Genomic DNA, 53,181 nt, shown 5'->3' with positions numbered 1-53,181 from the left:
CCGCGCGCCCTGGTTCTCGGACCAGGCCATCAGCTCCAGCCGCACCGGCACTGCAAGCTCTGCCGCCGCGGTCGGCGTCGGCGCCCGGCGGTCGGAGACGAAATCAATCAGCGTGGTATCGGTCTCATGCCCGACGGCAGAGATCAGCGGGATCTGCGAGGCGGCGGCAGCCCGCGCCACGATCTCCTCGTTGAATCCCCACAGATCCTCAATCGAACCGCCGCCGCGGGCGACGATGATCAGATCGGGCCGCGGCAGCGCGCCACCCGGGGTCAGCCGGTTGAACCCTTCGATGGCGCGGGCCACTTCGGGCGCGCAGTTCTGCCCTTGGACAGCGACCGGCCAGACCAGCACCTTGCGCGGGAAGCGGTCGCGCAGCCGGTGCAGGATATCGCGGATCACCGCGCCGGAGGGCGAGGTCACCACCCCGATAATCTGCGGCAGGTAGGGCAGCGGCTTCTTGCGCTCCGGCGCGAACAGGCCCTCCGCCTCGAGCTGTTTCTTGCGTTTTTCCAGCAGCGCCATCAGCGCGCCCTGGCCGGCAACCGCCACCTCGTCGACGTTCATGTTGTATTTCGACTGCGCACCGAACGCGGTCAGGCGGCCGGTGACCACCACCTCCAGCCCTTCCTCCGGCACCACCGACAACCCGCTGATCTGCCCCTTCCAGGTGGTGCAGGCCAGCACCGAGCGGTCGTCCTTGATGTCATAGTACAAGTGGCCGGAGCGCGCCTTGAACACCCGCCCCACTTCGCCCCTCACCCGGATCCGGCCGAAGGTCCCCTCCAGCGTGCGTTTCACCTCGCCGGAGATCTCGGAAACGGTGAATTCCGGGGCGTTCTGCCCGGGCCGGTCGGATGGGGCTGGGTCGTCAAACAGGTCAGACATCTGGGGCTGCTCTCCTGCGGCCTTTGGCCGGTCTTGTTTTGAAGTCGCGCGCAGCATAGAACGCGCCGCAAGCAAGGCAAGCCCCGGACAGCGCCGGGATGCCTCTCGGCTCAGGCAGATCGGAGAACACGCAGATGAACATCCTTATCCTCGGCAGCGGCGGGCGCGAACACAGCCTGGCCTGGGCAGTGATGCAGAACCCCAAATGCGACAAGCTGATCGTGGCGCCGGGCAACGCAGGCATCGCGCAGATCGCCGATTGTGCCGCCCTGGATATCGAAAATGGCGGCGCCGTGGCCGCCTTTGCCGAGGAAAACGCCATCGACTTTGTGATCATCGGCCCAGAGGCGCCGCTGGCCGCAGGGGTCGGCGACCGGCTGCGCGAGGCGGGCATCCTGGTGTTCGGCCCCTCCGAGGCGGCGGCCCGGCTGGAAGCCTCCAAAAGCTTCACCAAGGAAATCTGCGACGCGGCAAACGCCCCCACCGCGGCCTACGGCCATTTCACCGATGCGGAAGCCGCCAAGGCGCATGTGCGCCAGCACGGCGCGCCGACCGTGGTCAAGGCTGACGGTCTGGCGGCGGGCAAGGGCGTGATCATCGCCATGACCGAAGAGGAAGCCCTCGCTGCCATCGACGGCATGTTCGGCGGCGCCTTTGGCGGCGCAGGCGCCGAGGTGGTGATCGAGGAATTCATGGAAGGCGAGGAAGCCTCCCTCTTTGTGCTGGTCGACGGCGAGGACGTGCTGGCGATCGGCTCTGCCCAGGATCACAAGCGCGTCGGCGAAGGCGACACCGGCCTCAACACCGGCGGCATGGGCGCCTACTCGCCCGCGCCGGTTTTGTCGGCAGAGGTCGAGGCCCGCGCGATGGAAGATATCGTGAAGCCCACCATGCGGGTGATGGCAGAGCGCGGCATGCCCTATCAGGGCGTTCTGTACGCGGGCCTGATGATCAAGGACGGCCAGCCGCGGCTGGTGGAATACAACGTCCGTTTCGGTGATCCGGAATGCCAGGTGCTGATGATGCGCCTCGGCGCCCAGGCTCTGGACCTGATGCACGCCGCGGCTGAGGGCCGCTTGGGCGAAGCGCAGGTGAACTGGGGTGATGACCATGCGATCACCGTGGTGATGGCGGCCGAAGGCTACCCGGGGTCTTACGAGAAGTTCTCTGAAATCAAGGGGCTGGACGCGCTGCCCGAGGACAGCAGCAACATGGTGTTCCACGCGGGCACCCAGGAGCAGGACGGCAAGGTGCTGGCCGTCGGCGGCCGGGTGCTGAATGTGACCGCCCGCGGCGACTCGCTGCAGGAGGCGCGCGACCGTGCCTATGCGATGGTGGACGGAGTTGACTGGCCCCAGGGCTTCTTCCGCCGCGACATCGGCTGGCGCGCGCTGAAATAGGACCGCTGGTAGGCAGGGGCTCCCGCCTGCTCACGGGCAATCAAAGATTGCCCTTCGCAGTTGGGCGCGGCCGGGCGCTGCCGCGCCCGGCGGCCGCACCCCTAGAAGCTATTGAGGTCGCTCATCAGCAGGAAACGCCTGCGGAACTGGTCCAGCATGTCGGGCTCCAGAAAGTCCGCCGGATGGGTTGTCCCGAACGCTGAGTAGGCACGGTCCTTCATTTCAACCAGCTGCCGCTCGATATCCAGCTGCCCGATGCCGGACGGCAGGCCCAGCGCCGTTTCAAATACAGTCCGCAACGGCGGCGACCCGATGATGTTGTACCAATGGGCGTTCTCGCTGCCGCCCGCATCCGCAACGTCCTGCAATTCGCGCTCCAGCGCCAGCGCAAGCCGCATATTCGGATCCGAGTTGCCAATTTCAATCTCGAACTGGCGGGTGGTGTAGAGCTCTGCAAGTTCCTCTGCAAACCCGTCCGGATACTCCCGGCTTGTCTCGCCCTTGTTGAAGGAAAAGGCATTCGTCATTGCCTTCAGCCCGGTATCATAGTGCAGGTTCGCATAGGAAATGCTGGACGACAGGTCGGACTCGAAGGCGCGGATCACCGTATCGAAATCCGTGCTCCGTTTGCTTTGGCCAAACAGGTCCAGCGTTGCCTCAAACAGGCTCAGGTCAAAAACCAGCTCACGCGGGTCGGTGAAGGTGCCCAGCTTGTCCGTGATTTCATCCGAAAACACCTGCATCTTGCTGACATGTTCCGGCCACTCGTTCTGGAAGGCGTCGGCAAAATCGTAATAAGCCAGGTTCTCCGGCTGATTGACGAAGGAATTCGGATCGGACAGGTCGGACTCCAGCACCTGGCGCAAAAAACTCTCGCCCCGGTTACTGACGTTGAATGTGTCCAGCGCATGCTCCAGCAGCGCTGCGTTCGACAGCAGCTCCTCCGGATCGCTCATCGCGTTGATGTCCGGCCAGCCAAAGCCAAAGGCCTCGGACACCGCAAGGTACCGCGTGTCCTCCAGCTGGTTCACAAAGGAATCGGGATCCGTGGTATCCGATTCCAGGACCCGCCGCAGAAAATCCGGGTTGGTTCTTTCCAGATCAAACGTTTCGATGACGGCCTGCAGCAGGTCTTCATCCGCCAGCAGATCGTCGGCACTGGCGATGCCACCGGTATGCTCGTTGAATTCACTGACCAGCGCCTCGATGCTGTTTTCATATTCCGGCGCCTGACCAAAGTTGAACTGCCTTGAAAACTCGGCATAGCGCGGATCAGACAGCTTGTTGGCAAAGGACTCCGGGTCCGCCAGGTCGGACTCCAGCACTTTCTGCAAAAAGAACTGATTGTTTTCCAGGCCCTCCAGCCCCACGTTGCCCAGCGCCTTGCGCAGCATGGTGCCGTTTGACAGCAGATCATCGGCAGTGCTGATACCGGCAAATTCATTCTCCGCCCTGGCGCTGGGGAGCTTCGGGCCGTCAGAGCTGCCAAAGCCGAAAGTTTCCGCAAGAGCCTGGTAACGGCTGTCGTTGAGCCGGTTCACGATCGCCAGCGGATCGCTCATATCGGATTCCAGCACCTCCTTGATGAAGGCCCGGTTGTTGATGTCCTCATCCAGGCCAAAGGCCCCCAAGGTCACGCTCAGCAGGTTGTAGTCATCCAGCAGCTGGTCCGCCGACTGGATGCTGGTGATCCTCTGCGTAAAGTCCTGCACCGTCCGGTCAAGAACAGGAGATTTCTCGAAAACCTCCTGCTGCTGCGCCTGGGTCCGCTGCAGGAACGTCCAACCGGCAATGCCTGTGCCGAACACATAAGGCGTAAAGCTCACGCTGCTGTCTCCCGTAAATCCGCACCGGGCCCGCGCGCCCGGATCTGCTCATCCGGCACAACATTAACCGAAGGTGGTGAATAAACCGGAAACGGACGCTAAGGCTGGCAGGCCGCCCGCAGGCGCTCCCGCCTGCTCCAGCCCATCCCGCGGGGATGGGCCCCGCAGTTGGGCCGGGCGCCGCGCAAGCGCGGCGCGGGCGGCTCTCAGCGGCAGGTCAGCGCGTCTTGCAAACCGGTTTCAGGGCGGAACCGGCCAATGTCCCGGGTGGAGATTTCGCCGTCCTGGAGGCGCGACGCCATGATCCGGCGCCAGCCGCCGCTGACTGTCACCAGTTCCGGGCCCTGACCGCAATCGCGGATGCCCGAGGTGAGGAAATCCTGGCCGATCCGGTGGTTGGTCAGGCCGGGTGCGCTGGCTGCCTCGCTCAGCTTGCCGTCCTTGAACCGCCAGATCCGCAGGGTCTTGGCCAGATGCGGCCGGTCGATATAGGCGATTTCCACGTGCCCGTCGCCGTCCAGATCCGCCGCGCCGATCGGGGCGAGCCAGCGATTGCTCCGGCCGATGTAGGGTGTCTGGGCAATCAGCGTCAGGCGGCCCGCCCGCAGGCCGTAAACGGCAATCTGCGCCCCCTTGCTGCGGTGGCTGCGCACGGTAATAGCTTCAGGGCGGTTGTCGCCGTCGAGATCCGCCAGCCGCGGCGCCAGGTCCTCGAACACATGCAGCGGGTCCAGGGTCACGGAAGTTCCGCAGCGGTCCGGCAATTCAGGAGACCAGAACCGCAGCGTCTCCGGCTCCAGCGCATCGCCCAGAACCCCATGCCCGTAACGGGCTGTCAGATCCTCATAGGCGGCAGCGGCTTCGCCCAGCCGGACCAGGGATCCCTCCGCAATGCCCGGCCGCGCAGACGGATCGGTCCCGCAGCGTTCACCCGCCTGCGCCGCAGAACCCGCCACGGCCAGCCCCAGGCACAGCGCAGCCCATGCGCGGCGGGCGGAACCGGGCCGGGCGCGCATCCGCAGACGCCGCGCTGCCGGCCCGGCGATCATCAGATCTGCTTTTCGGGCATATGCACCACCAGACCGTCCAGCGCGTCGGTCACCTTGATCTGGCAGGTCAGGCGCGAGCGTGCCGGATCGGGCTCATAGGCAAAATCCAGCATGTCCTCTTCCATGTCGTCCTTTGCGGGCAGCTTCTCGACCCAGTCCGGCGCGATATACACATGGCAGGTCGAGCAGGCGCAGGCGCCGCCGCAGTCGGCCTCGATGCCCGGGATATTGTTGTCGCGCGCGCCTTCCATCACGGTCAGCCCGCTGGCGACATCCACAACATGGCTGGTGCCGTTGTGCTCGATGTAAGTGATCTTTGCCATTGTCAGCTCTCTTCCCTTTTCCGGTACTTGGACGACTGTGTAGCCAAGCCCCTGCGCCGGTGCCAGCCCCAATTGCGACCCTGCCCTGCCGCTGCTGGACTTCCGGGGTGAATGTTCTATATTTGTTCACTCCGGAAATTTCTCAACCGCGGAGCCTGTTTGCCTCATGCCAGCCCCTTCTGCTGCCCCCTCTGCACTGCCCGACGCCGCAGCATGCCCTGCCGTGCCCGGCCGCGCCCGGCCCTGGCCGCGCCCGCCGCACTGCCTGCCCGCCGCCCGGCTGCAGGAGCCGCCGGAAAACGCCCGCGTCACCGTCGCAGGCCTGGTGATCCTGCGCCAGCGCCCCGGCACCGCCAAAGGGGTGATCTTCGTCACGCTCGAGGACGAGACCGGCGTCGTCAACGTGATCGTCTGGCGCAAGATCTACGAAGCCTTCCGCCGCGCGGTGATCTCCGGGCGGCTGCTGCGCGTCACCGGGCGGCTGCAGCGGGCCCATTCGGTCACTCATGTGATTGCCGAAACGGTCGAGGACATCTCCCCCATGCTCGACCTCCTGCTGGCGGATCAGGGCCGCCAGGACGATCCGGCCTTTGCGCCGGGGCCGGAACTGGGCTAGGCTGCCGCCAAAGCAAAAGCGCCCGGCACGGACCGGGGCGCCGATCTGAGGCACGCTGACAAAGGCATCCGGGCATGACGCCACCCCTTTTCACGACCTGCCGGCGTATCGCGCCCGCACTGCTGCTGGTCGCCCTGGCGGTCCTGCCCGCCTGCGTTCAGCCCCAGACCGGCAGCGAAGTCTCCCGGGCCGGCCGCTACGCCCCGCCCGGCGCGCCGCCGGATACCTGCTGGAGCAAGCACACCTCTCCCGCCGTCATCGAGACCGTGACCCGCCAAGTTCTGGCCGCGCCGGCCCAGCTCGGCAGCAGCGGCCAGGTGATCCGCCCCGCCGCCTTCCGCACCGAAACCAGCCAGGAGATCGTCACGCCGCGGCAGGAGCACTGGTTCGAAATCCCCTGCCCCGCCATGATGACCCCGGACTTCATCCGCACCATCCAGCGCGCCCTGACCGCCCGCGGGCTCTACCGCGGCCCCGTCCACGGCCAGATGGACATGGGCACCCGCAGGGCCGTGCAGCGCTACCAGGCGCCGCTGGGGCTGGACAGCGGCACCCTTTCCCTGGACACCGCCCGCAAGCTGGGGCTGGTAGCAGTGGCAGGCTGAACCCGCCTGTCCAGTTCCCCGGTTCCCCGGTGACCATGCCTCTGCTAAGCTCCGTCAGACTGGGCCCAGATGCAAAGAGGCATGGACATGCTGAAAACCCGCCTGCCGGACTCCGGCTTCCTCTCCGGCGCCTCGGGCCCGCTGCGCCGGATGCTGGAAAGCCAAGCCACCGACGTGCGCCTGCGCCAAGGCGAGGTCCTGTTCGAACAGGGCGATGCAGGCGATGCGCTCTATGCGATTGCCGAAGGCGCGCTGGAGTTCTCGGTGCTCTCTGCCTCGGGCCGCAAGCTGTCGCTCGACATGATGCGCCCCGGCGCGGTGTTCGGCGAAATCACCCTCTTTGACCCGGGCGAGCGCACTGCCACCGCCATCGCCGCCGAGCCCAGCCGGGTCTTGCGCCTGCGCAGCGGCGACGTGCTGGACCAGATCCGCCAGCACCCCGACCTTGCCGCCGACCTCCTGCGGCTGGCCGGGCAGCGGATGCGCTGGATGAACACCCAGCTGAACGAGCAGGTGTTCCTGCCGATGCCGGTGCGGCTGGCGCGCAAGCTGCTGTACCTGGCGCCCGGTGACAGCGACGGGCGGGTTGCCCTGTCCCAGGCGGAACTGGCGGAATTTGTCGGCGCCACCCGCGAAGCCGTGTCCAAGACCCTGGCCGCCTGGAAACGCAGCGGGCTGGTCAGCATCAGCCGCGGCGGCGTGCAGATCCTCGACCGCACCGAACTGGCCGTTCTGGCGGAACCGGATTCCATCTGAGCCGCGGTAAACCGCCTCCTTAAGAGCAGAAAACCGGCGCTCTGTAATCCGGGTTACAGAAGCCATGGCGCGGCCGCTCCATAACAGGATCAGGGACAGCCATTATCCGTTCCATCCCAATGGCTGCCTGTCCAACAAGAGCCATGTGCCCGCCAGCACATGGCTCTTCCCTTTCCGGCCCGGAACAGGAAGCCCCCAAGGCGCAGAAATTTTTTGAAAACTTTTGCCCAAGGCTTTTCAGAAAAGTCGTAGGCCGCTTCTCCCCTTTCCGGCAGCCATTGCCCCAGGGCGCCCCCCTTTGTTCAAAAATTATTCACTTAGGCTTTCCGGAACCGGGCCGCTACGGTGCCGCGCATGGCATATGACTACGACAAACTCTACCGCGGCACCCCGGACGCCCTGGGCGCTCCCTCCCCTGCATTCACCACCTTTTTCGAGCGGCTGGAAGCGCCGCGCCTGCATGTTCTGGATGCGGGGTGCGGCCAGGGGCGCGACGCGCTGTTCATCGCCCGCCTTGGCCACCGGGTGACAGGTGTTGACCTCTCTGCGCATGGCATCCGCGACCTGCGGCGCGCCGCAGCACAGGAGGATCTGGACGTGACCGGCATTGCTGCCGACCTGATCACGTGGCAGCCGGACGGGGACTTCGACATCCTGCTGTTCGATCGCACCCTGCACATGCTGAGCGCAGCAGAGCGGCGGGCGGTTTTGACCCGCTGCCTGCTGCACCTGCGCCCCGGCGGCTGGGTGCTGATTGCCGACGAGCCGCGCAATCTAGAAGACTTCCGCCGGGTCTTTGCCGCCGCGCCCGGGGGATGGCGCACACAGAAGGATACCCGTGGCCTCCTGTTCATGCAGCGGGCCTGACGCGGCCGCGAAACAGGAAAAGGCCGGGCAATCGCCCGGCCTTTGACAGCTTAACACTGGCGCCTTGCGGCGCTTATTCCGACAGGTTCAGCGCCACAAAGCGCGGCTCTCCGCCGCGGCGCACCAGCAGCAGCAGCGACTTGCGGCCCGCGTCCCTGGCTTCCTCGACCCGGGTTTCCAGCTCGCTGATCGAGCCGACCTTCTGCTGGCCCGCCTCGGTGATCACGTCGCCGGCGCGCAGGCCCTTCTCCCAGGCCTCCGAAGTCTCGTCCACCGACAGGATCGCCAGCCCCTCGACATCCTCGCCGACACTCAGCTCGCTGCGCAGCTGATCGGTCAGAACGCCGACCGACAGCCCCAGCAGCTCCTTCTCGGAGGCATCCGGCTGCCCGTTGCCGCTTTCCGGGCTGGAGGGGCTGCGCTCGGCATCCTCCCGGCGGCCCAGGGTCACCCGCAGGGTTTCGGTCTTGCCTTCGCGGTAGACCACCACCCGCACGGTTTTGCCGACCTCGGCGTTACCAACCTGGCGCACCAGGCCGCGGGTGTCGCGCACATCTACGCCGTCAAAGCTGACGATCACATCGCCGGCCAGCACGCCCGCGTCCTTGGCCGGGCCGTCCGGCACATCGGTGACCAGCGCGCCGCGCGCCTTGTCCAGCCCGATCGCCTCAGCCAGGTCAGCATCCACATCCTGGATCTTCACACCCAGCCAGCCGCGGCGGGTCTCGCCGAATTCCTTCAGCTGATCGACCACCTTGACCACCACGTTGGACGCCATCGAGAAGCCGATGCCGATGGAGCCGCCGTTGGGCGACAGGATCGCGGTGTTCACGCCGACCACGTCGCCATCCATGTTGAACAGCGGCCCGCCGGAGTTGCCCCGGTTGATCGCCGCATCGGTCTGGATGTAGTCGTCATAGGAGCCCGACAGCTCGCGGTTGCGGGCCGAAACGATGCCCGCGGACAGCGAGAACCCCTGCCCCAGCGGATTGCCCATCGCCACCACCCAGTCACCGACCCGGGCGGTGTCGCTGTCACCGAATTTGACGAATTTCAACGGCGCCGGCGCCTTGACCTTCAGCAGTGCGATATCGGTGTTGGGATCGGTGCCGATCACCTCCGCCGGCAGCAGCTCCTTAGGCTGGCCTTCACCGGGAAAGAACTCGATCTCGATCTCGTCCGCGCCATCAATCACGTGATTGTTGGTGACGATATAGCCATCCTCGGAAATCACAAATCCGGAACCCAGCGCCGACGAGCGGCGCGGCCGGTTGCCATTGCCGTTGCGGTCCTGGAACTCGCGGAAGAAATCTTCGAACGGCGAGCCTTCCGGCACGATGCCCTGCGGCCCGGTGCGCCCCTCCACCACTGTGGTGGTGGTGATGTTGACCACCGACGGGCTCACCCGCTCGGCCAGCGGCGCCAGGCTTTCGGGCCGGGCCATCGCGGTCACCGCCTGCATCAGCAGAACCGCCATGCTCAGCACCGCAAGCCAGATCATGCGCGCCATCGCGCCCCTGCCGCTTGCCTGGCCGGAAATTGCAATTGCCTGTGGCTGCACGGAACTACTCCTTGTCATGTTTAATTCTTCTCCTCCCCCGTCCCGGCGCAAACGCCGGATATGCACAGGAAAGTCTTATGGTCCCAATGTAGGAACTTCCGCCCGGCCCGCAACAAATGTTGCAAGGAATAAAGCCGCTGTGAGCCGGAAATCCGGCCGCAGCCGCGGACGCGTGCCCTGCTGCCGCCACCCTAGCAGGGAAAGATTGCGTTTTCGCTGAAATTCTGCGTGTGCCGCGGCGCGCCGCAAAGCCCTGTCAAAACCCAAGCAGGAAGGCCAGCCAGACCAGAATCAGCCCCAGCGCGAGCGCCGCCAGCCCGGCATTGCGGCGCTGCTCTTCGCTCAGCATCCGCAGCATCTCCAAGAGACGCTCCACAAGCGAAGGGGCCAGTGCGTACACCAGCCCCTCTGCAATCAGTACCAGCCCGAGGGCCAGGAGGACGAACCCCATTACTGCGTCGCCGTCTTGCCGTCCGAGGATTTCAGGTAGTTGAAAAACTCGTTGTCCGGCGACAGCACCAGAGAGGAGTTCCCCGCCAGCAGCGAATTCGCATAGGCGTTCAGCGAGCGGTAGAATTCAAAGAATTCCGCGTCCCGGCCATAGGCTTCGGCAAAGATCGCGTTGCGCTCGGCATCCGCTTCACCGCGGATCACCTCAGCCTCGCGCTCGGCTTCCGACACAAGCTCGACCTCGGTCCGGTCGGCCTGGGCGCGGACGCGCTGCGCCGCCTCTTCACCGCGGGCGATCTCGTCCGCCGCTTCCCGTTCGCGCTCAGCACGCATCCGGGCAAAGGTGGCTTCCAGGTTGGCCTGCGGCAGGTCGGTGCGCTTCAGCCGCACGTCGATCACCTCAAGACCCAATGCGCGGGCCTGGGCAATCGCGCCATTTCGGATCCGCAGCATCAGCGCGGCCCGGTCCGACGACAGAATGTCGTTGGAACTGACAGAACCCAGCACCTCACGGGTCTGCGCCCGCATGATCTTGTCCAGGCGCGATTCCGCGGCACCGATGCCGCCGGCACCCACCGCCTGGCGGAAGGTATCCACATTGGCGATCCGGTAGCGCGAGAACGCATCCACGATCAGGCGGCGGTCATCCAGCGGAGTGACCTCCAGCGGGCCGACTTCCAGGCTCAGGATGCGGTCGTCATAACGCACCACGTTGTCCACCACCGGCAGCTTGAACGCGAGGCCCGGGGTTTCCTTGATGTCAACCACCCGGCCAAAGCGCAGCACCAGCGCCTTTTCACGCTCGTCCACGATGAAGATCGCCGACAGCACTGCAATTGCCGCAACCACCAGGACCGGCAGAAGAAGAGTCGATTTCCGCATCAGTTGCCCTCCTGCGGCTTGCGCAGCTCATTGAGCGGCAGGTACGGCACCACGCCTTGCCCTTCGCCGCCTCCGGTTTCATCCAGAATGATCTTGTCCACGCGGCCCAGCACTTCTTCCATGGTTTCCAGGTACAGGCGCTTGCGGGTCACTTCCGGTGCTTTCTGGTACTCCGCCAGAACCGCGCTGAAGCGGCTCGCCTCACCCTGGGCTTCGTTCACGACCTGGGCGCGGTAGGCTTCGGCCTCTTCCAGCGTCTGTGCCGCCTGGCCGCGGGCGCCTGCCAGCTTGCGGTTGGCATAGGCATCGGCCTGCTTCTCAAGCCGGTCACGCTCCTGGCCTGCGGATTGCACTTCGCGGAAGGCGTCTTTCACCGGCTCAGGCGGGTCGGCACCGTCAAAGTTCACCCGGATGATGTTCACGCCGCTGTCATAGCTGTCCAGCGTCGCCTGGATCAGCTCTTCCAGCCGGGCGGTGATCGCGCCGCGGTCGCGGTTCAGGATCGGTGCCAGTTCGGACTGGGCGATGATCTCGCGCATGGCCGATTCCGACACCGCGTTGATCGTGGTGCGCGGGTCGCGCAGATTGAACAGGAACTGGGCCGGGTCGGAGATGTTCCAGACCACTTGGAAATCCACGTCGATGATGTTCTCGTCGCCGGTCAGCATCAGCCCGGCATCGCCGCCGCGCGATCCGGCACCGATGTTTTCGGTCTGCTCGACCCGCACCGGAATCACCTCATAGGTGACCAGCGGCCAGGGGGCAAAGTTCAGGCCCGGCTGGCCAGTGTCCGAGTATTCGCCCAGGAACAGTTCCACCGACTGCTCTTCCGGCTTCACGGTATAGATGCTGGCAAAGCCCCACAGGACCGCTGCGGCAACAGCCGCCAGGCCCAGCGTGCCTTTGGTGAACAGCGGCGCGCCGCCGCCCGGGCCGCCGCGTCCGCCGCGGCCGCCGCCGGAACCGCCGCGGCCGCCCATCAGGACGCGCAGCTGCTCCTGGCCTTTCTTCACCAGCTCATCGATTTCGGGGATCTGGGGTTCGTCCGGCTTGCGGCCGCCGCCGCCATTGTTGCCGCCGTTGTTGCCCCGGTTGCCTCCTCCGCCGCCGGAGGAGCCGCCGCCCCCCCATGGGCCACCGCTATTGCCCGCCATTTCTCTCCTATCCGTTTGCTGCCGCCCATGATCATCCCAACGGGCGGCATGTGTTGTCAGTTATTGCCGGTGCAGCGTCTCAGCTCGAGCGCACCGGAGTCTTCAGCGTTACCAACTCTTCCGACATTGTTGGGTGCACCGCAACCGTGCGGTCGAAATCTTCCTTGGTCGCGCCCATCTTTACGGCGATTCCGGCCAGCTGGATCATCTCTCCGGCCCCAGGTGCGACGATATGGCAGCCCAGCACCTTGCGGGTCTCCTTGCTGACGATCAGTTTCATCAGCACCCGCTGCGCCCGCCCCGCAAAGGCCTGCTGCATCGGCTTGAAGGAGGTTGCATAGACCTCGACCGGCTCCTGCTCGCTGGCTTCTTCCTCGCTAAGCCCGATGGTGCCCATCTCCGGCTGGGTGAAAATCGCTGTCGGGATCAGCTCATGATCGGGGCTCGTGGGGTTGCCCTTGAACACGGTCTCCACAAAGGCCATGCCCTCGCGGATCGCCACCGGGGTCAGCGCCACCCGGTCGGTCACATCGCCGATCGCATAGACCGACGGCACCGAGGTCTGGCTGTACTCGTCAACGACGATCTCGCCCTTGCGGCCGCGCTCCACCCCGATCTCCTCCAGGCCGAGGTTGTCGGCATTTGGGTTGCGGCCGGTGGCATACATCACCTTGTCGAACAGCCGCTCCTGGCCGTTGGTCGACTTGACCCAGATCTTATCACCTTCCTGGCGCATCTCCAGCACGTTGGTGCCCAGATGCACATCAATGCCCGCCTGGCACATTTCCTCAGAGATCAGCCCGCGCGCTTCGTCGTCAAAGCCGCGCAGGATCTGCGCGCCGCGGTAGTACTGGGTGGTCTTAACGCCCAGCCCGTTCATGATCCCCGCAAATTCGCAGGCGATATAGCCGCCGCCGACGATGAGCAGGCTTTCCGGCAGCTTGTCCAGGGTGAACATCTCGTTCGAGGTCACCGCCAGCTCGGAGCCCGGGAAGTCCGGCACCGACGGCCAGCCGCCAGTGGCGATCAGGATGTGCTTGGCGGTCTTGCGGGTGCCGTCGGCCAGCTCGACCGTGTGGGCATCGGCCAGCCTGGCGCGGCTGTCAAAGCTCTCGACGCCGCTGTTCTTCAGCAGACTGCGGTAGATGCCCTCCAGCCGGTCCAGCTCGGCGTGCAGCTTGCCCTTGAAGCTGTCCCAATTGAAGGCGCCGGGCTGGATGTCCCAGCCATAGGCCTGGGCGTCCTCCACCATGCCGGCGTATTCGGAGGCGAAAACCATCAGCTTCTTCGGCACGCAGCCCCGGATCACGCAGGTGCCGCCATAACGGTCCTCTTCGGCCAGCGCCACCTTGGCGCCTTCTTGCGCCGCAACACGGGCTGCCCGCACCCCGCCAGAGCCGCCGCCGATGACAAAAAGATCGTAATCAAAGCTCATGAATTCCCGCCCTTTGCATGTCTTGTGCTGGTATCCCACAACGGAGCACCAAACGCCATATGCCCAAGTGGGCGTTCTTGCACCGCTTTCAACCTTTTGGCGCGGAATCACGCGGGGTTGTGAAGAGGAATGGCTCCATTCCGGCAGGCCGCGGGCAGCACCAATCCCCTGCGCCAAGTCCTCCGCTTCTGAAGGCGGCGGAATTCGGCGCGAATTCCGTCCTGAAATCCTGCGAGGATTTCAGGCCCGCTTCAGCCGTCCGCCTTCAGTTTCCCCTCCCCCGGTTTCCGCGCCGGAAACCGGGCCGGATTCCTCGCAGGAATCCGGCTTGCAGCACGCTAACCTTGCCCCTGAAGCAGCAGGTGGCAACCTGACTGTCCGGCCTGCTCAGTCCTGCAGGTCGGTGAACAGGTTATCGTTCTCGACGAAGTCCAGCTTGTCCTTCTCGACGGTGCCTTCATTGATGTCGCGCACCTCGACCCGGCCGTCGCCATAGCCGATCACCACGGTGTCGCAGATGTCGATGAACAGCCCGTTCTCGATCACGCCGGGGATCTGGTTCAGCACCAGCGCCAGCTGGCGGGCGTTGCCGATGCGGTTCAGATGCAGGTCCAGGATATAGTTGCCCTCATCAGTCACAAACGGCGCATCGCCGTTCATCCGCAGGGTGGTGGTGCGGCCCATCACGTCCATCGACACCAGGGTTTCCTCGATCAGCGCCTGGCTGCTCTGCCAGCCGAACGGCAGCACTTCCACCGGCAGCGGGAAGGCGCCCAGGGTCTCGACCGACTTGCTGGCATCGGCAATCACCACCATCTGGTCCGAGGCCGTTGCGACGATCTTCTCCTGCAGATGCGCGCCGCCGCCGCCCTTGATCAGGTTCAGGTCGGCATCAAACTCATCGGCGCCGTCGATGGTCATGTCCAGCCATTTGGCCTCGTCCAGCGACACCACATTGATGCCCACATCGCGGGCCAGCGCGGCCGTGCGCGAGGAGGTCGGCACAGCGGTGATCCTCAGCCCGTCCTTCTGCACCATCTCGCCCAGGCAGCGCACCAGCCAGGCCGCGGTGGAGCCGGTGCCGAGGCCGACCCGCATCCCGTCTTCCACCATTTCGGCCGCCCGCTTGGCAGCTACGAATTTCGCCTTGTCGATGGGCGACAGTTCTCCGGTCATGTGTTCGGCTCCGTGAAACGCGTTTGCGGCGGTTATAGGCAGTTTGCCCCCCGTGTGCGAGAGGGGTTTTGCAGAGGCAACCCCAACAGTGGAAATCGCGCCATTTCGGCCTATAGCTCATCTGTCTAGGGGACCGTTTTCATGCTGAACTTTGACGAAGAGACCACCCGCCTGCTCGAAGACGCCTATCAGGGCGCCGATGTGTCGCGGCGGCGGCGGGCAACATTCGACGCGCTGGCGCCCGGGCCGGGCGAGCACATCCTGGACGTGGGCTGCGGCAACGGGCTGCTGACGCTGGAACTTTCCCGCGCCGTCGGCCGCAGCGGCCATGTCACCGGGCTGGACGCCAGCCCGCAGATGCTGGCCGCCGCCCGCCAGCGGCTGGACGGGCGCGGCAACACCACCCTCACCGAAGGCGACGCCGCCCGGCTGCCGTTTGATGAGGCCAGCTTTGACAAGGCCGCGGCGCTTCAGGTGTTCGAATACCTGACCGACCGCCGCCCGGCCCTGCGCGCCCTGCACAAGGTGCTCAAGCCCGGCGGCCTTCTGGCGGTGGGGGACATGCATTGGGACACCCTGGCCTGGCACAGCGATAACACCCGGCGCATGGAACGGATGCTGGAGGCCTGGGGCCGCCACATGGCGGTGCGCGACCTGCCCGGCAAATTGCCCGCCGAGCTGCGCAGCTGCGGTTTTGAGGTCCGCCACACCCGGCCGCTGACCGTCTGCGACACCACCCTGCGGCCCGACGGGCTGGCGGCGATGATGATCCAGCTGATCCGCGCCTTTGCGGTGGACATCGGCGCCACCGACCCCGACGACGCCGCCGCCTGGGCCCAGGAGCAGCAGGAACTTGCCTCAGAGGGGCGTTTCTTCCTGTCGCTCACCCATTTTGTCTGCACCGCCCGGCGGATTTGAGCCTCCCCCGGCCGGAGCGGGCTGCACCGCCCCCTACCTCCGCGTCCGCTGGAGGTTGGCGATCACCCGCCGCATGTGTGCCAGAAACTGCGACGCCTCCGCCTCGCTGAAGCCGTCCAGCGCCTGGCCGTTCACGCTCTGCGCCTCCGCAACCGCCTCTTCCCGCAGGCCCCGCGCCTTCGGTGTCAGATGCACCAGCCGCGCCCGCTTGTCCTCAGGCGACGGGCGACGCTCGATCAGCCCGTCCCGCTCCATCCGCGCCAGCGTGTTGGCCATGGTCGCCTGCTCCACCGACAAAGCCGCCGTCAGCTCAGCCTGGGTGCGGCCCTCTTCGGCCCACAGCTCCAAAAGCACCATGAACTGCGCCGGCGCCAGCCCCAGCGGCTGCACCCGTCCCGCCAGCGCCGCCGCAAACAGCCGCGCCATGTGATTGGCCAGGAACCCGGCCGAGGTCTTCTGAAATTCGCTCATTTCCTCAGATGACACTTGAATAGCAGGCTATTCAATACCATTTATATAGCACGCTATCTTAATCAAGGACACCCGCCATGAAACTCCGCCTCCACGCCATCGCAGGCACCCTGGCCCTGCTCATCATCTCAACCTTCTGGATATCCACGGTTTTCTCCGAGGCCTTCGGCAGCCACCAGACCATCGCTCAAGTTAAAACCGCGGTGCTCTACGGTATGGCGCTGCTGATTCCGGCCATGGCCGCCGCGGGGGCAACAGGCGCATCGCTGGGCCGCGGCTGGAAGCTGCCGCAGGTGGCAGCGAAATCCCGCCGCATGAAGTTCATCGCCGCCAACGGCCTGCTGATCCTGCTGCCCAGCGCCGTGTTCCTCGCGATCAAGGCGCAATCCGGCCAGATCGACGGCCTGTTCTATACCGTTCAGGCCCTGGAGCTGTGTGCAGGAGCCGTGAATATCACGTTGCTTTCCAAGAACTTGCGCGACGGTCTTTCCCTTGCCCGCCGACGCCGCGCGCGCAGCGCCGCCTGACCGCGCCCTGCCCGCTCTCCCAAGGTCCGGCGCGCCGCCGGTGCAAGGCCGCCGGACCCTTTCCCGCCGCAGCCCGGCAAACATGCATCACAAAGGCGGGTTTCCTATTGGAAACGCCGGAAACGGACACATATTCCGCGCGTCTGCGTCATAATACTGCGTCATGAAACCCGAGTACCGCCTGCACTACGCCCCCGACAACGCCTCACTGGTCATCCGGCTGGTGCTGGAGGAGCTTGGCCAGCCGTATGAAACCGTGCTGGTCGACCGCAAGGCACAGGCGCAGAACAGCCCCGAATACCGGGCGCTGAACCCGGGCGGGCTGATCCCGGTGCTGGAAACGCCCGACGGTGCGGTGTTCGAGACCGCCGCCATCCTGCTGTGGCTCTCCGAACGCCACGCCGCAATGGCGCCGCAGCCCGGCAGCGCCGACCGCGCGGCCTTCCTCAAATGGCTGTTCTTCGCCTCCAACACCCTGCACGCCGACCTGCGAATGCTGTTTTACCCGGACAAATACATCGGCGATGCGAAGGCTGATCAGGCACAGCTGCAAAAGGTCCTGCGCCAGCGCCTGCACCGGCACCTGACCAGCCTTGATCAGGCCGCGGCCGCCCGCCCCGCCTGGCTCGGCGCGCCGCAGCCCTCGGTGCTGGACTACTACCTGGCCTGCCAGATGCGCTGGATGGCGCTTTACCCCGCGCAGGCGGACAAATCCTGGTTCGTCATCGCCCATTACCCCAGCCTGCAACGCCTCTGCGCCGCGCTGGAGCACCGCCCCGCCGTCACGGCAGCACGCGAGGCCGAGGGCCTCGGCGCCACCCCGTTCACATCCCCGGCCTACGCCAATCCCCCAGAAGGATCAGCCACCTAATGTTCCTCTCCGTCTTCGACATGTTCAAAGTGGGCATCGGCCCGTCGTCCTCCCACACCATGGGTCCGATGGTCGCCGCCGCGCGCTTCCTCGACATGATGCGCGCGTCGCCGTTTGAATTCCACGGCCTGCGCGCCTCGCTGCACGGCTCGCTCGCTTTCACCGGCGTCGGCCACGCCACCGACCGGGCCACCATCCTGGGCCTCGGCGGCTTTGTCGCCCATGACTATGATGACGAGAAGGCTGAGGCCTTCCTGGCGGAGCTGGACAAGACCCATAAGATGCACCCCGAAGGCTTGGGCGAACTGCACTTCGACCCCAAGGCCGACATGATCTTTGACTACGATCACGCGCTGCCGGGCCACGCCAACGGCATGATCCTGATGGCCACCGATGCCCAGGGCGACGTGATCCTGAAGCAGGTGTTCTACTCGATCGGCGGCGGCTTTGTCGTCACCGAGGAGGAACTGGCCGCAGGCAAGGCCACCGACGAGGGCGACCCGGTGCCCTACCCGTTCAAATCCGCGGCCGAGATGCTGGAGATGGCCAAGGCCAGCGGCAAGTCGATTGCCGATATGAAGCGCGCCAACGAGATCTCCCGCGGCTGTTCCGAAAGCCTCGCCAAGGGCACCGCCCGCATCTGGCAGGTGATGAACGACTGCATCAACCGCGGGCTGGAGCGTGACGGCATCCTGCCCGGCGGCCTCAAGGTGCGCCGCCGCGCCAAGGGCATCTATGACGCGCTGATGGCCGAACGCGGCATGAACCTCACCGCCCCGCACACCATCAACGACTGGATGAGCGTCTACGCGATGGCGGTGAACGAGGAAAACGCGGCCGGCGGCCAGGTTGTGACCGCACCCACCAACGGCGCCGCAGGCACCCTGCCCGCGGTGATCCGCTACTACCTCGACCACGTGCCGGGCGCGTCCGAGGCCCATGTCGAGGATTTCCTGCTGACCGCCGCCGCCATTGCCGGCCTGGTCAAATACAACGCGTCCATCTCCGGCGCCGAAGCCGGCTGCCAGGCCGAGGTCGGCTCGGCCTCCGCCATGTCCGCCGCGGGCCTCTGCGCCGTGATGGGCGGCACCCCGGAACAGGTGGAAAACGCTGCCGAGATCGCGCTGGAGCATCACCTGGGCATGACCTGCGACCCCGTGAAGGGCCTAGTGCAGGTCCCCTGCATCGAGCGCAACGGCCTCGCGGCGATCAAGGCCGTCTCCGCCGCCTCGCTTGCCTTGCGCGGCGACGGCCAGCACTTCGTGCCGCTGGACGCCTGCATCGAGACCATGCGCCAGACCGGTGCCGACATGCACGACAAGTACAAGGAAACCTCGCTCGGCGGCCTGGCTGTAAACGTGCCGAACTGCTGAGTTTTTGCCCTAACCTGCCTCCGCCGGGACAACCGGACGCAGGTTCGCGCCCGCCCTGCGGGACGGGCGCGAACCGGGCCGCCAGCGGCCCGGGGTCTACTGCCGCAAACGGTCCCGCTTTCAACCGCACCTTGTAAGTTTCCTCCTCCGCGCCTAGCCTGCCGCCATGACACAGGACCGGCCCCTCCTCGGCATCGCCCTGATGCTGGGCTTCTGCATGGTGATCCCGCTGGGCGACGCCATTGCAAAACTGCTGACCAACCGGGTGCCGGTTGCCCAGATCGTCTTCATCCGCTTTGCCGCTCAGGCCGCGATCCTGCTGCCGCTGGCCCTGGCGCTGCGGCTGCCGCTCAGCCTGTCGCGCCGGGTCGCGCCGCTCCTGTTCCTGCGCACCCTGCTGCAGATGGGCGGCATCGCCGCCATGTTCACCGCCTTCAAATACCTGCCCTTGGCCGATGCGGTGGCAATCGCCTTCGTCATGCCGTTCATCATGCTGCTCCTGGGTAAATTTGTCCTGCACGAGAACGTCGGCCTGCACCGCCTCGGCGCCTGCGTTGTCGGCTTCACCGGCACCCTGCTGGTCATTCAGCCCAGCTTTGCAGCCGTCGGCTGGAATGCCCTCTGGCCGCTGCTGGTCGCGGTGATCTTTGCCCTGTTCATGCTGATCACACGCAAGATTGCCAAGGAAACCGATCCCATCTCGGTCCAGGCGGTGGCGGGCGTCATGGGCACCGTCCTGCTGGCGCCGGTGCTGCTGATCGGCGATGCCGCCGGCGTGGCTGCCCTCTCCACCGCCCTGCCGCCGCAGGACACTTGGACCCTGCTGGCCGCCGCAGGCGCCCTTGGCACCGTCGCGCACCTCCTGATGACCTGGAGCCTGCGGTTCGCCCCCACCTCCACCCTTGCCTCGATGCAATATCTTGAGATCCCGGTGGCGGTGTTCTTCGGCTGGCTGATTTTCTCAGAACTGCCCAACACCCTCGCCGCCTTCGGCATCCTGCTGACCATCGGCGCAGGCCTTTATGCGGTGATGCGCGAGCGTAAGCCCGCGGAGACCGAAGAGCGCATCAATCCCGCCTGAGCGCTCTCATCACATCCGCCAGCAGCCGCCGCGGCACGATCACCAAAAGCCCCGGCCCGTCCGGCATCAGCCGCACCGGCCCCAGCGCCCTGTTCGAAGTGCCGATCCGCCCCATCGGCGACATCACCAGCCCCTCGATCGGCCACTCCAGCCCGTCCGAGCGCCCGGTCACCTGCTGCATCGGGAACAGCGAAATCACCTCCCCGGCCCGGGCCGGCAGCGCCACCTCATGCGTCAGGTGAAAGATCACCTCGGTCTCGCCGATCAGCACACACGGCGTCCCGTGCCCCTGCACCAGCGTGCTGAAGGCCGCCAGCTGGTGGTCCACCCTGCCCCCCAGAAACCCCACCGCCAGCACCACCGGCGCCCCGATGGAGCGCAGCGCCTTGTCGAAATCGGTGCTGTCCTGCTCCGCCACCGGGTGCAGGGCTTCGGGCGGCAGCTGCGCCCGCACCGCTTCGCTCAGCGAGTCGAAATCGCCGATCACCGCCTCAGGCCGGTGCCCCGCCGCCAGCGCCGCCGCCGCGCCGCCATCCGCCGCCGCCAGCACCGGCGCCAGCGCCAGCGCCTCCTCCAGCGCGCCAGAGGGGATTTCACCGCCGCCGACCAGGGTGACTGGTTCCAATGCTTCAACAATCCTACGGTTCATTCGGCGAATTCCTGCCGGTTTTGGAAACAGGACACATTCTGAACACAAAATGATACGATCAATTGCACGGATTCGAGCAAAATTGGTCCTTCCAGCCAATATGGTGAATGGCAACAGATGTGGCGACGACGAGCGAGCTGATGGTACACAACAACAAAGTCTTGACGGTATCCTATGGAACCTTTTCCTGCACATTGGAAGGGTTTGAGGATTCCTTCGGCACGATGAAGGCCATTGCCGAGTATTTCCGCGACCTGGCCGCCGACGACCGCTACTTCGGCGCTGAGCCGCCGCAGCCCGATGCCGACATGCTGGCCCGCATCGCCCAGCGCGAAATCGCCCGCCAAGTCGAGGCCCGCACCAGCGACACCGGAATTCACCTGCGTGCAGCCACCCCGGCTCTGGGGGCTGCCGCGGCTGAAGCGCCTGCACCCGCTCCTGCCCCTGTGACCTCCGCGCCTGCTGAAACGCCTGCCCCTGTCGCCGCCGCGCCGCAAGCTGAGCCGGAAGCAGAGCAGCCCGCCGCAACGCCGGAACCGGCCCCCGAAGCGCCTGCAGAACCGGCAGAAGAAACCGCCACACCGGAAGCAGTGTCCGCAGACACCGAAGCTCCCGCCGCCGCTGAGGCAGCAGACGCAGCGGATACGGCCGAGACCCCGGCCTCTGCTGATCAGGCCGCGGAAGAGGTTGCCGAAGCCGAAGCCGAAGCCGAAGCCGAAGCCGAAGCCGAAGCCGAAGCCGAAGCCGAAGCCGAAGCCGAAGCCGAAGCCGAAGCCGAAGCCGAAGCCGAAGCCGAAGAAATCATCGCCGCAGCGCTGGATGACGCAAGCCCCGGCACCGGGACCGGCGCGCAAACCGAAGAGCGCAAGGACAGTCCCGCTGTCGAGCTGCTGGAGGTCAACGAGGCCGGGGCACAGGAAGACGCGGACGCTCCGGCAGCCGCCGAAGCGGAAGACGCTGCACCGCACGCAGCAGAGGACACCGCCCCCGCCGCCGACAGCATCGCCGCCAAGCTGCAACGCATCCGCGCCGTGGTGGCGCAGGCGCCCGAAGAGGACTTCAGCGAGGACGAGCACGCCGACGACGTGCTGGAAAGCGCGGCTGAGGAAATCACCTCCGCGCTGATGGAGGACGACGCAACCGGCGCGCCGGACTTCGACGACGACGGCGACGACGAAATCTCCCGCACGCTGGACCGCCTGGACCTGGGCAGCGCTGCAGCTCAGGAGCCTGAAACCGCCGCGGAGGCAGAGACCGAAGACAGCGCAGACGCCTCTGACGGCAGCCTGTTCGCAGACCTCAAGGACGCTGCCGCCGCAGACCAGCCCGCAGCCGGCGATGCCGGTAACCTTCTGGCGGATGAGGACGCTGAGCATGCGCCCGCTCCGGCGGCGCGGGTGCGCATTACCAAGGTCAAACGCTCCGACTTCGACAAGGCCATCGCCTCCGGCCGCCTCCAGGACACCGGCAGCCGTCCCGAAGCGGACGCCGCGCCGGCCGCCCTGTCGGAAGAGGACGAAGCCGACCTGATGCGCGAACTGGCCGAGGTGGAAGCGGAAATCCTCGCCGCCTCGGAACTGCCTGAAGACACCGCCGCTGAGCAGGACACTGCCGCCGCAAGCCCCGCGGGCGCTGCCGCCGCGGAGCAGCCCGCAGCTTCCAGCCTGGCAGACAGCGATGTCAGCCGCCTGATGGCCGCCGCCGACGAAAAGCTCGAGGACCCCGAATCAGCCTCCTCGCGCGAAGCCTACGGCCACCTGCGCGCCGCCGCCGCCGCCGCCAAGGACGGCTCCGCCGGGGGCACCGGCGGCAGCGACGACGCCCAGGCCTACCGCGAGGACCTGGCCAGCGTGGTGCGCCCGCGCCGCCCGGAGGCCCGCCAGGCCAGCTCCGAGCGCCCGGCCAGCCCGGCTGCCCGCCCGGCGCCGCTGAAACTGGTGGCCGCCCAGCGCATCGACCAGGGCGCGGACCCGCAGCAGCCGGTGCGCCCGCGCCGGGTTTCGGCCGCGGTTCTGGGAGAAGAATCCGAGACCGCCGGCAGCGGCTTTGCGGCCTATGCCGCCGAACGCGGCGCTGCTGAGCTGCATGAACTGCTGGAAGCCGCCGCCGCCTACATGAGCTTTGTCGAAGGCCGCGACCACTTCTCGCGGCCGCAGCTGATGAACAAGGTGCGCAGCGCCGGCAGCAGCGACTTCAACCGCGAAGACGGGCTGCGCTCCTTCGGCCAGCTGCTGCGCGACGGCAAGATCGAACGCTCCGGCAACGGCCAGTTCACCGCCTCCGGCGACATCGGCTTCAAGCCCGGCAAACGCGCCGCGGGCTGAACAGCCTGAAAGCACAACACAAAAAGGCGGCCCCGCGAGGCCGCCTTTTTCATTTCAAACCTGACCCTTATTCATCTTTCCGGAAATACTCCGGGGTGAATTGGCCGTCAGGCCAAGAGGGGCAGCGCCCCTCGTCCAATCGAACCTGAGGGGCAGCGCCCCTCTTCCAATCGAACCTGAGGGGCAGCGCCCCTCTTCCAATCAAGCCTGAGGGGCAGCGCCTCTCTTCCAATCAAACCTGAGGGGCAGCGCCCCTTCTCTTACTGGTCTTCACCGGCGTCCGGATCCGCCTGGCCGACGCCGCGGAACACGAACTTGAACGGCAGCACCCAGACGATGCCCAGGGCGACATAGACGATCAGCTCCAGCCACAGCGGCGGGCGGTCCAGCCAGTTCATCACCGTGACCGCGGCCACGATGTAGAGCGGCATCCCGACCAGCAGGATCACCAGGGCCCAGCGCCGCCGGGCCTTGTAGCTCAGGCCTTGCTTCTCAGCCATCAGTCAGCGAACGGGTCGGTCACCAGGATGGTGTCGTCCCGCTCCGGGCTGGTGGACAGAAGCGCCACCGGGCAGTCGATCAGCTCTTCCACCCGCTTCACGTATTTGATGGCGTTGGCGGGCAGGTCGTTCCAGCTGCGCGCGCCCTCAGTGGACTCGCTCCAGCCCGGCATTTCCTCATAGATGGGGGTGCAGCGGGCCTGCTGGTCGGCGGCGGTCGGCAGATAGTCCAGCGTCTCGCCATCCAGATCATATCCGGTGCAGATTTTCAGGGTCTCGAACCCGTCCAGAACGTCCAGCTTGGTCAGGCAGATGCCCTTGATGCCCGATGTGGCGCAGGTCTGGCGCACCAGCGCCGCATCAAACCAGCCGCAGCGGCGCTGGCGGCCGGTGGTGGTGCCGAACTCATGGCCGCGGGTGCCCAGGCGCTCGCCGTCCGCATCCGGAGTGCCGTCTTCCTTCAGAAGCTCGGTCGGGAACGGGCCTTCACCAACGCGGGTGGTATAGGCCTTGACGATGCCCAGCACGTAATCGATCGAGCCCGGGCCGATGCCGACGCCGGTGGCCGCCTGGCCTGCAATCACGTTCGAGGAGGTCACAAACGGGTACGTGCCGAAATCGATGTCCAAGAGCGCGCCCTGCGCGCCTTCGAACAGGATCCGCTTGCCCGATTTCCGCTTTTCGTTCAGCACCTTCCAGACCGGTGCCGCATAGGGCAGGATCTTGGGCGCGATTTCCTTCAGCTGTTCGATCAGCGCGTCGCGGTCGATCGGATCAACGCCCAGGCCCTTGCGCAGCGGGTCATGGTGCTGCAGCGCGCGGTCGACGCGGGCAATCAGGGTCGCCTCATCGGCCAGGTCGGCAACGCGGATCGCGCGGCGGCCCACCTTGTCTTCATAAGCCGGGCCGATGCCGCGGCCGGTGGTGCCGATCTTGGTGCCCTTGGAGGCCGCCTCTTCGCGCGCCCGGTCCAGCTCGCCGTGCAGCGGCAGGATCAGCGGGGTGTTCTCGGCGATCATCAGCGTCTCGGGGGTGATCTCGACACCCTGCTCGCGGACCGTCTCGATTTCCTTCAGCAAGTGCCAGGGATCCAGCACCACGCCGTTGCCGATGACGCTGAGCTTGCCGCCGCGCACCACGCCCGAGGGCAGCGCGTGCAGCTTGTAGACCTTGCCGTCAATGACCAGCGTGTGGCCGGCGTTATGGCCGCCCTGGAAGCGGGCGATCACGTCAGCGCGCTCGCTCAGCCAGTCCACGATCTTGCCTTTCCCTTCGTCGCCCCACTGGGCGCCGACTACGACGACATTGGCCATATCCGGTCCTTTACAGTCTGGTTCAAACCCACGCTCATATAGCGATGCTGCGCAGGCAGTGGAACCGGAAATTCGCCGCAGTCAGACCCAGGATGCCCGTTTTCACCCCGATCACAAAGGGCTGCGCCTGCCTGGGCGGGCGCGAATGCGCCTGCCGGGGGGCAGGCAGGCGCAGCCCGGCGGTGCCGCCGGGCGATTCCCTCCCATGCGCTTCGGTGGGACGCTGCTGGCGTTGCGCCCCCACCGCACTCCCGCTTCACCCGTTCCTCATATCCCTATGCCATGCTCCCAAACGATCGCGATCCCCCGCCATGGTTCCCGCGCGCGGGGCCATGATACGAGGCGCAGGCATCTGTGCGGCTGCCTGCGCAACCCCCGGAGACCGGCCCTGATAAAAAGGGGGTCGTCCAGGAAATCCTGTCCGAGCAGGCCCCCCGCGGGGTCTGTCCACCTCCACCCGGCGGCGCCGCCCCCTTAACTGGGACACAGCGCGAAACGGCAGAAACACCAGAAACGGCAAAGAACGCCCCGGCCCCCAACGGCCCCGGCGGCCATAGCTGCGCGCGCTCAGCCGCGCAGATGCACCGGCGCGCCATGCGGCGTCGTCAGATACGCCTCCTCCCAGCGGCTGCGCATCACTTCCGCCTCCGCAGGCGAAGCCGCACCCTGCTCCGCCAGAAAAGCTTCCAGCGTCTCCAGCCAGGTGCGAAAGTAATCCTCGCCGCCATCCAGCTCGCGGCTCAGCCCGTGGCGTTTAAGTGCCGCGGAGAACCGATCCACCCACTCACCCCAGGTAAACCGCCCGGATTCGTTCAGATGCACGGTCAGCGCAAAGACCTGCGCGTGCCACGGCTCGGCAAAAACCGGCTCCGGCGCTGCGACCTCGGGGCAATCACTCATAACGGCTCCAGATAGCTCTGCCACAGGTCCAGCACCACCTCGTCCTCCGGGTGCTCCGGATGCGCCCACAGCTCACGCGCAAAAAAGCGCACCGCATAAAGCGGCTCCGGCGCCTCGCCCAGACCATGGGCGCTGCTGTCCGGGAACACATGGGTGCCATGCAGCCGCAGAATATAGCCGCGCGCGCCGGCCGCGTACTGCGGCAGCCTTGTGTGGCCGCCATCCACCAGCGCGTTATCCGCAGGCATCCGCGCCCGCACCGCCTGCCCGGGCGAGAACCGCGGCGCCGGCCCGCCCTCGCGGTCCGCCGGGCCGCCCTTGGCCAGCGCGCCCGCAACATTCTCCGCCTTCAGGGCCCGCTCCGCCAGCTTATGCAGCCCGGCTGCGCCCTTGCCCTCAAGGTCTTCGCGCGTCAGCACGCCCTTCTCCACCAGCAGATCCGCCAGTGCCGAGATCCATTTCTCGTAATAGGAAAACCGGGTGTAATCCTTGGGCGACAGCTTCTCCCGCGCGTGGCGCGACGTGTCGATGTTCCATTGCCCCAGCGCACCGCAGGCCAGCGTCACCGCCAGGGCGCGCGCATGCCAGTCCTCGGCAAAGACCGGCGCGTCCTCCGCTTCCGGCACCACAGGACCATCACCGAATCGCCCGCCCATGTCATGCACCCGGGTCATGCCGGCACCTTCGGTTGTCCGGTGCCGATCATGCTGTCGCGGGTGACCAGCGCGGCCAATTCATCCTCACTGAGGCCTTCCGTGCCCCCGGGCCGCATTGGCAGCACCAGATAGCGGACCTCAGCCGTCGAATCCCAGACCCGCACCGCGGTCTCGTCCGGCAAAGTCACACCAAACTCCGCCAGCACCTTGCGCGGCTCGCGCACCGCACGGGCGCGGTAGGCGTCGGATTTGTACCAGCCGGGCGGAATGCCCAGCAAAGGCCACGGGTAGCAGCTGCACAAGGTGCACACGACCATATTGTGCTGTTGGGCTGTGTTCTCCACCACCACCATATGCTCGCCCTGACGGCCGTAATAGCCCAGCTCCGCCAGCACCGGATCGGCATCGGCCAGCAGTGCTGCCTTGAACTCAGGATCGCTCCAGGCGCGGGCCACCACCCGGGCGCCGTTCTGCGGGCCGATCTTGTTCTGGTAGGTGTCGATGATCTCCTCCAGCGCGGCGGGGTCGATCAGCCCCTTCTGCACAAGAATCGTCTCCAGCGCCTTGACCCGCAAAGCAGGGTCCGGCGGCAAAAGGGCGTGCGGGTGGTCGTGATGATCATGTGGCATGAAAAAAACTCTGCCCTGCCCCAAGCCCCTGCGTCCAGTCACAAAGCACCGCTGCGGCACCTCTGACTGCACGTCATGGGTGCTGCCCGGCGTCAGGCAAACTCCGCCCTTGCCCCCCCGGGCAATCTTGCCTATTTACCGCCCGATACTCAGCCAACCGCCGCAGGGACCCATGGAAAACGTTGTTCTCATCATCCATCTTCTTCTGGCTCTCGGCCTTATTGCCGTGGTGCTGCTGCAGCGCTCCGAAGGCGGCGGTCTGGGCATGGGCGGCGGCGGCGGCGGCGCCATCTCGGGCCGCGCGGCGGCAACCGCGCTCAGCAAGGTGACCTGGATCCTGGCCATTGCCTTCATCTGCACCTCGATCACCCTGACCATCATGGCAGCGCAGAAATCAGCAGGCTCCTCGGTCACCGACCGGCTGGCGGTTCCGCAGGCCGAAGACGGCGACGCACCGGCGGTGCCGGCACCGCTGGGCAGCGAGCTGCTGCCGCCGAGCGAAGGCGACAACGCTCCGCTGGTTCCCAGCGCCGACTAACCTACTACACCTTGAGAGGGTTTTAGGAACCGCAACAGCATCTTGCGGTTCCCTTGCGCTTATTGCGCGAATCCTTTATATATGAAGTCCCGTGATGCTGCGGTTTTCGTACCCATTCCGAGGGCCGCCGGGCAGCTAGATTCTGACTTCTCACGGGGGCAGCCGAACACTCATGGCGCGTTTCATCTTTATCACTGGCGGTGTTGTTTCATCCCTGGGCAAAGGCCTGGCTTCGGCAGCACTGGGGGCGCTTCTGCAGGCCCGCGGATACTCTGTCCGCCTGCGCAAGCTGGACCCCTATCTGAACGTCGACCCGGGCACGATGAGCCCGTTCGAGCACGGCGAGGTGTTCGTCACCGACGACGGCGCCGAGACCGATCTGGACCTCGGCCACTACGAGCGCTTCACCGGGGTTCCGGCGCGCAAGACCGACTCGATCTCCTCCGGCCGGATCTACACTAACGTGCTGGAAAAGGAGCGCCGCGGCGACTACCTCGGCAAGACGATCCAGGTGATTCCGCACGTCACCAACGAAATCAAGGACTTCATCTCCATCGGCGAGGATGAGGTCGACTTCATGCTCTGCGAGATCGGCGGCACCGTCGGCGACATCGAGGGCCTGCCCTTCTTCGAAGCGATCCGCCAGTTCGCACAGGACAATCCGCGCGGCGAATGCATCTTCATGCACCTGACCCTGCTGCCCTACATCAAGGCCTCCGGCGAGCTGAAGACCAAACCGACCCAGCACTCGGTGAAGGAGCTGCGCTCCATCGGCCTGGCGCCGGACATCCTGGTCTGCCGTTCCGAGGGCCCGATCCCGAAGAAAGAGCGCGAGAAGCTGGCCCTGTTCTGCAACGTGCGCCCCGACTCGGTGATTGCTGCGCAGGACCTCAAATCCATCTACGAGGCGCCGCTGGCCTATCACCGCGAAGGCATGGACCAGGCGGTGCTGGATGCCTTTGGCATTGCCCCCGCCCCCAAGCCGAACCTGGAGCGCTGGGAAGATGTGGCCGACCGTATCTATAACCCCGAAGGCGAAGTGCGGGTGGCCATCGTCGGCAAATACACCCAGCTGGAAGACGCCTATAAATCCATCGCCGAGGCGCTGACCCATGGCGGCATGTCGAACCGGGTGAAGGTGCGGATCGAGTGGGTCGATGCCGAGCTGTTCGACAAGGAAGACGCCGCCCCCTATCTCCAGGGCTATCACGCAATCCTGGTGCCCGGCGGCTTTGGCGAGCGCGGCACCGAAGGCAAGATCAAGGCGGCCCAGTACGCGCGTGAAAACAAGGTCCCCTACCTGGGCATTTGCCTCGGGATGCAGATGGCGGTGATCGAGGCCGCGCGCAACGTTGCAGGCATTGCCGAGGCGGGCTCCGAGGAGTTCGACCACGAAGCCGGCAAGAAGCGGTTCGAGCCGGTTGTCTACCACCTCAAGGAATGGGTGCAGGGCAACACCATGGTCGAGCGCAAGGTCGGCGACGACAAGGGCGGCACCATGCGCCTGGGCGCCTATGACGCGACCCTGCTGGAAGGCTCCAAGGTCGCCGGGGTCTATGGCAGCACCCATATCGAGGAGCGCCACCGCCACCGCTACGAGGTCGACACCAAGTACCGCGAGCAGCTGGAGAAATGCGGCCTCAAATTCTCGGGCATGTCGCCGGACGGGCGCCTGCCGGAGATCGTGGAATGGTCGGACCACCCGTGGTTTATCGGCGTGCAGTTCCACCCGGAGCTGAAGTCCAAGCCCTTTGCCCCGCACCCGCTGTTCGACGGTTTCGTGCGCGCAGCCAAAGAAGCGTCGCGGCTGGTCTGAGGGCGTGCGCGGCTGGCGGTTTCCTCCCGCCCGTCGCCTGGCTCACGGCGCGTGAGCGGCTCCCGTTGGGCCCGGCGCCGCCAAGGCGGCGCAGGGAGAAACAGGAAAAAGGCGGGCGCAGGGCCCGCCTTTTGCATTTTACCTAATTGGATTGTGGCGGCTTAGAAGCCGTGCATCCGCTTGGCCCATTGATAGGCCACCACCAGCCCCTTCATACGCGGCAGCATCATCAGCGAGGCGCCCACGGTGATCACCGACATGATGATCGCCAGCGTCCAAGGATCCGGGCGCATCTGCATGTAGACGATGTGCAGCGCAAAGCCGAGGATGTGGCCCACCACCAGGATGGTCAGGTAGGCCGGGCCGTCATCGGCGCGCTGGTGGTGCAGCTCCTGGCCGCACTCGGTGCAGCTGTCATTCACCTTCAGATAGCTGTGCAGCAGCTTGCCGCCGCCGCAGTTCGGGCAGCGCAGCCGCAGCCCCTTCAGCAAGGCGGGCTTCAGCTCCCGCTGCTCCTGTTCCACTAGATCAATCCCGGTCATCGCGGCGTCTCCTTGGGTTTGCCGCGTGATACAGTGATTCCGGGATTGAATGCAAACAATATGCCATCATTGATGTTGCATTTATTGACGCAGTCATGCATTGAACCAATCAATCAAGGCACAATGCGCCAAGCGGAGACACGGCGATGAAACAATGGACCCCTGCCCGCCTGGACAGCGGCAAGCCCCGTTACCTGGAAATCGCCGAGGCGATCCGGGCCGACATCGACGCGGGCGTGCTGTCCCCCGGCGACCGGCTACCGCCGCAGCGACGGGTTGCGCAGGACCTGGGGCTGGATTTCTCCACCGTATCGCGGGGATACGCCGAAGCCGTGCGGCGCGGTTACATCGAGAGCTTTGTCGGCCGCGGCACCTTTGTGAAGGCGCAGGAAGCGCTGCCTGAGCGGCCCGATCCGCGGCGGGCGCTGGAAGAAGACCCGATGATGAACATGCCGCCGGAGCCGGACGACCCTGCCCTGCTGGCGCGGATGCGGCAAGGGCTGGAGCATGTCTCCGCCAACCTGCTGCCGCTCTTGCGTTATCAGTCGGTGACCGGCAGCCCGCAGGACCGGGCCATCGCGGCAGAGTGGATGCAGGCCAACGGGCTGGCCTGCACGCCGGAGCGGCTGGTCATCACGCCGGGCGCGCACGCCAGCCTCTATGCCATCCTGACGATTCTGTGCGAGCCCGGCTCGATTGTCATGTGCGAGGATGTGACCTATCCCGGCCTGCGCTCCATCGCCGCCCGGCAGGGGATCCGTCTGGTCGGGCTGGCGGGGGACAAGGACGGCATCCTGCCGGATGCGCTGGAGAAAGCCATCACCGGCCACTGGCCTGCGGCGCTGTATCTCAATCCGACGCTGCAGAACCCGACCACAAAAACCATCCCGGCCAAACGGCGGCAGGAGATTGCCGCGGTGCTGCAGAAACACGACCTGCCGCTGATCGAGGATGACGCCTATTGCTTTGTCGACAACGGCGCGCCGCAGTCCATCAGCAGCCTGATCCCCGATCTGGGCTGGCATATTGCCGGGCTCTCCAAATGCTTTGGCGCCGGGCTGCGTCTGGCCTATACCACGGTGCCGAGACGCGCGCTGCTGGGGCAGTTCAGCCAGGCGCTCAGGTCGATGCATGTGATGGTGTCGCCCTTGAACCTGGCGCTGCTGGGCCGCTGGATCGAGGATGGCACTGCGGCGGCGCTTCAGCGTTTCATCCGCAAGGCGGCGGCCGAGCGGCAGGCGCTGGCGGCGGGGGTTCTGCAGGACTGTTTCGTCGAGAGCGATCCGCTGGCCTTCAACCTGTGGCTCAGCCTGCCGCGCGGCACCAGCCGGGCCGAGGTGATGGGCCGTATGTCGGGCCGCCAGATCGGCATCATGCCGAGCGATGCCTTCACCGTCTCCGGCCTGCCGGAGGAAGCGGTCCGGGTCTGCCTGGGCGGGCCGGTCGGGCTGGCGGATCTGCGCGAAGACCTGATGGCGCTGAACGATGCCGTCACCCGCAAGGACTGGCTGGGGTGACGCGCCGGTGATAAAGTCTCTGCGCACCGCAGGAGACCCCGCATGATGCGCGTATTCCGCAACCTGATCGAACGCCAGCTGGCCAAGGCGCAGGCCGAAGGGCAGCTGCAGGGCCTCGAAGGCGAAGGCAAGCCGCTGCCCGACCGCAGCAGCGAGGCGTACGCGGATGCGGGCATGGCGGCCGGAATGCGGATCATGGCCGAGGCCGGCGTGGTGCCGGAGGAGTTCAGCCTGAAGGACCAGCTGGCCGCCGCGCGCCGGGAGTATGCCGCGCTGACGGACCCGGAGGCACGCAAGGCGGCGATGGCGCGGATATCGGATCTGGAAATGCGCTACAACATGGCGCGGGATGCGCGGAAATCCTTCTTCCGTTAGCGCAACACCCCGTTGTTTCCGGCGCAATTCGCGCTATAGACAGCCCCAAGACAGACCTTTCAAAAGAAGAGTGACGCATTATGGCTAAAGACGCTTCCGTACAGCAGGAACAACTCGACCGCATCGCAGGCGGCAAGGGCTTCATTGCCGCGCTGGACCAGTCGGGCGGCTCCACCCCGAAGGCGCTGAAGCTTTATGGCGTGAACGAAGACGCCTATTCGAACGACGACGAGATGTTCGCCGAGATTCACAAGATGCGCACCCGCATCATCACCTCGCCGAGCTTTACCAAGGACCGCATCCTGGGCGCGATCCTGTTTGAAAAAACCATGGACGGCGAGATTGACGGCAAGCCGACCGCCGAGTTCCTGTGGGACAACTGCGGTGTGGTCCCGTTCCTGAAGGTCGACAAGGGCCTGGCGGACGAGGAAAACGGCGTGCAGATGATGAAGCCGATGCCGGAGCTGGACGCGCTGCTGGCGCGCGCCAACGATAAGGGCATCTTCGGCACCAAGATGCGCTCGGTCGTCAAGGAAGCCAATGCCGAAGGCATCAAGGCGGTTGTCGCGCAGCAGTTCGAAGTTGGCCGGCAGATCGTTGCGGCCGGCCTGGTGCCGATCATCGAGCCGGAAGTCGACATCAACTCCGCCACCAAGGCCGAGGCGGAAGAGCTGCTGAAGGCAGAGATCAAGGCACAGCTGGACGCCCTGCCGTCCGATGCCAAAGTGGCGCTGAAGCTGACCATCCCGACCAAGCCGGGCCTGTACGACGATCTGGCGGACCACGCCAATGTTGTCCGCGTTGTGGCGCTGTCCGGCGGCTACACCACCGATGACGCCTGCGCGCGCCTGGCGCAGAACCCCAAGATGATCGCCTCCTTCAGCCGCGCCCTGACCGAGGGGCTGAACGTGGCGATGTCCGATGCGGAATATGACGCCGCCCTGGGCGCCAATATCTCCAAGATCTACGACGCATCGCTGTAATCCGGCTGCGTCCGGAAACGGCAAGGGCCGCGCCTGCTGAGGCTGCGGCCCTTTTTTTGTGCTGGCTGGCAGGCGGCCCCGCAGGCCGCCTGGCGCGCCCCGGGGCCAGGCGGCAGATCAGACCCCGGAGCGCCCGGCGCAGCACACCGCCAGCACAAGGCCTGCGCCGCTGAGGAAGGGCAGCCAGAAATAGCGCAGTGCCGCCAGGGTGAACCAGCCGGGCTGCGCCTCCAGCGTCTGGCCCGCGCCGCCGAGCCAGGCCCAGAACACCAGTGCCGCGGCAGAGATCAGAACGCCGCTGAAGGCGAGCAGCCAGCGGGCAGAGCTAGGCATCCGCGCCTCCGCCGCGCGATGACGATCCGCGGCCCGGCTGGCGGCGAGCCATCCGCTCACGCCGCTTCAGTCAGCGAGGGGCGCAGGCCGGTGCAGCTGACCTGGTTTTCATTGGCAGCCAGGTAGCGCTGCGCCTCCTCCCGGTTCCCGAAGCTCAGGGCCTCATCATAAAAATATGTGATCCTGTCCCCGGTCCGGGACAGCAAGGCGCCGCTTTCAAACAGAATAAACCACTTCTTACGCACCAGTTGCATCAGCCTCACTCCTTTCTGAAGCCCGGGCCAGGGCAATCCTCCCGCCTGGCCGGTTCCACTGCAGTTCCTGAGGGTGCACGCAGCCGTCCGGGGCCCTGCCGGGTCCCCCGCTGTCCGTCTGCCAGGTGCTGGATCTGCCCCTGTTGCGCCCTCCTGAAGCCAGGTTTTGCGCCCAGAAGTTGCCAAAAGGTTAACGGGTGTTTGTGCTGGTTTTGCGCGGCATTTTTCTGCCGGCAGACGGCGGTTTCCCGCTTGCGTCGGCGGATTTACGTAAAATTTGGCAAAAACCCGCCGTTGCAGTTTCCGGAGTTGTTTTTTTGGGGGAAAGCCCCCCTGCCGGGCGCTGCCTCAGCTCCCGGCAGCACAGCCGCAGGCCGGGCAGCGGGACAGGTGCAGCGCCGTGCGGCCTTGCCCTCAGCGGAAGTCCGGCGGGCGTTTCTGAAGCTGGGCGGCGACCGCCTCCATATGATCGGGTTTGCCGATCAGCTCCAGCTGTTCGGCGCTTTCGGCCAGCAGTACCTCTGCCTGGCTGGCGCCGCTTTCGGCCTGGGCGATCAGCCGCTTGGCGGCGCGGATGGCGGAGGGGCTTTTGGCAGCGATGGTTGCGGCCAGCTCATTGGCGCGCGACAGCGGGTTGCCGGCCAGTTCGGTCACCAGCCCCCAGTCCAGCGCCTGCTGCGCGCCGATCTTCTCCGCCGTGTAGGTCAGGCGGCGCATCACGTCGGTGCGCACCAGCCGCGGCAGCAGCGCCATGCCGCCCATGTCGGGGATCAGGCCCCATTTCATCTCCATCACCGCCAGCTGCGCTTCGGGGTGGGCGATGCGGATGTCAGCGCCCAGTGCGATCTGCAGCCCGCCGCCGAAACAGGCGCCGTGCAGGGCGGCGATCACCGGCACCGGCACCCGGCGCCAGACCATCGCGACCTCCTGAAAGGCATTGGCGTCGTGGTGGGTGCGCTCCATCACCAGGGTGCTGAGGTCGCGCTGCACGAAGCTGGCAAGCGCGGCCATGTCGAGACCCGCACAGAAGCTTTTGCCGGACCCGGAGAGCACCACCGCGCGGGCGTCCGACTCCGCCACTTCCTGGCCGGCGGCGATGATTGCGTTCACCATCTCCTCGTCCAGGGCGTTGTGCTTGTCCGGACGGGCAAGCGTCACATAGGCGATATGGTCCTTGTAGCCGATGGTCACTCTGTCCATGGTCTTCTCCCCGCTGGATCTTTTGCGTCAGCCTGCCCCGGAACCGGCGGCGTTTCCAGTGCTACGTGGGGGCAGCCGTCCTGCAGGGGCCGCAGCCCTTGCCCCGCTTTGCGGCTTGGGGTTATCTGCCGCCATGACTGGTCCCCGCTACACCCCGCTTGCGCTTTCCCTGCCCGCCACCGTGCCCTTTGTCGGCCCCGAGACCCAGGAGCGTGCCCGCGGCCAGGTTTTTGCCGCGCGGCTGGGGGCGAATGAGAACATCTTTGGCCCCTCGCCCAAGGCAATCGAGGCGATGGGCAAGGCAGCGGCGGAGATCTGGAAGTACGGCGATGCAGAGAACCATGATCTGCGCCAGGCGCTGGCCGCGCATCATGGTGTAGCACCGGCGAATATCATGGTGGGCGAAGGCATTGACGGCCTGCTTGGCTACCTGGTTCGGCTGCTGATCGGCCCGGGCGATGCGGTGGTGACCTCGCTGGGGGCCTATCCGACGTTCAATTACCATGTCGCGGGGTTTGGCGGGGTGCTGCATACGGTGCCCTACAAGGACGACCGCGAGGATTACGCCGCGCTGTTTGCCAGGGCGGCGGAGGTGGACGCGAAGATCGTGTATCTTGCCAACCCCGACAACCCGATGGGCAGCTGGCACAAGGGGGCAGAGATCGCCGCGGCGCTGGACGGGCTGCCGGATGGCTGCCTGCTGCTGCTGGACGAGGCTTATGTGGAATGCGCGCCTGAGGGCACCGCGGCCCCCATCAGCGCCGATGATCCGCGGGTGATCCGGATGCGGACCTTCTCCAAGGCCTACGGAATGGCCGGGGCGCGGGTGGGCTATGCGCTGGGGCATCCGGAGCTGATCCTTGCCTTCAACAAGGTGCGCAATCATTTCGGCATGAACCGGGCGGCGCAGGCGGGCGCGCTGGCGGCGTTGCAGGACCAGGAGTGGCTGGCGCAGGTGCTGGCCCAGATCGGTGGCGCGCGGGCGCGGATTGCTGAGATCGCGGCGGAGAACGGGCTGAGCGCCCTGCCCTCGGCCACCAATTTCGTCACCATCGACTGCGGCCGGGACGGGGCGTTTGCCAAGGCGGTGCTGGACTCGCTGGTGGATCAGGGGTTTTTCGTGCGGATGCCCTTTGCCGCGCCGCAAAACCGCTGCATCCGCGTGAGCTGCGGGCCGGAGGCTGAGCTGGCCGCGTTTGCCGCCGCGCTGCCGCGGGCACTGGAGGCCGCGCTGGGGGCTGGCTGAAACCTGCCGGCCGCCGCCGGATCGCGGCGGTTTTACCGGACATTCACCACTCCAGGACTACCATCTAAAGGTAGTACCTGGAGAATTGTCATGCGTGACCCTGAACTGCCGGATGGCATGCCGGATTTCTTCACTGCCGCGATCACTTTTGCCGGGATCAACCTGATGTGGATCTTCTTTGTGATCTGGGTGATGTACGGGATGGTTCCCGTGCTGGTGCTGGCGGTGCTGATCAACCATTTCATCACCCGGCTGGACATCCGGCTGAATTCGCAGAAGGCGTGACGCCGCCTTCTGCCCGGACCTGACCAGCCGCTAAGCGCCCCCGAGCGCGGATGCGGCCGCTTCCAGCGCACCCGCCCCGTGCGGAATGTCCAGCGCCCTGAGGCCGGTTTCGATTCCGCCCAGCAGACCCATCACCATATGGCCGTTCACGTGGCCCATGTGGCCAAGCCGGAAGAAGCCGTGCCATTCCGGGCTGCGGGGCGGCGCCATGCCCAGGCCGATGCCCAGGGTGAGGCCCAGGTTCTGCTCCAGCCAGGTCCGCAGCTCTGTGCCCAGCGGCGAACCGATGTGCAGCGCGGTGACCGCGTGGGAGCGCAGGGCGCGGTCGGGCACATTCATCTTCAGCGGGCCGTCCCTGCCCCAGGCCTCGCACGCCGCCCAGATGGCGCGGGCCAGATGGGCGTGGCGGGCCCAGACGGCCTCCATGCCTTCGGCGTGGATCAAGTCGAGGGCAGCGCGCAGCCCGTAGAGATGATGGGTGGGCGCGGTGCCGCCGAAATACTGGTAGAACTCTTCCGGGTTGGCGCGCGGCTCCCAGTCCCAGTAGCGGCTGATCCGCGGCAGCGCGCGGCGCGCTTCGGCGGCGCGGGTGTTGAAGAACACAAAGCCCATGCCCGCGGGCACCATCAGCCCCTTCTGGCATGCCGTGACCATGACATCGACGCCCCACTCGTCCATCTCGAACCGGTCGCAGCCGAGCGAGGCGATGCAATCGGCCATCAGGAGCGCCGGGTGGCCGGCCGCATCCAGCGCCCGGCGCAGGGCGGCTATGTCGTTGCGGATTGAGCTGGAGGTGTCCACATGCACGCCCAGCACCGCCTTGATGCGGTGGCCGGTGTCGGCGGCAAGTGCTTCGGCGATCCGGGCATGATCCCAGGGCGCGTGGTTGCCGAAATCCAGTATCTCGGCCTCGATCCCCAGCCCCTCAGCCATTTCCGACCAGCCAATGGCGAAGCGGCCCGAGGAGGGCACCAGCACCTTGTCACCCGGCTGCAGGGTGTTTTGCAGCGCTGCCTCCCAGGCGCCGTGGCCGTTGGAGATGTAGATCGCAACCTGATGCTGCGTGCGCGCCACGCGGCGCAGGTCGGGGATCAGGGTGGCGGTCATCTCCACCAGCTCGCCCGCGTAGATGTTGGGAGAAGGCCGGTGCATCGCCTGCAGCACCTGGTCCGGGATGACCGAAGGCCCCGGGATGGCGAGGTAGGAGCGCCCTGCCCGCACGTTCACTGATCCGCTCATGGATGACATTCCTTGCAGCGCGGAAGGCATCCCTGCCCGCCGCGGTTGATCCGTGCCGCCACAGTAGCCGCCCGGCCCGCCGGGTCAATTCCGCAGGCCGCAGCGTCACGGCGAATTGCTTGCGCCCTGCTGCCCACCTGCTTAAATGGCGCTGGAACGACAGGGAAAGGCCCGCAATGACACGAATTTCCTGCCGGAAAGCGCTGAAATGAGCCAGAAGCCGCATAAGTCCTCGAAGGAGCTGTTCGGCTGGCTGTGGCGCGGATACCTGCGCCATTACATCGGGCTGCTGGGCGTTGCCGTGATTTTCATGCTGCTGGAAGGCGCCACCATGGGGGCGCTCGGCTATATGATGCAGCCGATGTTCGACCTGGTGTTTGTCGCGGGCAACACCGATGCGCTGGTCTGGGTCAGCCTGGCGTTTCTGGCGATCTTCACCTTGCGCGGCGTGTCCAGCGTCACCCAGAAGGTGCTGCTGAGCAAGGTCTCGCAGACCTCTGCCGCGCATCTGCGCAAGGACATGCTGGCGCGTCTCATCCGGCAGGACCCGGCGTTTCACCAGCAGCACCCGCCGGGGCTGCTGCTGCAGCGGGTGCAAAGCGATGTGGGTGCGATCAACGCGGTCTGGCAGGCGGTGATCACCGGCGCGGGCCGCGACCTGGTGGCGCTGGTGGCGGTGCTGGGCGTGGCCTTCAGCATCGACTGGCGCTGGACCCTGATCCTGCTCATCGGCGTGCCGGTGCTGCTGCTGCCGATCGCCTCTATCCAGCGTTATGTGCGCAAGAAGGCGTCGCGGGCGCGGGATCTGGGCGCCGATCTGGCGACCCGGCTGGACGAGATTTTCCACGGCATCGTGCCGGTCAAGCTGAACCGGCTGGAGGATTATCAGGTCAACCGCTTTTCCGAGCGCACGGATGAGTTTGTCCGCTCCGAGGTGAAGGCGGCCTTTGGCACCTCCTCGATCTCCGGGATGACCGATATCATGGCCGGTGTCGGCTTTATGGCGGTGCTGCTTTATGGCGGCTCCGAGATCATTGCGGGCGAAAAGACCGTCGGCCAGTTCATGAGCTTTTTCACCTCGATCGGCCTGTCGTTTGAACCGATGCGGCGGCTGGCCAATATCTCTGGCGTGTGGCAGGGGGCGGCGGCGGCGCTGGAGCGGATCAAGGAGCTGCTGGATGCGCCGATCCTGCTGAGCGAGCCGGAGCATCCCAAACCGGCGCCGGAGGGCCTGCCGGCGATCAAGCTGGAGGGTGTCGACCTCAGCTATGGCGATGCGCGGATCCTGAACGGGCTGGCGCTGGAGGCGGAGGCGGGCAAGACCACCGCGCTGGTGGGCGCGTCGGGTGCGGGCAAATCGACCATCTTCAACCTGCTGACCCGGATGGTGGATCCGCAGGCGGGGTCGGTCACCGTCGGCGGGGTCGAGGTCCAGGATCTGAACACCGCCGATCTGCGCAGCCTGTTTTCGGTGGTGACGCAGGACGCCATGCTGTTTGACGAAACGCTGCGCGAGAATATCGTGCTGGGGCGCACTGATGTCAGCGACGAAGAGCTGCAGGCGGCGCTGGATGCCTCGCATGTGGCGGATTTCCTGCCCAAGCTGGAGCATGGGCTGGAGACACGGGTCGGCCCGCGCGGATCTGCCCTGTCGGGCGGCCAGCGGCAGCGGGTGGTGATTGCCCGGGCGCTGCTGCGCAACACGCCGGTGCTGCTCTTGGACGAGGCGACCTCGGCCCTGGATGCGCAGTCGGAGAAAGTGGTGCAACAGGCGCTGGACAAGCTGTCGGGCGGGCGCACCACGCTGGTGATTGCGCATAGGCTGTCGACCATCCGCAACGCCGACAAGATCGTGGTGATGGACCGCGGCCAGGTGCTGGACCAAGGCACCCATGATGAGCTGCTGGCCCGCGGCGGCATCTATGCCGACCTTTACCGGCTGCAATTCCAGGACGGCAAGACGGTGGTGGATACCACCAGCATCGCAGCCCAGGCGGAGCAGGTTCCCGATGGCGCGGCGGACAACGGCAAGGAACGCTGGTTCCGGCGCTTTGCGCGCAAGGTGTTCGGCTGAAAACCGGCCTTCGAATTTAGCGCTTAGGGCATCGCCCGCCCATGGGGGCGGCCGGGCGGAACAGGCTATTTGCTGTAAGACTTTGCCAGCCTTTCCGGGGCCACTCCGAGGAAGTACCGTATCAGCGTCCACAGGTTCCGCCCCCCGCGCCGCAGCCAGCCGGCCCGCTGGTAGCGCGCCGCGCTGGTCAGCGCCGCTGAAGGCAAGGCGGTCAGCCCCTTGAGACGGCGCACCAGTGCCACGTCCTCCATCAGCGGCTGATCGGGGTAGCCGCCCGCGGCCTCATAGTCTTGGCGGCGGATCAGCAGCCCCTGATCGCCATAGGGCAGCCCGAACAGGCGCGCGCGAAGGTTGGCCCAGCCGGCGACCCAGACGGGCAGCACCCCACGCGCCCGGAACCGCAGCCGGAAATAGGCGGGCCTGCCCTGCCCCTCCTGCAGGTGCCGCGCCACCGCAGCGGACCAGCCCGGTTCCAGATGCGTGTCGGCGTGCAGCACCAGCAGCCAATCGCCCTTGGCCGCCGCGCAGCCTCGGCGCAGCTGGCCGCCGCGCGACGGCGCGCCGCTGACCCATTCCGCCCCGGCGGCCTGGGCGATGGCGCGGGTCTCATCGGTAGAGCCGCCGTCAGTGATCACCAATTCGCGGATCAGCCCGGCGCCCAGCCCCTCCATCAGGTGCTCCAGGCAGGCGGGCAGCTCTTGTGCTGCGTTCAGGGCGGGGATCACGATGCTGACCGGCGCGGGCATGGGTATTTCCTATGCGGTTTTGCTGTTTTCTTCCGCCCTGCTTCCTATATCACTGGGCCAGGCAGTAAAACGCCCCAGAGGCACACAGGAGATAAGACATGAGCGACCGCCGCATCCTGCGCGTGAGTGGCAGTGACGCCAAGAGCTTCCTGCAAGGGCTGGTCACCAATAACGTGGATAAGCTGAGCGATGGTCTGGTCTATGCCGCGCTCTTGACGCCGCAGGGCAAGTACATTGCGGATTTCTTCCTCGCCGCCGAGGGCGATGCGGTGCTGCTGGACGTGGACGCCGCGCTGGCCGAGGGCTTGCTGAAACGGCTGAACATGTACCGGCTGCGTGCCGATGTGCAGGTGGAGATGACGGATCTGCAGGTGAAGCGCGGCACCGGGGAGGCTCCGGAGGACGCGCTGGCTGATCCGCGCCATGCAGCGATGGGCTGGCGGATGTATGGGCTCGAAGGCGGCGATGACGGCAGTGACTGGGACGCGATCCGGGTGGCCCATTGCATTCCCGAAACCGGCGCTGAGCTGGGGCCGGACAGCTATATCCTGGAAGCCGGGTTTGAGGGTTTGCACGGGGTGGATTTCCGCAAGGGATGTTATGTCGGCCAGGAAGTGACCGCGCGGATGAAACACAAGACCGAGCTGCGCAAGGGCTTCCGCACCGTGCAGGTCGAGGGCAGCGCGCCTGTTGGCACAGACATCACCGCGGACGGCAAGCCTGTGGGCACGCTGTTCACCCAATCGGGCGGGAGGGGCATCGCCTATCTGCGGTTCGACCGCGCCAAGGGGGAGATGCAGGCAGGAGACGCCCGCGTTACCTGGCAGCCGTGAACCGGCTGGCGAAGACGGTTCTGTCCCTTCTGGGCGCGGAGGTGTCACGCGCCCGCCCGCTGCACGGCGGCGACCTGTCGGAGGTGCAGCTTCTCTCCTTGAGCGATGGCCGCCAGGTGGCGGCCAAATCCGGTCCGCTGGTTGCGGCGGAGGCCGCTATGCTGCGCGCGATCCGGGCCGCGGGCGCGCCTGCGCCGGAGGTTCTGGGGATTGCCGGTGATGTGCTGCTGATGGAAGCGCTGGAGGAGACCCCTTCCAGCACGGAGGGGTGGCAAACGCTGGGCCGCGCGCTGCGGCAATTGCATTCGGCGGAAGGCCCGCATTACGGCTGGCCGGAAGACTATGCCTTTGGCCCGGTCGCAATCCCCAACACGCCGCTGCGGGCCTGGCCGGAGTTCTGGGCCGACCTCCGCCTGCTGGCCGCCCCGGACGCCCTGCCCCGTGATCTGCGGCTGCGGATTGAAGCGCTTTGCAAGCGGCTGCCGGAGCTGCTGCCCGCCGCGCCGCCTGCCGCCCTGCTTCATGGCGATCTGTGGACCGGGAACGTTCTGTTCAGCCATGCCGCCGCCTATCTGATCGACCCGGCCTGTTACTGGGGCCATGGCGAGGTGGACCTGGCGATGCTGCATCTGTTCGGCACGCCGCCGGCCGCGTTCCACGAGGCCTATGGCGCGCTGGAGCCGGGGCATGAGGCGCGCTGGGCCATCTATCAGCTGTGGCCCGCGCTGGTGCATCTGCGGCTGTTCGGCGCCGGCTACCGCGGGATGGTGGAGGCCCGGCTGGCGGCCCTGGGTTTCTGACAAGCCTCTGTTCACCTGATTGCGCTAGGGTCGCGGGCAGAATTGCTGAAAGGGTATTTGATGCGACTGGTGTTTGGCATGTGCCTGACCACGCTGGCGGCCTCCCCGGCGCTGGCGGAGTATTGGAGCTACAAGGACTGGCACGCGGCTGTGGAGCCGCATGTGACGGAGCAGGATAGTTACCTGACCTGCCGCGCCTGGACCGGCGGCGATGGCGACCCGATCCTTGCGCTGGAGGTGTTCTCCGGTGATGCGGGACCGCCCGCGTTCTACCCGATGGCGCAGGTGCAGGAATACGCGCCCCGGCACTACCCCACGCTGATGCAGCAGGGCGGCACGGTGGATTTCATCTTTGATTTCGACCGGACGTTCTCGGTCGCTGCCGGGATCAATTCCTGGATCAATGAGGAAGGGCTGGCGGAAGCCGAAAGCGTGCTGCGGTTCCAGGATCACCTGCCGATGCTTCAAGCCATGAAACAGGGACGCTGGGTGGAAATCTGGGCGGGCAGCGAGATGTTCTATGAAGCCTCGCTGAGCGGCTTTACCGCGGCCTATGGCAAGATGATGGATGAATGCGGGTTCAGCCTGGCGCTGCCTGCAGGGTGAACCGGCAGCTTGCCCACGCAAAAGTTTTCAGAAAACTTTTGCCTAAGACTTTTCAGAAAAGTCTTAGGGGTTCCGGCAGGAACGGAAAAAGCCGCCCCCGAGGGAGGGCGGCTTTCTGCTTTCCGGGGCGCGGCCTGGATCAGGCGCGCTCGGAATATTCCATGGTCTCGGTGTTGACCACGATCATCTCGTCCTGGCCGACGAAGGGCGGCACCATGACCTTGACGCCGTTGTCGAGGATCGCCGGTTTGAAGGAGTTCGCCGCGGTCTGGCCTTTGACGACCGGCTCGGTCTCGACGATCTTGCAGGTCACTTTCTGCGGCACGGTCGCGTTCAGCGCCTCGGACTCGTAGAATTCCACCACAATGGTCATGCCGTCCTGCAGGAACGGGCGGCGGTCGCCCAAGAGGTCCGCGGGCAGCTCGATCTGCTCATAGGTTTCGGCATCCATGAACACCAGCATGCCGTCGCTCTCATACAGGAACTGCTGGTCCTTCTGCTCCAGGCGGACGCGCTCTACCTTGTCCGCCGAGCGGAAGCGCTCGTTCAGCTTGGAGCCGTTGCGCAGGTTGCGCAGCTCGACCTGGGCAAAGGCGCCGCCCTTGCCGGGTTTGACGTGATCGACCTTCACCGCCGCCCACAGGCCGCCGTTGTGTTCCAGAACGTTGCCGGGGCGGATTTCATTGCCGTTGATCTTGGGCATGAGAAATGCCTTTCAGATGGTTGATGAATTCTTACCAGCCCCTATATCTGGCGGGCTTGGCGCTGGCAAGACAAGGATCTGGTATGGAATGAGTGAGAAAAGGTATGCGCAATTTGCATGAAAGCTATGCATCTGCGCCCTATCCGAATCGTCACAATTCCGCCATAAGCAGCGCTACGCCGAAAATTGCAATAGCAAGAACAACAAGGGATACGAGATGCGAGATTTCGTAGACGGCACCGCTTATAACAACGAGCAAGGCAACCGCGCCCGCAAACTGTTTGCTGCCGTGGTCCTGGCCGCACTGGATGACGCCATCGCCGACGACAAGAAATACGGCAATGGCCCGGAGCAAATCGCCCGCTGGGCGCGCTCGCGCGATGGCCGCGAAGTGCTGTCCTGCGCCGGTATCGACCCCAACGAACGGGTGGTCGAAGGCCTGATGGAATTCGTCGGCCGCGGGGTACGGACCTCGGTTGCGCTGTCGCGTGAAGAGAGCGAGCGCCGCAATGCCGCACAGGCTGAAGCCGCCTAAAGGCTGCTGCCTGCATTGCTGAAAAGCGCGCCCCTTCGGGGCGCGTTTTTCTTTTGCCCGCGCGGGTTTCCCCTGCGTCACCCAGTCGCCCCCGGACAGCGTGCCGACGGTTCCGGCGCAGCCGTTATGGACGGCGGCGTCTAACCTGCTATGCAGGCCCCAGAAATGCGGGGCGCAGGCAGGGAGCTGGCAGCAAGATGACACGGGCGCGTTCGATCATGATCCAGGGCACCGGCAGCAATGTCGGCAAGTCACTTCTGGTGGCAGGGCTGGCGCGCGCCTATGTGCGGCGCGGGCTGAAGGTTGCGCCGTTCAAGCCGCAGAACATGTCCAACAACGCCGCCGTCACCCCTGAGGGCGGCGAGATCGGCCGTGCCCAGGCCTTGCAGGCGCGCGCGGCGATGCGGGCGCCGCATACCGACATGAACCCGGTGCTTTTGAAGCCGGAGACCGATACCGGCGCCCAGGTGATCGTGCAAGGCAAGCGCCGCGGCACCCAAGGCGCGGGTTCGTTCATGCGCGACAAATCCGGCCTGCTGGAAGCGGCGCTGGAGAGCTACCGGCGGCTGGCGGCGGACGCGGATCTTGTGCTGATCGAGGGCGCGGGCTCGCCTGCCGAGACCAACCTGCGCAAGAATGACATTGCCAACATGGGCTTTGCCTGCGCGGCGGAGGTGCCGGTGGTGATTGCAGGCGACATCCACCGCGGCGGGGTGATCGCCCAGATCGTCGGCACCCACGCGGTGCTGGAGCCGCAGGATCTGGAGCGGGTCGTGGGTTTTATGGTGAACCGCTTCCGCGGCGACCTGAGCCTGTTTGACGGCGGCCGCGATGACATTGCTGCGCGCACCGGCTGGCCCTCGCTTGGCGTGGTGCCATGGTTCTGGGACGCCTGGAAACTGCCGGCCGAAGACATGATGGACATCGCCTCGCGCCAGGGCGGCGCCTGCAAGGTGGTGGTGCCGCAGCTGGAGCGGATGGCGAATTTCGACGACCTGGACCCGCTGGCGGCGGAGCCGGAGGTGACGGTGGAGATCGTGCCGCCCGGCCGCGCCCTGCCCGGCGATGCGGATCTGGTGATCCTGCCCGGCAGCAAGTCGACTATTGGCGATCTGGCTTATCTGCGGGCGCAGGGCTGGGACATCGACATCCTCGCCCACTACCGCCGCGGCGGCCATGTGCTGGGCCTGTGCGGCGGCTATCAGATGCTGGGCAAGACCATTGACGATCCCGAGGGCGTCGACGGGCGTCCCGGCAAGGTTGACGGCCTGGGCCTGTTGGACGTGCACACGGTGATGGCGGGCGAAAAGCGCGTCACGCTGACCGAGGCAGTCACGCGGGAAGGCAACCTGCCGGTGAGCGGTTACGAAATTCACATGGGCCGCACCACGGGCGCCGACTGCACCCGCGCCTGGCTGAGCATCAATGGGCGGCCCGAAGGGGCCGCCTCTGCCGATGGCCGGGTGAAGGGGTCTTATCTGCACGGGCTGTTTTCTTCGGATGCCTTCCGCGCCAGCGTCCTGGCTTCGCTGGGGCATGAGAGCCAGGCCGGCTACGAGGATGGCGTGGACGAGACGCTGGACAAGCTGGCAGAGCATCTGGAACGCTACATGGACCTGGACCAGCTGCTGCAGCTGGCGCAGCCCGTCCGGTTCTGACCACAGGCGGAGGCGCTCCCGCGCCCGCCGGCCACCGCTGGCTGCCGCCAGCACCGTCCGCGGCCTTGGGCCCGGCGCCGCGCTCTGCGCGGCGCCGGGCCCAACGGGCGGAAGGCCTTTTCAAAAGCCGCCCGCCGGGCGGGAGCCCGCCTCTGCCAGCCTCAGCCGTAAAGGCGGTTCTGATCCCGCTTGTCCGAACAGGCCAAATGAAAAAGGCACGCGCGGGGCGTGCCTTGGTGGAGATTACTGCAACCGACTTTTCTGGCCGATCGCCGTCAGGCTTCAGAGCAGGTCATGCGCCGCCAGCGCCCGGTGGATTTCCCGCCGGACCAGCTTGCGGACATTGCGGGTGATCCGCTCGCCCAAGGGGCCCTGAAGCTCTTCGCGCACGATGCTGGCAACCAGATCGCGCAGGCCGTCCTCGTCGAGATAGCTGTCGCCGGTCTCTGCCAGCGTCTCCAGGGCCGCGCCGGTGAAGGCGGCCTCCACCACCGTTTCCGCCGGGTCTGCTGCGGGCGCAGTGTCCGGCCCTGCCGGCTGAGGCCTGCCGGACCGTGTTTCGCCGGCGTCTTCCGCATCTTCCGCGCGCTCAGGGCGGAAGTCCGCATCGCTGATTGCAGCCTCGCCGTCTGCCGGCGCGGCGGAGCGGGCGGGTGCCGGTTCGTCGCGCCATTCAATGGTATCCACCAGCGTGGCGGCAAAGGGTGCTTCGGTCTTGCTGTCAGGCTCCCATTGCTGCTGGTCCTGATCCCGCGCGCCGGTGCTGCGCGCCTCCAGCTCGGCGATCTTGCGGACCACCGAGGCTGCGCGGGCACCCGCGGTGCCGCCGGCCTGGTCCTCCGCCGGAATTTCGCCCGCGGCGATCTTCGTGCCCGCCTTCTTCGGCGGCGTACCGGAGGCCGCAGAAAACAGAGTGGCGGCGGGGTCGGCCCAGGGGGCCGCCGTCTCTGCACTGCCGGTCTCTTCCGCCTCGCCGGTTCCGGTTCCGTCCTGCCGGGTGCCGTCCAGGTCAGCAGGGCCGGTGTCGTTAACGCCGGCGCGGTGGCGGAAGGCAATAGCCGGTTCCGCTGCGGGCTCCTCTGACGCCGCCTCTTCGCGCGCATCATCCGTGGACCGCTCTGCCGCCGGCAGGGCCTCAGGCGTCTCATGCTGAACATCCGGGGCGGTGCCCGGCGCCACCTGCGAGGACGCTTCGGCCAAGTACGGCGCGTCCTCATCCAGGCCGGGGCTGCCGGCCGTGTCCGGGCTGCGGGGTTCCGGTTCCTTAACCCGCAGCGCAGGCGTCAGCACCAGCTTGGCCGCCGGTTCCGGAGCCGCGGGCTCGCCACGGCTGTCTTCGCTCACCAGGCGGCGGATTGAGGACAGCACATCTTCAATCTCAGCATGGGTAACTGGATCGGACATTTTATAAACCACTCTTGCCTCTTACCAGAGAGTGTAGCCGCGTTCCCGCCACCACACAACAGATAGGATAAACTATCAGTTGCGCCCCAAGGCCTTGAGCACCCGGTCCAGATCCTTGCCGCGCTTGCTGCGGTGCGCGGGGGCGTCCTTGACCAGGTTGTAGTAAAGCGTCGGGTCATAGATCTCCACCGCCAGGCCCAGATGCTCGGCGGTCAGCAGGCCCTGCGACTGCAGCAGCTGATAGGCCGCAATCGCCTGGTTGGCGCGGGCATTCACCTGCTCCGTCTGCGCGTCGAGGTATTCCTGCTCTGCCTGAAGCACGTCGAGGGTGGTGCGGGCGCCCAGGGTGGCTTCCTCGCGGATGCCGTCAAAAGCAACCCTGGAGGCGCGCACGCGCTCGCCCGAAGACACCAGGCTGGCCCGGGCGGTCTCAACATTAAAGAAAGCTTCGCTCACCGCCTGCTGGACGGCGCGCTGGGTGTCGATCAGCGCTCCGCGCTCTGCATCGGCGTTGGCAATGGCCCGGCGCCGGACCGCGGCATTGCGGCCGCCGGCATAGAGTTGCTGGCTCAGCGTGATGCCGATGCTGGAGGAATTGGCCGCCCCGGCCCCGTCCTGCACGTCTTCGCTCACGCCGGCGCTTGCCTGCAAGTTCACAGTCGGGCCAAGGCTCGCGGTTGCGGCAGCGACCTGATACTCCCGCGACTTGACGACGTGCTGCTGCGACAGCAGATCCGGCTGGTTCCGCAGCGCCACAGTCTGCGCCGCGCCAAGCGAAACGCGCTGGCGGGGCAAGGCCGGCTGGCCGGCGATAACGCCGGGTGCCCGGCCGACGACCTGCTGGTAGGTTGCCTTGGCGGTCAGCAGGGTGCCCTCGGCGTCGGTCAGGCTGGCACGCGCGCCGGCAACGCGGCTTTCGGCAAGGGCCACGTCGGTACGGGTGACTTCGCCGACTTCAAACCGGTCCTGCGCGGCCTTAAGCTCTTCCTGCAGCAGACGCAGGTTGTTGCGGCGCAGGGCGACGTTTTCCTGCCCCTGGAGAACGCCGACATAGGCCTGAACAGCCCGGAACAGCACCGTCTGCTCCACGCTCAGCAGGGCCTGCCGGGTGGCCAGCACGATTTCCTGAGCTGCCAGCTTGTCCAGGCGTGTGGAGCCGCCGTCATACAGAAGCTGCGTCAGTTCCAGCTGGGTGGACAGGGTGTTGCGCGTCTGGTTGAGGTTCACCTCGTTATAGGAGTTGATTGCGTTCACCGTCCACTGGACCAGCGGCCGCAGCCGGGACACGGCAATCGCGACGTCTTCATCCGCGGCCCGCAGCAGCGCCCGGTTCTGCTCCAGCAGACCGCTGGTTTTATAGGCGCCAATCATGGCGTCGGACAGGTTGTCCGCGGCCGCCTTGAGCGGCATCAGCGCCGTGGCGGCAACTCCGCCGGCAAACACAAAAGCCTTAAACACACTCGCCGGGAATTTCTTATGCATCGGTTGCCTTTTATATTGCCGCGCCGCCAGCCGCGGTGAGTTGTCCCTGATCAGGCGCCAGAGTCACCGGCGCCCGGCCTCTCCCCATTATCAGCGGCCCCGCCCCGCCGGCCGCCGTGCCTGACCTGTGCGGTCAGAGCGCGAATTCGCGCGCAGCAGCAAACCCGGGCAGCACCGGCGCAGCGGCGTTGAAGTCGAACCGCCAGGAAATCCTGCCGCCGCTCTTGTAGCCGATCTTGACCTCGCCCAGCGCGCCGTTCATCATCAGCGCCGCGATCCGGCCGCCGTCCTTGAGCTGCGCCAGCAGCGGCGCGGGCAGTTCTTCAACCCCGCCCTGCACCAGGATCACGTCATAAGGCCCGTGTTCCGCCGCGCCGTCTGCCAGCGGGCCCACGTGCACAATCGCGTTGTCGGCGCTGATTTCGGACAGCATCGCCTGGGCGTCGGCGGCCATGTCCTCGTCTTCCTCGACGCCGATCACCATCTGCGCCACCCGCGCCGCAACCGCGGTGGAATAGCCCAGCCCGCAGGCCACATCGAGCACCAGCTCATCGTTCTGGATATCCAGCGCATCCAGCATCTTGGCCAGGGTGCGCGGCTCCAGCAGCACGCGGCTGCCGCCGAGGCTCACATTCTGGTCGGCATAGGCGGCTTCGCGCTGCGCATCCGGCACGAACTGCTCGCGCGGGACCGCCAGCATGGCTTCGATGATCGGGTATTTGGTGACATCCGACGGGCGGATCTGGGTATCCACCATCATGCGGCGGCGTTCGGCGAAATCAGGCATCTGCTAAACTCATGTGTTCAGTCTGTTACAGCAGGTTGTGGCACATCCCGGCAGGCACGGCAACGGGGCCTTTGGCGCGAGGGCCGCAACTGGTGCAGCGCTGCAGCGGCGCCGCGCCGCTGAGCACGCCGCAAACAGCAGCAGCCAGCGGGCCGGGCGGCCGCTGGCTGTGATAGATTTATGGTTTCCGGCGGCTGCGGGCGGCCGGCGCCCTGCCCCGGCTAGAGAGCGCAGCTTTTGCAGAAGGGCGAGGCCGGGCGCTGGTCCAGCCAGTCGTCGCCGATATCGTCGCCGCAGATCTGGCAGAAGCCATATGACCCCTCGCGCAGGCGCGCCAGCGCGGCGTCGATGCGGCGCAGCTCGTCCAGGCTGGCCTTGGCCGGCACCCCGATGGCCGGCGCCGGCGCCCGCTGCAGCCGGGGCGCTGCATACGCCCCCTCCATCCCAAGCCCGGCCTGTGACAGAATCCCTGCCAGCTCCGTCCGGCGCACCTCAAGCGTTTGTTTTCTGGTGGAAAAGTCCATAGTACATACCCTCCAGCTCAATTTTCGCGCAACTTGCCGTGAGGCCAAAGCTATAGCCTTGATCCAGATCAAGATACTCGCGATTTTCGGGGATTGCACTACCCTATAAGTTGCGAATTTTTTGTAAACCCCTGTTGCGCCGGAGGCTGCGGCTCAGCCGGCCCCTTCCGCCGCGCAGGTCTTGCAAAGGGGGGCCGCGGGCAGCAGGTCCAGACGGGCGTCGGAAATCATCTCGCCGCAGGAGGCGCAGATGCCGTAGGTGCCCGCCTTGATCCGGGCCAGCGCCGCATCAATCCGGCGCAGCTCGTCCAGTTCCGCATTGCCGAGGCTTTCCAGCACCTCGTCGCCCTGCCGCTCGGAGGCGCGGTCCTCCCAGTCCTTGGGCATCGGCGCGTCCAGCGTGTGCTCAACCTCGCTCAGATGCCCGGTCAGTTCAGCCCGGCGCGCCTCCAGCGCCTGTTTGCGGGTGGAAAGATCCATGATGTCTGCCTCCTGTTTTGTCCTGCGCAGCGTAGCCCGGCCCCGGCCGCCCGGCCTTGACTTGGCTCAAGCCCCTTGCCTGCCCCGCAAATCCGCTGGCCCGCAAATCCGCTGGCCTGAGGCGGGGCGGCTTGCTAGACATTTGCCAAAGGGTTTGAGCAGAGATGAGGAGCCTTCGACGATGATCCGGATTTTCACATGTGCGCTGATGCTGCTGGGCCTGGCGGCCTGCGAAACCACCAAGGGCGCGGGGCGCGATATTTCCAAGGCAGGCCAAGCGATCAGCGGCGCCGCGCAGGACGTGCAGGACAGCTTCTGAGCGGCTGATGCGAAGACTGTGAGGACGCCCGGCCAGCCGCCGGGCGTTTTTGTTTGGGCTGCGGGGCCTCAGATCCCCAGCATCGCTTTGGCCTCGGCCAGGGTCTCGACCGAGGCATCATGATCGCCCGCGTCATGCAGGCTTTGACCCTCGTCGCGCAGTTCCTGAACGGTTGCCAGGTCTTCTTCCGACAGTTCTGTGCCTGCGGCCAGCGCGGCGTCGATGGCGGCAATGTCGGCGGGGCATTGCCCGGCCAGAAGCGGCGACGCCAAGAGGGTGATCGCGGCGGCCAAAGTCAGGTGTTTCATGGTGTTATCCTCCCCAGATGAACGGGGTTTAGGATAGCATGGAACGGGTGCGGTTTCAGGCAGGAGTTGCGCAGAGGCCGCGGATGGGCGGAGAGTGGCGCATGGGGTGCGGTGGCGGATGGTGGGCAAGATTGCCTACCCTACAGTGTTTGATCAGAACGCGGAGGGCAGCGCCCGGCCCGTCGGGGTGGGAAGCGAAGCGCCCGCCCCGTGGGGGGCGGGACGGGCGCTGCCCGGCCTTGCGGCCGGGCAATATCATAACCTAACAAGACGCGAATCTAGCCAAGTTTGAGTATAGGATTGTATCTGCGACTCTTATCCGGCAAAAATGCACACCATTCCGGGACAATGTTTAGTACACCAAACCATTCAACAGGAAAAAAATGGACAAACGCTTTCAAGTTTTCGTCAGCTCAACCTTCTTAGACCTAAAGGAAGAACGCGCGGGAATTACTAAGGCCATTTTGGATTTGGGTCACATTCCCGCTGGAATGGAGCTCTTTCCCGCTTCGCCGACGTCTCAACTAGACTACATCAAGAGGATAATAGATGACTGCGACTATTATGTTCTTGTCGTAGGAGGCCGATACGGAAGCATTGACGATAACGGACTTAGCTACACAGAACAGGAGTTTGAATATGCCTTATCAAAACAAATACCTGTTCTTGCTTTTGTACACAGCGACATTGGGAAGATTAAATCTGAGAACGTTGATCACGAAGAGAACAAGAAGAAAAAGCTTGAAGCTTTTCGCAAGCGTGTATTGTCAAACAGGGTCGTTAAACTTTGGGAAGACTTGAACGACCTACAATCGAAAGTGATCGTTTCGCTAACTTCGGAGTTTCGAGAAAATCCAAGGGTAGGCTGGAGAAGAGATGACCTGCCCCCCGCAAAATCCCTCACCATGAAGTAGAGTCTGCCCAACCTATGTAGGAGCAGACGAATGCGTAAGAGCCGTTTCACCGAGGCGCAAATCATTGGGATGATCAAAGAGCAGGAAGCCGGGATGCCGACAGCAGAGGTGTGCCGACGGCACGGCCTGAGCCCGGCGACCTTTTACAAGCTGAAGTCCAAATATGGCGGCATGGAGGTTACGGAGGCCGCGCGGCTGAAGGCGCTGGAAGATGAGAATGCCAAGCTGAAGCGGCTGCTGGCAGACACGATGCTCGACAACGTGGTTTTGAAAGACCTGCTGGGAAAAAGCTGACGACACCGAAAGAGCGGCGAGAGGCAGCGCTCACTGCGATGCGGGATCACGGCATCTCGCAGCGCAGGGCCTGCCGGCTTGTCGGTGTCGACCCCAAGACGGTCCGGCGCGAACGCCCGCCCGACCATCCCGAGATCCGCCAGGAGATGAAAGAGATCGCTGGCAAACGCCGCCGGTTCGGCTACCGGCGGATCGGCGTGCTGCTTGAGCGCAAAGGCATGATCATGAACCACAAGAAACTCTACCGGCTCTACCGCGAAGAAGGCCTTGCGGTAAGGAGGCGGCGGGGCCGCAAGCGTGCCCGGGGCTCGCGAACGCCGATGCCTGAAGCCACGCAGCCCAACCAGCGCTGGTCCCTGGACTTCCTGGCGGATAGCTTCGGCGCGTCGCGGAAATTCCGCATCCTGGCCGTGAATGATGACTGCTGCCGGGAAAACCTGTGCCTGGCCGCGGACACCAGCATTTCAGGAGAGCGCGTTGCCCGGGAGCTGGACGCGCTCGTCCGGATCTACGGGAAACCCGCTTGCATTGTCAGCGACAACGGCACGGAATTCACCAGCCGGGCAATCCTGAAATGGGCCGACAGGAACGGCGTGGATTGGCATTACATCGACCCCGGAAAACCGCAGCAGAATGCCTTCATCGAGTCGTTCAACGGCAGCCTGCGGGACGAGCTTCTCAATGAAGAGCTGTTCGATACCCTGGACGATGCCCGCCGCAAGCTGGCGCTGTGGCGCTACGATTACAACAACGTCAGGCCCCACTCTTCGCTGGGGAACAGAACGCCAAAGCAAGCGCGGCAGGCGCTTGAGCTATTTGAGGGTTCCGCGCCCGCCGCGCTTGCCAAGCCCGAAACCGACGACTACCAAAATCAAACCCGCAGACTCTCCTCATGAGCGAGGGACCAGCGGGGGGCAGGTCAGAGACGATGGTTCGATCTCGAACGAGACTCAAGAACAACTCGACAAGATCAAGGCTTCACGTGACCACTGGTTGAGCAGCCTTCGCGAATCTGAGGCAAAACTCAAGGCTTATGAAGCATTAGAAAATGCAAAAGTTGAGATCAGATTTGAATCTGACGACGGCCCTCGCTCGGTAGAAGTACACGCAGGCAATTTAATCAAGGAGTTTGCGTTCAGGCTTCAACATGGGCTGAACCCGGAAGATATTAGCGACGGACTGTTTT

General features: G+C 65.7%; 58 protein-coding genes (2 of these 58 running past the window's edge). 28 read left to right on the top strand and 30 right to left on the bottom strand.

Translation table 11 applies throughout. The annotated features are described in order from the left end of the window. A protein-coding gene (gene xseA, locus AC5STI_RS01355) for an exodeoxyribonuclease VII large subunit (RefSeq protein WP_475050895.1) crosses the window boundary here: on the bottom strand, positions 1–888 show its 5' portion. It extends 627 nt beyond the left edge of the window; 888 of the gene's 1,515 nt are visible here — the first part of the coding sequence; it begins with the start codon at positions 886–888; its stop codon lies off the left edge, out of view. Positions 889–1,022: 134 nt separating this feature from the next. Here xseA and purD point away from each other — a divergent pair, with 134 nt between their 5' ends. Beyond that, on the top strand, positions 1,023–2,288 hold the full coding sequence (gene purD, locus AC5STI_RS01350; RefSeq protein ID WP_495445316.1) for a phosphoribosylamine--glycine ligase: 1,266 nt from the start codon (positions 1,023–1,025) through the stop codon (positions 2,286–2,288). A 101-nt stretch (positions 2,289–2,389) separates the two neighbouring features. Here the strand turns inward: purD and AC5STI_RS01345 are convergent, their stop codons facing one another. The 3 genes from AC5STI_RS01345 to AC5STI_RS01335 all read right to left on the bottom strand — a co-directional run bounded on the left by AC5STI_RS01345 (position 2,390) and on the right by AC5STI_RS01335 (position 5,486). Then, the gene (locus AC5STI_RS01345) at positions 2,390–4,114 is read right to left on the bottom strand and encodes a DUF1217 domain-containing protein (protein WP_495445315.1); all 1,725 of its coding nucleotides are present in this window, start codon (positions 4,112–4,114) and stop codon (positions 2,390–2,392) included. Between the two features lie 206 nt (positions 4,115–4,320). Beyond that, a complete protein-coding gene (locus AC5STI_RS01340) occupies positions 4,321–5,163 on the bottom strand; it encodes an FG-GAP repeat domain-containing protein (RefSeq protein ID WP_495445314.1) in 843 nt (280 codons plus the stop codon). Then, entirely contained in the window at positions 5,163–5,486 is a 324-nt protein-coding gene (locus AC5STI_RS01335) for a 2Fe-2S iron-sulfur cluster-binding protein (RefSeq protein ID WP_495445313.1), read from the bottom strand. Before AC5STI_RS01335 ends, AC5STI_RS01340 begins: the two co-directional genes overlap by 1 nt. Before the next feature lie 166 nt (positions 5,487–5,652). Between AC5STI_RS01335 and AC5STI_RS01330 the strand changes: the two genes are divergently transcribed. From AC5STI_RS01330 to AC5STI_RS01315, 4 genes are all read left to right on the top strand, one after another. Further along, on the top strand, positions 5,653–6,102 hold the full coding sequence (locus AC5STI_RS01330) for an OB-fold nucleic acid binding domain-containing protein (RefSeq protein ID WP_495445312.1): 450 nt from the start codon (positions 5,653–5,655) through the stop codon (positions 6,100–6,102). Between the two features lie 74 nt (positions 6,103–6,176). Beyond that, positions 6,177–6,707, top strand: a complete 531-nt coding sequence (locus AC5STI_RS01325; RefSeq protein ID WP_495445311.1) for a peptidoglycan-binding domain-containing protein — start codon at positions 6,177–6,179, stop codon at positions 6,705–6,707. Between the two features lie 87 nt (positions 6,708–6,794). Then, a complete protein-coding gene (locus AC5STI_RS01320) occupies positions 6,795–7,463 on the top strand; it encodes a Crp/Fnr family transcriptional regulator (protein ID WP_475050886.1) in 669 nt (222 codons plus the stop codon). Positions 7,464–7,817: 354 nt separating this feature from the next. Further along, positions 7,818–8,330, top strand: a complete 513-nt coding sequence (locus AC5STI_RS01315) for a class I SAM-dependent methyltransferase (protein ID WP_495445310.1) — start codon at positions 7,818–7,820, stop codon at positions 8,328–8,330. Between the two features lie 73 nt (positions 8,331–8,403). On the opposite strand, the gene AC5STI_RS01310 is transcribed toward AC5STI_RS01315, so the two are convergent. The 6 genes from AC5STI_RS01310 to rpiA all read right to left on the bottom strand — a co-directional run bounded on the left by AC5STI_RS01310 (position 8,404) and on the right by rpiA (position 14,988). Next, positions 8,404–9,840, bottom strand: a complete 1,437-nt coding sequence (locus AC5STI_RS01310; RefSeq protein ID WP_495445309.1) for a Do family serine endopeptidase — start codon at positions 9,838–9,840, stop codon at positions 8,404–8,406. Between the two features lie 307 nt (positions 9,841–10,147). Continuing rightward, on the bottom strand, positions 10,148–10,342 hold the full coding sequence (locus AC5STI_RS01305; RefSeq protein ID WP_259958806.1) for a DUF2065 domain-containing protein: 195 nt from the start codon (positions 10,340–10,342) through the stop codon (positions 10,148–10,150). Continuing rightward, on the bottom strand, positions 10,342–11,223 hold the full coding sequence (hflC, locus tag AC5STI_RS01300) for a protease modulator HflC (protein WP_475050883.1): 882 nt from the start codon (positions 11,221–11,223) through the stop codon (positions 10,342–10,344). The genes AC5STI_RS01305 and hflC overlap by 1 nt, the downstream gene beginning before the upstream one ends. After that, positions 11,223–12,377 carry an FtsH protease activity modulator HflK gene (hflK, locus tag AC5STI_RS01295; protein ID WP_495445308.1) on the bottom strand — a complete coding sequence of 385 codons (1,155 nt, stop codon included), beginning with the start codon at positions 12,375–12,377 and terminating at the stop codon, positions 11,223–11,225. The genes hflC and hflK overlap by 1 nt, the downstream gene beginning before the upstream one ends. A 79-nt stretch (positions 12,378–12,456) precedes the next feature. Next, entirely contained in the window at positions 12,457–13,812 is a 1,356-nt protein-coding gene (gene gor / locus AC5STI_RS01290) for a glutathione-disulfide reductase (RefSeq protein WP_495445307.1), read from the bottom strand. A 387-nt stretch (positions 13,813–14,199) separates the two neighbouring features. Further along, positions 14,200–14,988 (bottom strand): ribose-5-phosphate isomerase RpiA, encoded by a 789-nt coding sequence (gene rpiA / locus AC5STI_RS01285; protein WP_475050878.1) that lies wholly within the window; start codon positions 14,986–14,988, stop codon positions 14,200–14,202. 141 nt (positions 14,989–15,129) lie between these two features. On the opposite strand from rpiA, the gene AC5STI_RS01280 reads away from it, so the two are divergent. Continuing rightward, positions 15,130–15,906, top strand: a complete 777-nt coding sequence (locus AC5STI_RS01280; protein ID WP_495445306.1) for a methyltransferase domain-containing protein — start codon at positions 15,130–15,132, stop codon at positions 15,904–15,906. Between the two features lie 33 nt (positions 15,907–15,939). On the opposite strand, the gene AC5STI_RS01275 is transcribed toward AC5STI_RS01280, so the two are convergent. Further along, positions 15,940–16,377 (bottom strand): MarR family winged helix-turn-helix transcriptional regulator, encoded by a 438-nt coding sequence (locus AC5STI_RS01275; RefSeq protein WP_495445305.1) that lies wholly within the window; start codon positions 16,375–16,377, stop codon positions 15,940–15,942. 77 nt (positions 16,378–16,454) lie between these two features. Here AC5STI_RS01275 and AC5STI_RS01270 point away from each other — a divergent pair, with 77 nt between their 5' ends. From AC5STI_RS01270 to AC5STI_RS01255, 4 genes are all read left to right on the top strand, one after another. Further along, positions 16,455–16,904: a hypothetical protein gene (locus tag AC5STI_RS01270; RefSeq protein WP_495445304.1), complete on the top strand. Its 450-nt coding sequence runs from the start codon at positions 16,455–16,457 to the stop codon at positions 16,902–16,904. A 163-nt stretch (positions 16,905–17,067) separates the two neighbouring features. Then, entirely contained in the window at positions 17,068–17,775 is a 708-nt protein-coding gene (locus AC5STI_RS01265; RefSeq protein WP_495445303.1) for a glutathione S-transferase family protein, read from the top strand. After that, complete coding sequence (locus AC5STI_RS01260; protein WP_495445302.1) at positions 17,775–19,148, top strand: L-serine ammonia-lyase; 1,374 nt, start codon at positions 17,775–17,777, stop codon at positions 19,146–19,148. Before AC5STI_RS01265 ends, AC5STI_RS01260 begins: the two co-directional genes overlap by 1 nt. A 166-nt stretch (positions 19,149–19,314) precedes the next feature. After that, positions 19,315–20,229: a DMT family transporter gene (locus AC5STI_RS01255; protein WP_495445301.1), complete on the top strand. Its 915-nt coding sequence runs from the start codon at positions 19,315–19,317 to the stop codon at positions 20,227–20,229. On the opposite strand, the gene AC5STI_RS01250 is transcribed toward AC5STI_RS01255, so the two are convergent. Then, a complete protein-coding gene (locus AC5STI_RS01250; RefSeq protein WP_475050868.1) occupies positions 20,216–20,878 on the bottom strand; it encodes a thiamine diphosphokinase in 663 nt (220 codons plus the stop codon). The genes AC5STI_RS01255 and AC5STI_RS01250 overlap by 14 nt on opposite strands. Before the next feature lie 140 nt (positions 20,879–21,018). Between AC5STI_RS01250 and AC5STI_RS01245 the strand changes: the two genes are divergently transcribed. Beyond that, positions 21,019–23,202 (top strand): chemotaxis protein CheA, encoded by a 2,184-nt coding sequence (locus AC5STI_RS01245; protein ID WP_495447716.1) that lies wholly within the window; start codon positions 21,019–21,021, stop codon positions 23,200–23,202. A 260-nt stretch (positions 23,203–23,462) separates the two neighbouring features. On the opposite strand, the gene AC5STI_RS01240 is transcribed toward AC5STI_RS01245, so the two are convergent. The 5 genes from AC5STI_RS01240 to nthA all read right to left on the bottom strand — a co-directional run bounded on the left by AC5STI_RS01240 (position 23,463) and on the right by nthA (position 27,200). After that, positions 23,463–23,702: a DUF2842 domain-containing protein gene (locus tag AC5STI_RS01240; RefSeq protein WP_495445300.1), complete on the bottom strand. Its 240-nt coding sequence runs from the start codon at positions 23,700–23,702 to the stop codon at positions 23,463–23,465. After that, entirely contained in the window at positions 23,702–25,015 is a 1,314-nt protein-coding gene (locus tag AC5STI_RS01235; RefSeq protein ID WP_475050864.1) for an adenylosuccinate synthase, read from the bottom strand. The genes AC5STI_RS01240 and AC5STI_RS01235 overlap by 1 nt, the downstream gene beginning before the upstream one ends. Positions 25,016–25,582: 567 nt before the next feature. Continuing rightward, a complete protein-coding gene (locus AC5STI_RS01230; RefSeq protein WP_495445299.1) occupies positions 25,583–25,915 on the bottom strand; it encodes a nitrile hydratase accessory protein in 333 nt (110 codons plus the stop codon). Next, on the bottom strand, positions 25,912–26,589 hold the full coding sequence (gene nthB / locus AC5STI_RS01225; protein WP_495445298.1) for a nitrile hydratase subunit beta: 678 nt from the start codon (positions 26,587–26,589) through the stop codon (positions 25,912–25,914). The genes AC5STI_RS01230 and nthB overlap by 4 nt, the downstream gene beginning before the upstream one ends. Continuing rightward, positions 26,586–27,200 carry a nitrile hydratase subunit alpha gene (gene nthA / locus AC5STI_RS01220; protein ID WP_495445297.1) on the bottom strand — a complete coding sequence of 205 codons (615 nt, stop codon included), beginning with the start codon at positions 27,198–27,200 and terminating at the stop codon, positions 26,586–26,588. The genes nthB and nthA overlap by 4 nt, the downstream gene beginning before the upstream one ends. Before the next feature lie 172 nt (positions 27,201–27,372). Between nthA and secG the strand changes: the two genes are divergently transcribed. Beyond that, a complete protein-coding gene (secG, locus tag AC5STI_RS01215) occupies positions 27,373–27,738 on the top strand; it encodes a preprotein translocase subunit SecG (protein ID WP_495445296.1) in 366 nt (121 codons plus the stop codon). A gap of 172 nt (positions 27,739–27,910) precedes the next feature. Further along, positions 27,911–29,554 (top strand): CTP synthase, encoded by a 1,644-nt coding sequence (pyrG, locus tag AC5STI_RS01210; protein WP_495445295.1) that lies wholly within the window; start codon positions 27,911–27,913, stop codon positions 29,552–29,554. A gap of 161 nt (positions 29,555–29,715) precedes the next feature. On the opposite strand, the gene AC5STI_RS01205 is transcribed toward pyrG, so the two are convergent. After that, positions 29,716–30,096 (bottom strand): DUF983 domain-containing protein, encoded by a 381-nt coding sequence (locus AC5STI_RS01205; RefSeq protein WP_495445294.1) that lies wholly within the window; start codon positions 30,094–30,096, stop codon positions 29,716–29,718. A 146-nt stretch (positions 30,097–30,242) separates the two neighbouring features. On the opposite strand from AC5STI_RS01205, the gene AC5STI_RS01200 reads away from it, so the two are divergent. The 3 genes from AC5STI_RS01200 (at position 30,243) to AC5STI_RS01190 (ending at position 32,971) form a co-directional block, all read left to right on the top strand. Beyond that, complete coding sequence (locus AC5STI_RS01200) at positions 30,243–31,613, top strand: aminotransferase-like domain-containing protein (RefSeq protein WP_495445293.1); 1,371 nt, start codon at positions 30,243–30,245, stop codon at positions 31,611–31,613. Positions 31,614–31,655: 42 nt separating this feature from the next. Beyond that, positions 31,656–31,988, top strand: a complete 333-nt coding sequence (locus AC5STI_RS01195) for a DnaJ family domain-containing protein (protein WP_495445292.1) — start codon at positions 31,656–31,658, stop codon at positions 31,986–31,988. Between the two features lie 80 nt (positions 31,989–32,068). Continuing rightward, entirely contained in the window at positions 32,069–32,971 is a 903-nt protein-coding gene (locus AC5STI_RS01190) for a fructose bisphosphate aldolase (protein WP_495445291.1), read from the top strand. 117 nt (positions 32,972–33,088) lie between these two features. On the opposite strand, the gene AC5STI_RS01185 is transcribed toward AC5STI_RS01190, so the two are convergent. The 3 genes from AC5STI_RS01185 to AC5STI_RS01175 form a co-directional block, all read right to left on the bottom strand. Beyond that, on the bottom strand, positions 33,089–33,304 hold the full coding sequence (locus AC5STI_RS01185; RefSeq protein WP_490398107.1) for a hypothetical protein: 216 nt from the start codon (positions 33,302–33,304) through the stop codon (positions 33,089–33,091). A 56-nt stretch (positions 33,305–33,360) separates the two neighbouring features. After that, a complete protein-coding gene (locus AC5STI_RS01180) occupies positions 33,361–33,558 on the bottom strand; it encodes a hypothetical protein (RefSeq protein ID WP_475050847.1) in 198 nt (65 codons plus the stop codon). A gap of 414 nt (positions 33,559–33,972) precedes the next feature. Continuing rightward, positions 33,973–34,758 carry a crotonase/enoyl-CoA hydratase family protein gene (locus AC5STI_RS01175; protein WP_475050845.1) on the bottom strand — a complete coding sequence of 262 codons (786 nt, stop codon included), beginning with the start codon at positions 34,756–34,758 and terminating at the stop codon, positions 33,973–33,975. A 133-nt stretch (positions 34,759–34,891) separates the two neighbouring features. Here AC5STI_RS01175 and AC5STI_RS01170 point away from each other — a divergent pair, with 133 nt between their 5' ends. Further along, entirely contained in the window at positions 34,892–36,004 is a 1,113-nt protein-coding gene (locus AC5STI_RS01170) for a pyridoxal phosphate-dependent aminotransferase (RefSeq protein ID WP_495445290.1), read from the top strand. 90 nt (positions 36,005–36,094) lie between these two features. Further along, the gene (locus AC5STI_RS01165; RefSeq protein WP_475050841.1) at positions 36,095–36,289 is read left to right on the top strand and encodes a histidinol phosphate aminotransferase; all 195 of its coding nucleotides are present in this window, start codon (positions 36,095–36,097) and stop codon (positions 36,287–36,289) included. Positions 36,290–36,319: 30 nt separating this feature from the next. Here the strand turns inward: AC5STI_RS01165 and AC5STI_RS01160 are convergent, their stop codons facing one another. Next, the gene (locus tag AC5STI_RS01160) at positions 36,320–37,528 is read right to left on the bottom strand and encodes a pyridoxal-phosphate-dependent aminotransferase family protein (protein ID WP_495445289.1); all 1,209 of its coding nucleotides are present in this window, start codon (positions 37,526–37,528) and stop codon (positions 36,320–36,322) included. 208 nt (positions 37,529–37,736) lie between these two features. Here AC5STI_RS01160 and AC5STI_RS01155 point away from each other — a divergent pair, with 208 nt between their 5' ends. After that, a complete protein-coding gene (locus AC5STI_RS01155; protein WP_495447715.1) occupies positions 37,737–39,602 on the top strand; it encodes an ABC transporter ATP-binding protein in 1,866 nt (621 codons plus the stop codon). A gap of 65 nt (positions 39,603–39,667) precedes the next feature. Here AC5STI_RS01155 and AC5STI_RS01150 read toward each other — a convergent pair whose 3' ends face one another. Next, positions 39,668–40,348, bottom strand: coding sequence for a TIGR04283 family arsenosugar biosynthesis glycosyltransferase (locus tag AC5STI_RS01150; RefSeq protein ID WP_495445288.1), 681 nt, complete (start codon positions 40,346–40,348; stop codon positions 39,668–39,670). 98 nt (positions 40,349–40,446) lie between these two features. Between AC5STI_RS01150 and ygfZ the strand changes: the two genes are divergently transcribed. The 3 genes from ygfZ to AC5STI_RS01135 are packed head-to-tail and all read left to right on the top strand — an operon-like array spanning position 40,447 to position 42,587. Beyond that, entirely contained in the window at positions 40,447–41,181 is a 735-nt protein-coding gene (ygfZ, locus tag AC5STI_RS01145) for a CAF17-like 4Fe-4S cluster assembly/insertion protein YgfZ (protein ID WP_495445287.1), read from the top strand. Beyond that, a complete protein-coding gene (locus AC5STI_RS01140; protein ID WP_495445286.1) occupies positions 41,178–41,981 on the top strand; it encodes a fructosamine kinase family protein in 804 nt (267 codons plus the stop codon). Before ygfZ ends, AC5STI_RS01140 begins: the two co-directional genes overlap by 4 nt. Positions 41,982–42,041: 60 nt before the next feature. Next, positions 42,042–42,587, top strand: coding sequence for a hypothetical protein (locus tag AC5STI_RS01135; RefSeq protein WP_495445285.1), 546 nt, complete (start codon positions 42,042–42,044; stop codon positions 42,585–42,587). A 139-nt stretch (positions 42,588–42,726) separates the two neighbouring features. On the opposite strand, the gene efp is transcribed toward AC5STI_RS01135, so the two are convergent. Further along, positions 42,727–43,290 carry an elongation factor P gene (gene efp, locus AC5STI_RS01130; RefSeq protein WP_420395470.1) on the bottom strand — a complete coding sequence of 188 codons (564 nt, stop codon included), beginning with the start codon at positions 43,288–43,290 and terminating at the stop codon, positions 42,727–42,729. A gap of 217 nt (positions 43,291–43,507) precedes the next feature. On the opposite strand from efp, the gene AC5STI_RS01125 reads away from it, so the two are divergent. Beyond that, complete coding sequence (locus AC5STI_RS01125; protein WP_065270891.1) at positions 43,508–43,825, top strand: DUF6280 family protein; 318 nt, start codon at positions 43,508–43,510, stop codon at positions 43,823–43,825. A gap of 197 nt (positions 43,826–44,022) precedes the next feature. Continuing rightward, positions 44,023–45,483 (top strand): cobyric acid synthase, encoded by a 1,461-nt coding sequence (locus AC5STI_RS01120; protein WP_495445284.1) that lies wholly within the window; start codon positions 44,023–44,025, stop codon positions 45,481–45,483. 282 nt (positions 45,484–45,765) lie between these two features. On the opposite strand, the gene AC5STI_RS01115 is transcribed toward AC5STI_RS01120, so the two are convergent. From AC5STI_RS01115 to AC5STI_RS01095, 5 genes are all read right to left on the bottom strand, one after another. Next, positions 45,766–46,887 (bottom strand): hypothetical protein, encoded by a 1,122-nt coding sequence (locus tag AC5STI_RS01115; RefSeq protein WP_495445283.1) that lies wholly within the window; start codon positions 46,885–46,887, stop codon positions 45,766–45,768. Between the two features lie 75 nt (positions 46,888–46,962). Then, complete coding sequence (locus tag AC5STI_RS01110) at positions 46,963–48,369, bottom strand: TolC family outer membrane protein (protein WP_495445282.1); 1,407 nt, start codon at positions 48,367–48,369, stop codon at positions 46,963–46,965. A gap of 133 nt (positions 48,370–48,502) precedes the next feature. Beyond that, positions 48,503–49,156 carry a protein-L-isoaspartate O-methyltransferase family protein gene (locus AC5STI_RS01105; protein ID WP_475050822.1) on the bottom strand — a complete coding sequence of 218 codons (654 nt, stop codon included), beginning with the start codon at positions 49,154–49,156 and terminating at the stop codon, positions 48,503–48,505. Between the two features lie 221 nt (positions 49,157–49,377). Then, a complete protein-coding gene (locus AC5STI_RS01100) occupies positions 49,378–49,680 on the bottom strand; it encodes a TraR/DksA family transcriptional regulator (protein WP_495445281.1) in 303 nt (100 codons plus the stop codon). A 153-nt stretch (positions 49,681–49,833) separates the two neighbouring features. Further along, positions 49,834–50,160, bottom strand: a complete 327-nt coding sequence (locus AC5STI_RS01095) for a TraR/DksA family transcriptional regulator (RefSeq protein WP_259944836.1) — start codon at positions 50,158–50,160, stop codon at positions 49,834–49,836. 181 nt (positions 50,161–50,341) lie between these two features. Between AC5STI_RS01095 and AC5STI_RS01090 the strand changes: the two genes are divergently transcribed. Continuing rightward, entirely contained in the window at positions 50,342–50,479 is a 138-nt protein-coding gene (locus AC5STI_RS01090; protein ID WP_008557432.1) for an entericidin A/B family lipoprotein, read from the top strand. Positions 50,480–50,547: 68 nt separating this feature from the next. Here AC5STI_RS01090 and AC5STI_RS01085 read toward each other — a convergent pair whose 3' ends face one another. Then, a complete protein-coding gene (locus AC5STI_RS01085; RefSeq protein ID WP_475050818.1) occupies positions 50,548–50,787 on the bottom strand; it encodes a PA2433 domain-containing protein in 240 nt (79 codons plus the stop codon). Between the two features lie 383 nt (positions 50,788–51,170). Between AC5STI_RS01085 and AC5STI_RS01080 the strand changes: the two genes are divergently transcribed. The 3 genes from AC5STI_RS01080 to AC5STI_RS01070 form a co-directional block, all read left to right on the top strand. Further along, a complete protein-coding gene (locus AC5STI_RS01080) occupies positions 51,171–51,701 on the top strand; it encodes a DUF4062 domain-containing protein (RefSeq protein WP_495445280.1) in 531 nt (176 codons plus the stop codon). 30 nt (positions 51,702–51,731) lie between these two features. Continuing rightward, positions 51,732–52,891, top strand: a protein-coding gene (locus AC5STI_RS01075; RefSeq protein WP_495445279.1) for an IS3 family transposase whose coding sequence is annotated in 2 segments (ribosomal slippage) — positions 51,732–51,990 and positions 51,990–52,891 — 1,161 coding nt in all. Because the reading frame shifts where the segments join, the coding sequence is not laid out codon by codon here. Further along, a protein-coding gene (locus tag AC5STI_RS01070) for a hypothetical protein (RefSeq protein ID WP_495445278.1) crosses the window boundary here: on the top strand, positions 52,836–53,181 show its 5' portion. It continues 239 nt past the right edge of the window; only the first 346 of its 585 coding nucleotides appear in the window; its start codon is at positions 52,836–52,838; its stop codon lies beyond the right edge, outside the window. The genes AC5STI_RS01075 and AC5STI_RS01070 overlap by 56 nt, the downstream gene beginning before the upstream one ends.

Source organism: Leisingera sp. CC-HEC096 (genome assembly GCF_059429235.1).
This window is presented reverse-complemented; position numbering and strand designations above follow the sequence as displayed.

What these genes read in the sequence shown, in the direction of transcription:
- purD (WP_495445316.1), top strand. Translation starts at nt 1,023, where the DNA reads ATGAACATCCTTATCCTCGGCAGCGGCGGGCGCGAACACAGCCTGGCC.
- AC5STI_RS01340 (WP_495445314.1), bottom strand. Translation starts at nt 5,163, where the DNA reads ATGATCGCCGGGCCGGCAGCGCGGCGTCTGCGGATGCGCGCCCGGCCC.
- AC5STI_RS01335 (WP_495445313.1), bottom strand. Translation starts at nt 5,486, where the DNA reads ATGGCAAAGATCACTTACATCGAGCACAACGGCACCAGCCATGTTGTG.
- AC5STI_RS01330 (WP_495445312.1), top strand. Translation starts at nt 5,653, where the DNA reads ATGCCAGCCCCTTCTGCTGCCCCCTCTGCACTGCCCGACGCCGCAGCA.
- AC5STI_RS01325 (WP_495445311.1), top strand. Translation starts at nt 6,177, where the DNA reads ATGACGCCACCCCTTTTCACGACCTGCCGGCGTATCGCGCCCGCACTG.
- AC5STI_RS01320 (WP_475050886.1), top strand. Translation starts at nt 6,795, where the DNA reads ATGCTGAAAACCCGCCTGCCGGACTCCGGCTTCCTCTCCGGCGCCTCG.
- AC5STI_RS01315 (WP_495445310.1), top strand. Translation starts at nt 7,818, where the DNA reads ATGGCATATGACTACGACAAACTCTACCGCGGCACCCCGGACGCCCTG.
- AC5STI_RS01310 (WP_495445309.1), bottom strand. Translation starts at nt 9,840, where the DNA reads ATGGCGCGCATGATCTGGCTTGCGGTGCTGAGCATGGCGGTTCTGCTG.
- AC5STI_RS01305 (WP_259958806.1), bottom strand. Translation starts at nt 10,342, where the DNA reads ATGGGGTTCGTCCTCCTGGCCCTCGGGCTGGTACTGATTGCAGAGGGG.
- hflC (WP_475050883.1), bottom strand. Translation starts at nt 11,223, where the DNA reads ATGCGGAAATCGACTCTTCTTCTGCCGGTCCTGGTGGTTGCGGCAATT.
- hflK (WP_495445308.1), bottom strand. Translation starts at nt 12,377, where the DNA reads ATGGCGGGCAATAGCGGTGGCCCATGGGGGGGCGGCGGCTCCTCCGGC.
- gor (WP_495445307.1), bottom strand. Translation starts at nt 13,812, where the DNA reads ATGAGCTTTGATTACGATCTTTTTGTCATCGGCGGCGGCTCTGGCGGG.
- rpiA (WP_475050878.1), bottom strand. Translation starts at nt 14,988, where the DNA reads ATGACCGGAGAACTGTCGCCCATCGACAAGGCGAAATTCGTAGCTGCC.
- AC5STI_RS01280 (WP_495445306.1), top strand. Translation starts at nt 15,130, where the DNA reads ATGCTGAACTTTGACGAAGAGACCACCCGCCTGCTCGAAGACGCCTAT.
- AC5STI_RS01275 (WP_495445305.1), bottom strand. Translation starts at nt 16,377, where the DNA reads ATGAGCGAATTTCAGAAGACCTCGGCCGGGTTCCTGGCCAATCACATG.
- AC5STI_RS01270 (WP_495445304.1), top strand. Translation starts at nt 16,455, where the DNA reads ATGAAACTCCGCCTCCACGCCATCGCAGGCACCCTGGCCCTGCTCATC.
- AC5STI_RS01265 (WP_495445303.1), top strand. Translation starts at nt 17,068, where the DNA reads ATGAAACCCGAGTACCGCCTGCACTACGCCCCCGACAACGCCTCACTG.
- AC5STI_RS01260 (WP_495445302.1), top strand. Translation starts at nt 17,775, where the DNA reads ATGTTCCTCTCCGTCTTCGACATGTTCAAAGTGGGCATCGGCCCGTCG.
- AC5STI_RS01255 (WP_495445301.1), top strand. Translation starts at nt 19,315, where the DNA reads ATGACACAGGACCGGCCCCTCCTCGGCATCGCCCTGATGCTGGGCTTC.
- AC5STI_RS01250 (WP_475050868.1), bottom strand. Translation starts at nt 20,878, where the DNA reads ATGAACCGTAGGATTGTTGAAGCATTGGAACCAGTCACCCTGGTCGGC.
- AC5STI_RS01245 (WP_495447716.1), top strand. Translation starts at nt 21,019, where the DNA reads ATGGTACACAACAACAAAGTCTTGACGGTATCCTATGGAACCTTTTCC.
- AC5STI_RS01240 (WP_495445300.1), bottom strand. Translation starts at nt 23,702, where the DNA reads ATGGCTGAGAAGCAAGGCCTGAGCTACAAGGCCCGGCGGCGCTGGGCC.
- AC5STI_RS01235 (WP_475050864.1), bottom strand. Translation starts at nt 25,015, where the DNA reads ATGGCCAATGTCGTCGTAGTCGGCGCCCAGTGGGGCGACGAAGGGAAA.
- AC5STI_RS01230 (WP_495445299.1), bottom strand. Translation starts at nt 25,915, where the DNA reads ATGAGTGATTGCCCCGAGGTCGCAGCGCCGGAGCCGGTTTTTGCCGAG.
- nthB (WP_495445298.1), bottom strand. Translation starts at nt 26,589, where the DNA reads ATGACCCGGGTGCATGACATGGGCGGGCGATTCGGTGATGGTCCTGTG.
- nthA (WP_495445297.1), bottom strand. Translation starts at nt 27,200, where the DNA reads ATGCCACATGATCATCACGACCACCCGCACGCCCTTTTGCCGCCGGAC.
- secG (WP_495445296.1), top strand. Translation starts at nt 27,373, where the DNA reads ATGGAAAACGTTGTTCTCATCATCCATCTTCTTCTGGCTCTCGGCCTT.
- pyrG (WP_495445295.1), top strand. Translation starts at nt 27,911, where the DNA reads ATGGCGCGTTTCATCTTTATCACTGGCGGTGTTGTTTCATCCCTGGGC.
- AC5STI_RS01205 (WP_495445294.1), bottom strand. Translation starts at nt 30,096, where the DNA reads ATGACCGGGATTGATCTAGTGGAACAGGAGCAGCGGGAGCTGAAGCCC.
- AC5STI_RS01200 (WP_495445293.1), top strand. Translation starts at nt 30,243, where the DNA reads ATGAAACAATGGACCCCTGCCCGCCTGGACAGCGGCAAGCCCCGTTAC.
- AC5STI_RS01195 (WP_495445292.1), top strand. Translation starts at nt 31,656, where the DNA reads ATGATGCGCGTATTCCGCAACCTGATCGAACGCCAGCTGGCCAAGGCG.
- AC5STI_RS01190 (WP_495445291.1), top strand. Translation starts at nt 32,069, where the DNA reads ATGGCTAAAGACGCTTCCGTACAGCAGGAACAACTCGACCGCATCGCA.
- AC5STI_RS01185 (WP_490398107.1), bottom strand. Translation starts at nt 33,304, where the DNA reads ATGCCTAGCTCTGCCCGCTGGCTGCTCGCCTTCAGCGGCGTTCTGATC.
- AC5STI_RS01180 (WP_475050847.1), bottom strand. Translation starts at nt 33,558, where the DNA reads ATGCAACTGGTGCGTAAGAAGTGGTTTATTCTGTTTGAAAGCGGCGCC.
- AC5STI_RS01175 (WP_475050845.1), bottom strand. Translation starts at nt 34,758, where the DNA reads ATGGACAGAGTGACCATCGGCTACAAGGACCATATCGCCTATGTGACG.
- AC5STI_RS01170 (WP_495445290.1), top strand. Translation starts at nt 34,892, where the DNA reads ATGACTGGTCCCCGCTACACCCCGCTTGCGCTTTCCCTGCCCGCCACC.
- AC5STI_RS01165 (WP_475050841.1), top strand. Translation starts at nt 36,095, where the DNA reads ATGCGTGACCCTGAACTGCCGGATGGCATGCCGGATTTCTTCACTGCC.
- AC5STI_RS01160 (WP_495445289.1), bottom strand. Translation starts at nt 37,528, where the DNA reads ATGAGCGGATCAGTGAACGTGCGGGCAGGGCGCTCCTACCTCGCCATC.
- AC5STI_RS01155 (WP_495447715.1), top strand. Translation starts at nt 37,737, where the DNA reads ATGAGCCAGAAGCCGCATAAGTCCTCGAAGGAGCTGTTCGGCTGGCTG.
- AC5STI_RS01150 (WP_495445288.1), bottom strand. Translation starts at nt 40,348, where the DNA reads ATGCCCGCGCCGGTCAGCATCGTGATCCCCGCCCTGAACGCAGCACAA.
- ygfZ (WP_495445287.1), top strand. Translation starts at nt 40,447, where the DNA reads ATGAGCGACCGCCGCATCCTGCGCGTGAGTGGCAGTGACGCCAAGAGC.
- AC5STI_RS01135 (WP_495445285.1), top strand. Translation starts at nt 42,042, where the DNA reads ATGCGACTGGTGTTTGGCATGTGCCTGACCACGCTGGCGGCCTCCCCG.
- efp (WP_420395470.1), bottom strand. Translation starts at nt 43,290, where the DNA reads ATGCCCAAGATCAACGGCAATGAAATCCGCCCCGGCAACGTTCTGGAA.
- AC5STI_RS01125 (WP_065270891.1), top strand. Translation starts at nt 43,508, where the DNA reads ATGCGAGATTTCGTAGACGGCACCGCTTATAACAACGAGCAAGGCAAC.
- AC5STI_RS01120 (WP_495445284.1), top strand. Translation starts at nt 44,023, where the DNA reads ATGACACGGGCGCGTTCGATCATGATCCAGGGCACCGGCAGCAATGTC.
- AC5STI_RS01115 (WP_495445283.1), bottom strand. Translation starts at nt 46,887, where the DNA reads ATGTCCGATCCAGTTACCCATGCTGAGATTGAAGATGTGCTGTCCTCA.
- AC5STI_RS01110 (WP_495445282.1), bottom strand. Translation starts at nt 48,369, where the DNA reads ATGCATAAGAAATTCCCGGCGAGTGTGTTTAAGGCTTTTGTGTTTGCC.
- AC5STI_RS01105 (WP_475050822.1), bottom strand. Translation starts at nt 49,156, where the DNA reads ATGCCTGATTTCGCCGAACGCCGCCGCATGATGGTGGATACCCAGATC.
- AC5STI_RS01100 (WP_495445281.1), bottom strand. Translation starts at nt 49,680, where the DNA reads ATGGACTTTTCCACCAGAAAACAAACGCTTGAGGTGCGCCGGACGGAG.
- AC5STI_RS01095 (WP_259944836.1), bottom strand. Translation starts at nt 50,160, where the DNA reads ATGGATCTTTCCACCCGCAAACAGGCGCTGGAGGCGCGCCGGGCTGAA.
- AC5STI_RS01090 (WP_008557432.1), top strand. Translation starts at nt 50,342, where the DNA reads ATGATCCGGATTTTCACATGTGCGCTGATGCTGCTGGGCCTGGCGGCC.
- AC5STI_RS01085 (WP_475050818.1), bottom strand. Translation starts at nt 50,787, where the DNA reads ATGAAACACCTGACTTTGGCCGCCGCGATCACCCTCTTGGCGTCGCCG.
- AC5STI_RS01080 (WP_495445280.1), top strand. Translation starts at nt 51,171, where the DNA reads ATGGACAAACGCTTTCAAGTTTTCGTCAGCTCAACCTTCTTAGACCTA.